We start from the raw sequence: 56,252 nt of genomic DNA, 5'->3' as shown, positions 1-56,252 counted from the left end.
TACCATCCCCAACGGTACCCTCGGTTGCACTTGCGGAGGCGATGTGGGGTGGGCGTCGTGATTCGCGTCTTGCGCCTTGAGGCCGTTGGCCTTTTGGGTTCCCGGAGCGAAACGCCGACACCGCTTGAAGCGGCTGTTCCAGCCTCGCTGATCGTCGGTGACGCTGGCCCGGGCACAAGGACTGGTAGGTTGGTAACGGGTGAGCGGGATCAGGCGCGTGCACTGATCCCGCCTTGGACCTCAATCGACGCGCTTCTGCAACTCACGGGCACCGTTCGGCGCATTCACCTTGCCCTCGGTGATGAAGTAGGCGAACACGTCGCGCGGCTCCTTCGCGGCCTTGCGCTCCGGATCGCTCTTGTCGAGCCCGCTCGGCTCGTCGCCGCTTGCGAAGGCCTTGGCGCGCTCGGCCCAGAGGTCGAGCTTGTCGGCCGCATAGCATGTCTCGATGTCGTCGCTGCCCTTCTGCAGGCGGAGATAGACGAAATCGGCGGTAACGTCGGCGATCATCGGATAATCCGCATGTTCGGCGAGCACCACGGCAACGCCGTATTTCTCCAGCAGCGTCACGAATTCCGGAACCTGGAAGGTGGGATTGCGGACCTCGACCACATGGCGGAGCGCAAGCCCGTCCTGCTTTTCCGGCAGAAGTTTCAGAAAGCCCTCGAAGTCGTCGGGTTCGAACTTCTTCGTCGGCGCGAACTGCCAGAGGATTGGCCCGAGATGGGGTCCGAGCTCGGTCAAGCCCTGCGTCAGGAATCGCTCCATGGATTCACCGGCTTCCGAGAGAACCTTGCGGTTGGTGACGAAACGACTCGCCTTCAACGAAAAGATGAAATCCTCAGGTACTTCGGAGGCCCATTTGGCGAAGGTCTCGGGCTTTTGCGAGGAGTAATAGGTGCCGTTCACCTCGATCGCGCGAAGCTGTTTGCTTGCGTACTCGAGCTGGCGCTTCTTCGCCAACCCGCTCGGATAGAAGGTGCCCTCCCAGGGCTCGAAGGTCCAGCCGCCGATACCAACGCGGATCTTTCCGGATTTTGCCATGCCATCCTCCTCGACAACGGTCATCGCTTGACCGCGTGCTTTTCAGTCTTTGAACGATTTCGTCATGTCCACGAGCGTCCACCCTGGACGATAGGGATTGGGTCTGCGACCCGTTTCTTGAAATCCATAGGCGCGATAGAGCGCGATGTTTCGCTCCATGCGTGAATTGGTATAGAGCCGCACCTCCGGCAAGCCCCACTCGGCCGCCTTGCTCTCCAGGAACTGCAGGAGCTCGATACCGAGCCCTTGGCCCTGAAAAGCTGGGGCGACGGCAATGCTGAAGATCAGCAGGTGATCGGCGTGCCGCTCGAAGACGGCCAGCGCGATGACAACTGCATCTTGCTCCCGAAGCCAAACCTCGCCGCTGACAATGCGTGGGCCGTAGTCCTCGGTGACCGGGAGCGGCGGCCCGCCAAGAAGCGCCCGGTAGGGCTCGTAGGCCGCCTCGGTCAGGCCTTGCACAGCAGCCAGATCCTCCAGACGAGCAGGCCGCATCATCCGCGATCACTCCTTGTGGTCGCCGATCGGCGTCGAGGCGATCACTCCGCCGCCTCGACCTTCTTCATCGGCCGGCGCTCGAGAAGCTCCTTCAGGAACTGGCCGGTATAGGAGCGCTTCTCCTTGACCACCTCCTCAGGCGTGCCCTTGGCGATGACCTCGCCGCCGCCATCGCCACCCTCGGGACCGAAGTCGATGATCCAGTCGGCGGTCTTGATGACCTCAAGATTATGCTCGATGACGACGACGGAATTGCCCTGGTTCACGAGTTCATGCAGAACTTCAAGAAGCTTGGCTACGTCGTGGAAATGCAAGCCGGTCGTCGGCTCGTCGAGAATATAGAGCGTCCGCCCGGTGGAGCGCTTCGACAGTTCCTTCGCCAGCTTGACGCGTTGGGCTTCACCGCCTGAAAGCGTGTTTGCCTGCTGCCCGACCTTGATGTAGCCGAGGCCCACCTGGTTCAGCGTCACCAGCCTGTCGCGCACGGCGGGGACGGCGGCAAAGAACTCCACGCCTTCCTCGACCGTCATGTCGAGCACGTCGGCAATGGACTTGCCCTTGAAGTGCACGTCGAGCGTTTCGCGGTTGTAACGCTTGCCGTGGCAGACATCGCAGGTGACGTAGACATCCGGCAGGAAGTGCATCTCGATCTTGATGACGCCGTCGCCCTGGCAGGCCTCGCAGCGGCCACCCTTGACGTTGAAGGAGAAGCGGCCCGGCTGGTAGCCGCGCGCCTTTGCCTCCGGCAGACCGGCGAACCAATCGCGGATCGGCGTGAAGGCGCCGGTATAGGTCGCCGGGTTGGAGCGCGGCGTGCGGCCGATCGGCGACTGGTCGATGTCGATCACCTTGTCGATATGCTCGAAGCCATCGATGCGGTCATGCTCCGCCGGGTTCTCGCGCGCGCCCATGATGCGGCGGGCAGCGGCCTTGTAGAGCGTTTCGATCAGGAAGGTCGACTTGCCGCCGCCGGACACACCGGTCACGGCGGTGAAGACGCCGAGCGGGATCGAGGCGGTGACGTTCTTCAGGTTGTTGGCGCGTGCGCCAACAACGGTGATTTCCTTTTTCTTCTTCGGCTTACGACGTTCCGAGGGAACCGCGACCGAAAGCTCGCCGGAAAGATACTTGCCGGTGAGCGATTTTGGATTGGCCATGATGTCCGATGGGGACCCTTGCGCGATGACCTCGCCGCCATGGATACCCGCGGCCGGGCCGATGTCGACGACATAGTCGGCCGTCAGGATCGCGTCCTCGTCGTGCTCGACGACGATCACGGTATTGCCGATGTCGCGGAGATGGCGGAGCGTTTCGAGCAGGCGGGCGTTGTCACGCTGGTGCAGGCCGATCGACGGTTCGTCGAGCACGTAGAGCACGCCCGTGAGGCCCGAGCCGATCTGCGAGGCAAGCCGGATACGCTGGCTTTCACCACCCGAGAGCGTTCCGGAGTTGCGCGACAGGCTGAGATATTCGAGGCCGACGTCGTTGAGGAAGCGCAGACGGTCGCGGATCTCCTTGAGGATGCGGACGGCGATTTCGTTCTGCTTGGTATTGAGATGCGCCGGCAGAGCCTCGAACCAGTCGCGCGCAACGCGGATCGACATCTCGGTGACCTGACCGATATGCAGCTTGTCGATCTTGACCGCCAGCGCCTCGGGCTTCAGGCGGAAACCGGCGCAGGCCGGGCAGGGTGCGGCCGACATGTAGCGCTCGATCTCTTCGCGCGCCCAGGCGCTGTCGGTTTCCTTCCACCGGCGCTCGAGATTTGGCACGATGCCTTCGAAATTCTTGGTGGTGTTGTAGGAGCGGGCGCCGTCCTCATAGTGGAAGATGATCTTCTCTTCCGTTCCGTGAAGGATCGCATTCTGTGCAGCCGACGACAGTTCGTTCCAGCGGTTACCGAGCTTGAAGCCGAAGGCCTTGCCGAGCGCTTCCAGCGTCTGGTTGTAATAGGGAGACGAGGACTTGGCCCAAGGCGCGATCGCGCCGTCACGCAAGGTCCTGTGCTCCTCCGGAACGATCAACGCCACGTCGATCTTCTGCTGGCTGCCGAGCCCGTCACAGGTCGGGCAGGCGCCGAAGGGATTGTTGAACGAGAACAGGCGCGGCTCGATCTCCGGGATGGTGAAACCGGAGACCGGGCAGGCGAATTTTTCAGAAAACAGCACGCGCTCGTGGGTCTCGTTCAGCGACTTGTTGGCCGAGCCGCCTGCAGCCGTTTCTGCCGGCGGCAGCGGCTTGTCGGCGAATTCGGCAATGGCAAGCCCGTCGGCGAGCGTCAGGCAGGTCTCGAGGCTGTCGGCGAGGCGCGAGGCGAGGTCCGGCCGCACGACGACGCGGTCGACCACAACGTCGATGTCGTGCTTGTACTTCTTGTCGAGCGCCGGAACCTCGGCGATCTCGTAAAAGGTGCCGTCGACCTTGACGCGCTGAAAACCCTTCTTCATCAGCTCGGCGAGTTCCTTCTTGTACTCGCCCTTGCGGCCGCGAACGAGCGGCGCGAGGATATAAAGGCGCGTGCCTTCGCCGAACTCCAGCACCCGATCGACCATCTGGCTGACCGTCTGGCTCTCGATCGGAAGCCCCGTCGCCGGCGAATAGGGCACGCCGACGCGCGCGAAGAGCAGGCGCATATAGTCGTAGATTTCGGTGACCGTGCCGACCGTCGAACGCGGGTTGCGCGAGGTCGTCTTCTGTTCGATCGAAATCGCCGGCGACAGGCCGTCGATCTGGTCGACATCCGGCTTCTGCATCATCTCGAGGAACTGGCGCGCATAGGCCGACAGGCTCTCCACATAGCGGCGCTGCCCTTCGGCATAGATCGTATCGAAGGCGAGCGAGGACTTGCCGGAGCCGGATAGGCCGGTCATCACGATCAGCTTGTTGCGCGGCAGATCGAGGTCGATGCCTTTCAGATTGTGCTCGCGCGCACCACGAATGGAGATGGTCTTGAGTTCACTCATCGGAAGCCAGCTTTTGCATGTCGGTTGAAAGCCCCCTATGTAATGACGCTAACGCCCATGTCGAGGCGCAATCGGCAAAAGAGGCGGCCAATTCGAGTCGGTTGACAGGATCATAGCCAAATACTAGAACAAATAAAGAACAAATCGCCCATAAAACGACCAAAACTGTTGTGGATTATGTGCGAGGCGGGGCGTATCGGCGGCATCTGGCCGCTAAGATGCGCGCTCTTGAAATTCCAAGCCGGGCCTAAGGCGCGGTGAAACCACGGGAAAAGCAACATGGCTGGAAGCGTCAACAAGGTGATCTTGATCGGAAATGTCGGGGCAGACCCGGAAATCCGGCGCACGCAGGACGGCCGGCCAATCGCCAACCTGCGCATCGCAACCTCGGAAACCTGGCGCGACCGCAACAGCGGCGAGCGCCGTGAGAAGACCGAGTGGCACACGGTCGTCGTTTTCAACGAGGGCCTCTGCAAGGTCGTCGAGCAATATGTGAAGAAGGGCGCCAAGCTCTATATCGAAGGCGCACTGCAGACCCGCAAGTGGCAGGACCAGAACGGCAACGACCGTTACTCGACGGAAGTCGTGCTGCAGGGCTTCAACTCGACGCTGACGATGCTTGACGGCCGCGGCGAGGGCGGTGGCTCCGGCGTCAGCCGCGGTGGCGGCAGCGACTTCGGCGGCAGCAGCTACGGCGGTGGCGCCGGCGGTTACGACGATTACGATCAGCCGCGCCAGTCGTCCGGCGGCGGACGCTCCGGCGGCCAGGGCGGCCAGGGCCAGGGCGGCGGCTTCTCGCGCGACATGGACGACGACATTCCGTTCTGATCGTTGCGGCCAACTCGTACTGTTGCAGGCGCCGTGTCCGTTTTGGGGCACGGCGTTTCTGTTTGTTCGGAGGAAGCCGCGGTCGTCTCGCGATGACTTCAGGTCGTCGTCCTAGAGGGCCATGGCGGATTTGACCCCATCGACGACGAACTGGACGGCAAGGGCCGCCAGAATGACGCCGAGCAGGCGGGTCAGGATGGCACGGCCGGTGACGCCGAGAAACCGATCGATGCGCTCGGCAATCACGAGCGCCAGGAAGAGGCTCAAGATCGACAGCGCGATTACGATGATGAGCTGCGTGCGCTCCACGGCTGTCGGAAACGAGCCGGCAAGCAGGATGGTCGCCGAGATCGCGCCTGGCCCGGCAATCAAGGGCAGAGCGAGCGGGAAGACCGCGATGTTGTGGATGTGGTCCTTGGCGGTCGCGTTCTCGCCGGTCTTTTCCTTGCGTTCCTGCCGCTTCTCGAAAATCATCTCGAAGGAGATCCAGAAAAGCAGCAGGCCGCCGGCGATGCGGAAGGCGCCGATCGAGATGCCGAGCAGACCGAGGATGCCGTTGCCGAAGAGCGCGAAGGCGGCGAGAATGAAGAAGGCGATCAGCGAGCCGCGCGTCGCCACCTGAAAGCGCTCCTGCCGGTTGAGGCCGACCGTCAGGCTCAGGAAGATCGGCGCGAGGCCGGGCGGATCGAGAGTGACGAGAAGCGTGGTGAGCGCATTGACCAGGAGGTCGATATTGAACATCCGTTTCCCCTTCCGGATTCGCCCCGGGTTTTCCCGGTGGCATGGGGGCATTGTTAGGCAAGCCGCGAGCGCTTGGAAAGAGGGCGGCAAACAAAGTCTCAGCAAGGACTTAATGAGCAATCCCTTGCGGCAACCGGACCGCAGATGCGCGGCGCCGCGGCGATTGGCGGCGGGGGTCTTCCGATTTGCCGCGCAATGCCCTAGAAAAGCCTCCTCCGGCGGCAAAAGACTGTTCACAACTGCCGCATGGCTCGCCGGCTCCGGATCTGGATAACCGAGAGAATCATGCAGCGAATCAAAGCGTTACAGTGACATCTTCACACTTGGGCGGACGAATGGTGCCGTGGGCCGCAAATTGGCGATTCCGGTGGCAATCCGCTATAAATATCCGACTGATTCTGAACAAAGATCGTGATCACCATTGACTGAGCAAAGCACTCCCGGCGGCGGAAAAACTCCGCCAGGCATCGAGCCGATTTCCATCATCGAGGAAATGCAGCGGTCCTATCTCGATTACGCGATGAGCGTCATCGTCAGCCGCGCGCTTCCCGACGTGCGTGACGGTCTGAAACCCGTGCACCGCCGCATCCTCTACGGCATGAGCGAGCTCGGCATCGACTGGAACAAGAAATACGTCAAATGCGCCCGCGTCACCGGGGACGTGATGGGTAAGTATCACCCGCACGGCAATGCCGCGATCTACGACGCGCTGGCGCGCATGGCGCAGGATTGGTCTCTCCGCCTGCCGCTGATCGACGGCCAGGGCAACTTCGGTTCCGTCGACGGCGACCCGCCGGCGGCAGAGCGCTACACCGAATGCCGCCTGCAGAAGGCGGCGCACTCGCTGCTCGACGATCTCGACAAGGAAACCGTCGACTTCCGCGACAACTATGACGGCACCCTGCAGGAGCCGGCCGTCGTTCCCGCGAAGTTCCCGAACCTGCTCGTCAACGGCGCCGGCGGCATCGCCGTCGGCATGGCGACGAACATCCCGCCGCACAATCTGGTCGAAGTCATCAACGGCTGCGCCGCGCTGATCGACAATCCGGCGATCGAATTGCCGGAACTGATGGAAATCATCCCGGGTCCGGACTTCCCGACCGGCGCGCTGATCCTCGGCCGCTCCGGCATCCGCTCGGCTTACGAGACCGGCCGCGGCTCGGTCATCATGCGCGGCCGCGCCCATATCGAGCCGATGCGCGGCGACCGCGAGCAGATCATCATCACCGAAATCCCGTTCCAGGTGAACAAGGCGACGATGATCGAGAAGATGGCCGAACTGGTGCGCGAAAAGCGCATCGAGGGCATCTCGGATCTGCGCGACGAGTCCGACCGTCAGGGCTATCGCGTCGTCATCGAACTGAAGCGCGACGCCAATGCCGACGTCATCCTGAACCAGCTCTATCGCTACACGCCGCTGCAGACCTCCTTCGGCTGCAACATGGTGGCGCTGAACGGTGGCAAGCCCGAGCACATGACGCTGCTCGACATGCTCAGGGCCTTCGTTTCGTTCCGCGAGGAAGTCGTTAGCCGGCGTACGAAATACTTGCTGCGCAAGGCGCGCGACCGGGCTCACGTGCTCGTCGGTCTCGCCATCGCGGTCGCCAATATCGACGAAATCATCAAGCTCATCCGCCATGCGCCGGACCCGCAGACGGCGCGCGAGCAGCTTATGGAGCGCCGCTGGCCGGCCCATGATGTCGAGAGCCTCATTCGCCTGATCGACGACCCGCGCCACCGCATCAACGAGGACGGCACCTACAACCTCTCGGAAGAGCAGGCCCGCGCCATCCTCGACCTGCGCCTGCAGCGCCTGACCGCGCTCGGCCGCGATGAAATCGGCGACGAACTCAACAAGATCGGCGAGGAAATCAAGGATTATCTCGACATCCTGTCGTCGCGCCTGCGCATCATGTCGATCGTCAAGGAAGAACTCATCGCCATCCGCGACGAGTTCGGTACGCCGCGCCGCACCGAGATCATGGAAGGCGGCCCGGATATGGACGATGAGGACCTCATCGCCCGTGAAGACATGGTCGTGACCGTTTCGCATCTCGGCTACATCAAGCGCGTGCCGCTGACGACCTACCGGGCGCAGCGCCGCGGCGGCAAGGGCCGTTCGGGCATGGCGACCAGGGACGAGGATTTCGTTACCCGGCTATTCGTCGCCAACACCCATACGCCGGTTCTGTTCTTCTCCTCGCGTGGCATCGTCTACAAGGAGAAGGTCTGGCGCCTGCCGATAGGCACGCCGCAGTCACGCGGCAAGGCGCTGATCAACATGCTGCCGCTGGAGCCCGGCGAGCGCATCACCACGATCATGCCGCTGCCCGAGGACGAGGCGACCTGGGAAAACCTCGACGTCATGTTCTCGACGACCCGCGGCACGGTTCGCCGCAACAAGCTGTCGGACTTTGTCCAGGTCAACCGCAACGGCAAGATCGCGATGAAGCTCGAGGAAGAGGGCGACGAGATCCTGTCCGTCGACACCTGCACGGAGCATGACGACGTCATGCTGACGACGGCGCTCGGCCAATGCATCCGCTTCCCGGTCGGCGACGTGCGCGTCTTTGCCGGCCGCAACTCGATCGGCGTTCGTGGCATTAACCTCGGCGACGGCGACCGCATCATCTCGATGGCGATCCTTGGCCATGTCGACGCCGAACCGTGGGAGCGTGCCGCCTATCTCAAGCGCGCTGCCGCGGAGCGTCGGGCAACGAATGGCGACGAGGAAGAAATCGCGCTGGTTGGCGAGGAAGTCACCGATGGCGGCGAGCTTTCGAACGAACGTTACGAAGAGCTCAAGGCGCGCGAACAGTTCGTGCTGACGGTCTCGGCCAAGGGCTTCGGCAAGCGCTCGTCGTCCTACGACTTCCGCACCTCCGGTCGTGGCGGCAAGGGCATCCGTGCCACCGATACGTCGCGGACCGCGGAAATCGGCCAGCTGGTCGCAGCCTTCCCGATCGACGACAACGACCAGATCATGCTCGTCTCCGATGGCGGCCAGTTGATCCGCGTTCCGATCAATGGCGTCCGGCTTGCAAGCCGCGCCACCAAGGGCGTCACCATCTTCTCGACCGCCAAGGACGAGAAGGTCGTTTCGGTCGAGCGCATCAGCGAGCCGGACGGCGAAGACGAAGGTGAGGAGGCAACCGTCGACAATGGCGTGCCGGAAACGCCTGCCGAATCCGAGGGCTAACCGCCACGCGATAGACGCACTCAAGGAAAATGAAAGCCCGTCATCTTGGCGGGCTTTTCTCTTCCCCGATGCTAAACTGCCCTTTGCGACGGTCGCAAACTTGCCGATGGGAGAGGGGCGTGTTAGGCGCGATCCATGGAAAAAGCCCGCGCCTGCAACATGTCGATTATTCCCACCATTCATCGAATGGTGGGTTGACGCACGCTCTTTTCCCAAAGCAGCAACCCGCCGCAAGGCGGGTTTTGTGTATCCGTCTTGTGCTTCCAGGAGACGGAAATGTCAGATCACGAGCTGAAGCAGCTTATCCAGGCTGCCGACCGTGCGATCACGGCGGAGGACTTCGAGAGCCTCATGGACTTTTATGCCGACGACGCGACGCTGGTCGTCAAGCCAGGTCTCAACGCGACCGGAAAGACCCAGATCAGAAAAGCGTTCATGGCGATCGCCGCCCATTTCAAGAACCAGTTGAAGGTTCGCCAGGGCGAGATGAAGGTGATCGAAGGCGGCGACACCGCGCTCGTCATCATGGAAACCGTGCTCGACACGGTGGACGCCGATGGGGTCGATGTCTCCACCGTCAGGCGGGCAACCTACGTATTCCGCAAGACGGAGGCCGGAAAATGGCTCTGCGTCATCGACAATTCCTACGGGACGACGCTGCTTGATGGATAGTCGCCGCGCCAGGTGGAAGCGTCGCTGTCCTCTGCCGCGGGTGCCGCTCCGCGAATGTAGTCGCGCAGCCCCTTGGCCAGTGCGTCGAACGTGACGCGGCAGCGTGGCGCCGACTTCAGGTTCTCGTGCATCGCCAGCCAGGTATCGAGCTTCATCTCGAAGAGGCCAGGCAGCACTGGGAGAAGGTCGGGGTCGCGCGCCGCCAGCCCGTTCTGGCAAATGCCGATGCCGAAGCCGGCGCGGATCGCGGCCAATTGGGCAAGGTTGCTGTCGGCCTTCAGCGCAAAGCGTGCCGCCGGCAATTCGGGCGAGCGCGCGATGATCGCCCGGATTGCCGCGGTTTCCCGGTCGTAGCCGATCAGGCTGTGATCGGCGAGGTCGGTCAGTGCCTGCGGCATGCCGCGCCGCGCGATGTAACGGCGGTGGGCGTGAAAACTGATGGGGACGACGCCGAGGTGGCGGGCGATCAAGGCATCCTGTGCCGGCGCGACCATGCGCACCGCGATATCCGCCTCCTGGCGCAACAGGTCTTCGACCGTGTCGGAGGCGGAGAGTTCGATCGTCAGCTCCGGATAGGCCTCGTGCAGTTGCGCCAGGATCGGCGGCAGGACCTCGATGCCGATGACTTCGCTGGCGCTGATGCGCACCGTACCGCAGACGGCATCACGCTGGCTGGACGCGGCCCGCAAGAGCGCCGCCGATGTCGCGGAGAGCGTCTCGGCATAGGGCCTGAGCGCCAGTGCGGCATCGGTCGGCAGCAGGCCGTGCGGAGACCGCACGAAGAGCGGATAGCCAAGGGATGCTTCCATCGCGTCTATGTGCCGGCCGATGGTCGGCTGCGTCAGGCCGAGCTCGCGGGCGGCCGCTGACAGCGATCCCTCCCGCAACACCGCGAGAAAGCTTCTGTAGAAATCCCAGCTCAAATCCGGCTTGCTCATGCATTTCAGTATATCCGCTCAAAGATTTTCGGCAATTCCGTTTAGCTCCATGATGCGTGATCTTCTGTTCAACGAACTGGATGGAGCGTGACATGATCGCAACTCAGGAAAGAACAAAGGTCGCACTGGTGCTCGGGGCGACGGGCGGTATTGGCAGCGCCGTCGCGCGCGGGCTCGACAAGCGCGGCTGGCAGGTGCGCGCCTTGAACCGAAACGCCGAAAAGGCGGCACGGGCGGAGCCGGCATTCTGCTGGCGGCAGGGCGATGCCATGAGCCCGCAGGACGTCCGCGCCGCGGCGGAAGGGGTCGATCTGATCGTGCACGCCGTCAATCCGCCCGGCTACCGCAACTGGGGCACCCTGGTGCTGCCGATGCTCGACAGCACCATCGCTGCAGCCAGGGCCACAGGGGCGCGCATCCTGCTGCCGGGAACGATCTACAATTTCGGCCGCGATGCCTTTCCCATTCTGACGGAGGACGCGCCGCAGAACCCGGAGACGGACAAGGGCACAATCCGCAAGGAAATGGAGCGTCGGCTGAAGGATGCGTCCGAGGCAGGCGTCGGCGTCATCATAGTCAGGGCAGGCGACTTCTTCGGCCCGGGAGCCGCGAACAACTGGTTCTCGCAAGGGCTGGTAAAGCCCGGAAAACCGCTGACGGCGATTTCCTATCCCGGCCGCGAAGGCACTTCGCACCAGTGGGCCTATCTGCCCGACGTAGCGGAAACCATGATCCGTCTCGTCGAGCGTGCCGAGAAACTGCCGCGCTTTGCCGTCTACCACATGCGCGGCTTCCTCGACCGCAACGGCACGGAGATGGTGGCGGCGATCCGCCGTGCCGTCGGGAAGCCGGACCTACCGGTGCGGGCCTTCCCCTGGTGGCTGATCGGCCTTGCCTCGCCCTTCGTCCCGCTCTTCAGCGAATTGCGCAAGATGCGCTACGTTTGGCGTGAACCGCTGAGGATGCCGAACGATCGGCTGCTTGCCGTTCTCGGTGAAGAGCCGCACACGCCGATCGACGAGGCGGTGGCAACGACGCTCAGGGGGCTTGGCTGCCTGCCGGCAGAGGCAGCCGCACGCACGAGCGCAGGCGACCGCGTTCCCGCGTGATCAGTTCTTGAAGACGAGGCATGCGCCGCCGCTCTTGCGGATGGTGGTGCAGAGCTTGTTCGCTTCCGCCTGGGTCTCGCGGCCGATGCGCGCGGCGTAGCGGATCCGGAGGCCAAAGCTGGCATTGCGCTCCCTGAGCAACAAAGGCTTCTCGCTGCGGATCGATTCCGGCAGGCGCTTGACAGCACTCACGAACAGGCGCTGCGCTACCGACTTTTGGAAATGCGCGGCGAGTTGCACGCCCCAGGGCGCCCATTCGGCTTCGTCGATCACCTCGATATCGCGAAGGTTGCGGGTGCTGGCGAGCGCCACGCAGCCATCGAGGAAGGTCTTGTTCTTGTCGAGCGTCAGGTCGAGGATCTTCGGTGGATTGTCGCGCCAGTCCTCGACGCTATAGGCGGTGATCGCGAGCACGTAGTTGCGCGTTTCGGCCGGCAGCCAATCGACCTCGAGGAACCGCTCCAGCCCGTTTTCTCCGGCATTGTAGGCAGCGGCGGCAAAACCGAGATTGCCATAGCGCGACTTGAGCTCGTTCAGATATTCCGCCGATTTTCCCAGCGCCTCGACCACATCGAAGCTGTTGTTGAGCCCCCGCAACTTCGCCGTTCCCGGCATGAACTGCGCGATCCCTTCGGCGCCCTTGGGGCTGACCGCATTTGGCCGGAACAGGCTTTCGCGCCAGATCAGGCGGGCGAAGAAGGCCGAAGGCAGGTCGTTCGCCGCCGCGTAATGGTCGATCACGCCGCACACGTCGCGGGCGAAATTCTCCTTGCTGATGCAGAGTGCCTGCGCGGGATCTTTGGCCGATCGCCCCGAATAGACGCATTTCGGGCGAGGGGCGAGGTCATCGATACGAGCAGCCGCCGATCCCGCGACGAATGCGGGTGCGCTGACAAGCAGCGCCAGCGCCGCTCTCGCGACCCATGACCAAGCGACCGATCTCACCTTCCGCCGAAGACTCACGTTGCTGCGTTCCAGAAACAGTCCTTGTGCGTTCATAGCATCTCCGATCGCCTCGACAAACGGCCATTGTCGAAGCGGATGCCGGGGCCTAGCGTGGCGAGCCCGTCCGAAGCACCAGTTGCATGAATGTGAGATCGAGCCAGCGGCCGAATTTCGTGCCGACCTCGCGCATGCGGCCGGTTTCGACAAAGCCCAGTTGGGCGTGAAGGCGGATCGAGGCCGTGTTTTCCGATTCGATGCCTGCAATCATCACGTGCTTGCCCAGCCGTTCCGCTTCGGCGATCAGCGCGGCCATGAGTTTGCGGCCGATGCCACGACCGCGACGATCCTTATGAACGTAGACCGAATGCTCCACCGTGTGGCGATAGCCATCGAAGAGGCGCCAATCGCCGAAGGAGGCATAGCCGACGATATCTCCCTCGTCGGAAACGGCGACCAGCACCGGATAACCTGCGTCCGCACGGGCTTTCAGCCAGGCGGCCCGATTGGCGACATCGACCAGGGTCTCGTTCCAGATCGCCGTCGTGTTCGCCACCGCGTCGTTGTAGATCTCGCAGATGGCTGGCAGATCGTCTTGGATGGCCGCCCTGATCAGCATGCTTGCTCCTCGCATTCGTCCACTATATGACTATAACATGAATACTAAAGTAGACAGCCTGGATCAACGGCTCAGTGAACGAATTCGTCTCGAAAGGGAGGCACGCGGCTGGTCGCTGAGCGAACTTTCAGAGCGCTCCGGTGTCTCGCGCGCAATGATCTACAAGGTCGAGCGGGGCGACAGCAGCCCGACGGCGACATTGCTCGCAAAGCTTGCGGGCGCGTTCGGCCTGACCATGTCCAGCCTGATCGCGCGCGCGGAGATGAGCCACAGCCGGCTATCGCGACGGCAGGATCAATCGGTATGGCGCGATCCGCAAACGGGATATCTTCGGCGCCACGTTTCACCGATGTCGGACATGCCGCTCGAACTTGTCGAAGTCGAGCTTCCGGCAGGCGCCGAGGTGCCGATCCCGGCATCCGCCTATGCGCTTCATCGTCGATGGATATGGGTGAAACAAGGCAGCCTCACCTTTGTGGAAGGCCATGAGACCCATGTTCTTGGCGAGGGGGATTGCCTGGAGCTCGGCCCGCCGCAGGATTGCGTCTTCCGCAACGCCGGCAGCGAGTCCTGTCTTTATGCGGTCATCCTGTTGAGGACCGGCTGAGCTTAACGATCGAGCTCGGCGATTGCGATCTCGGCCATCGTCAGATCGCTCTCCACGCCGAAGTCGTCACCGTCCTCCAGGAACCAGGCAGCGGAGAGCCCGGCATAGGCCAGCACCCAATTGAGGATGCGGCGCGGGTGAAGACCCGTCTCCTCGGCGACAATCGGCAGATGCTGCTGCAGCCGGCCAGGAGCGGTGACCAAAGGCAGCTCCGGATTGCAGAACAGGTTGGCATAGTCGTAGCCGCGATCGCCGAATACCCGCTTCGGATCGATCGCCAGCCAGCCGCGGTCGCCGAAATCGAGAATGTTGGCGTGGTGCACGTCGCCATGCAGCACGACGGGCGGTTCCGGCTCGGCAAACAGGCCCTTCGCCGCCTCGAGCGCACGTGCAAACAGGCCACCTTGCACTGGGGCGGCGGCCTCCAGCGAGGCGAACCATTTGTCGAGCGGGACGAGATCCTGCGGAACGGGCGTCGAACGCGGTGCATGCAGTTCCGCAATCGTGCGGCAGATGATGCGCGTCACATTTTGATCGCTTCCCGTCATTGCCATGTGGAACAGGTTGCGCTGGCTATCCGTGCGCTCCATCAGCACGGCATCGCCGTCGGATTCATAGACCTTTGCGGCGCCTTGCCCATTCCGGTAGAGCATCGGCAGGCGACCGAACTTTTCTTCGGGGTCCCGCGCGACCTTCAGCATCGCCGACCGGTTGCGATAGCGAACGGGATGAAGATGGCTGGAGGGCGTGACGATGATTTCGCCGTCCGGCTGCAATGACCATTTTTCAAAATATGAAGAAAACATAAGGGGTTCCCAAGGGACAAATGCCCCGCCGAGGTGACGGGGCATGGGCCATGTGGGAGCGTCAGGCGACCTGTTCAAGGGCCGGATAGTCGGTGTAGCCCTTGGCGCCGCCCCCATAGAAGGTCGCCTGGTCCGGCGTGTTGAGTGGCGCGTCGCGCTTCAGCCGCTCGACGAGATCCGGATTGGCGATGAACGACTTGCCGAAAGCGACGAGATCGGCTTCGCCGTCCCTGACCGTCTTCGCCGCCAGCGCCTTGTCGTAGCCGTTGTTCGTCATCCAGGCAGCCTTGCCGCCGGCCGTCACATAGGCGGAACGCAGCGCGTCATAGTCGAACGGCCGGTCGCCCTGCTGGTGGTCGCGCGGGCCGCCCGTCGCGCCCTCGATGATGTGGATGTAGGCGAGGGGATAACGGGCGAGGTTCTCGACGACATAGCCGAACACCGGCTGCGGTTCTGGATCGAAGGCATCGTTGGCGGGTGTTACCGGCGACAGACGGATGCCGACGCGGCCGGCGCCGATTTCCTTCGTCACGGCATCCATGACCTCAAACAGGAAGCGAGCCCGGTTCTCGATCGAACCGCCGTACGAATCCGCCCGATGGTTCGATCCGGAACGCAGGAACTGATCGATGAGATAGCCGTTGGCCGCATGGATCTCGATGCCATCGAAGCCGGCATCGATCGCGGCGCGCGCAGCCTTGCGGTAGTCCTCCACGATACCTTCGATCTCGGCAACTTCCAGCGCGTGCGGTTCGGAGGTTTCCGCAAAGGATCCGGTGCCATCCGGATTGATCAGATAGGTCTTGGATTTGGCGCGGATTGCGGACGGCGCAACCGGCTTGAGACCGTTCGGCTGCAGCGAATTGTGCGAAATGCGGCCGACATGCCACATCTGCACGACGATCCGGCCACCCTTCGCATGCACCGCATCCGTCACCTTGCGCCAGCCTTCCAGCGCCTCCGGCGTATAGAGGCCGGGCACGTCGGCATAGCCCTGGCCCTGCTGCGTGATGGCCGTTCCCTCGGTAATCAGCAAGCCGGCCGTTGCACGCTGCTCATAATAGGTGACGTTCAATGTGTTCGGTACGGCGCCGGGAGAACGATTGCGCGTCAGCGGGGCCATGACGATGCGGTTCTTCAGCGGGATGTCGCCGATGGTGATGGGGTCGAAAAGCGAGGCCATGGGAGGTCCTTTCGTGGAGGTTTGTATGGGAGGTCTGCTTGGGAGGTCTTGCGGTTCAGAGGTCGCCGATGCTCTTGAGGAAGGCGGCTATCGCCTCTTCGTCACGACGGTAGAAGATCCACTGGCCGACCCGGCGCGTTGTCACGAGGCCGGCGCGCTGAAGCACCGCAAGGTGCGAGGAAACGGTCGACTGCGACAGGCCGCAGCGTTCGAACTGACCGGCGCATACGCCGAGATCGAACGGATGCTCCTGCGTCGGGAAATGGAGCTGCGGCTCTTTCAGCCAGGCGAGGATGTTCACCCGCACTGGATGGGCAAGCGCTTTCAATATCTCGTCTCGGTCCATTGTATATCGCCATATCGAGTTTTATCGATAGATGTATCGTGAAAGTGCGATATTCAAATCACAAGGCCGTGAGCACCGCGAGGGCAAAAAAAAGGGCCTCAAGAAACTTGGGCCCTTGTAGTTGTGAAGGTAATGAGAACCTCCAGAGGGGAACAGCTAATGCGGTGGCGGGGAGGAGAAGCCACCAAGAATGCATCAGCTACATTTCAATATGGGAAGCGAAGTATCGGCTTTCAATAGCCGGCTGTGATTTTCATCACGGTTCGCCCGTATCTAACAGTAGACAAAAAAGAGGGCCACAAGATGACTTGGGCCCTTATAAGTTGTGAAGGTAATTTAAACCTCCAGAGGGGAACAGCTGCTGCGGTGGCACTGGGAGGAGAAGCCACCAAAGATGCATCAGCTGAGTTTGGTATGCTGCTTTTTTGGGCGGGCAACAATCATTTAATATGCATGACAGCCATGCCATGTGCGCATCCCTGCATATTTTTGCAGCGCACAATAAAAATGCGCCACAAAAAGCAGAGGGCGCATTCAAAATATCACATTAGAAACAGTCAGTTATGAACGAATCTAGGAAATGCTCACAAAAAGAGCACTTGCTAGGCCAGCGTCAGAAGTTCCAGTTCCGCGCCTTGGCGACGATGTAATCGCGGAAGACCTTGAGCTTCGCAGCGTTCTTCATCTCGTCGGGATAGCAGAAATAGGTATCGAACGACGGGATGTCGGCACTGATCGGAAGCTGGATGAGGCCAGGGTCGCGGCCGACGATATAGTCCGGCAGCATGGCGATGCCGATGCCCAGCAGGCAGGCGCGCTTGATCGAGGTCTGGCTGTTGATCTGCAGGTGCGACACGCGCGGATTGTCGGAATCGCGGCCAGCGATCTCGAGCCAGTTCACGTCGAGCAGATAGTTCGGCGCCGGTTCGCCGAAGGTGATGATACGGTGATTGTCGAGATCGTTGATCGACTGCGGTTCACCATACTTGTTGATGTAGGACGGCGCGGCGTAGACGTGCATATGCACCGTGAACAGCTTGCGCTGAATGAGGTCCGACTGCTGCGGCTGACGCAGGCGAATGGCGCAGTCCGCATGGCGCATGTTCACGTCGAGCTCTTCGTTGTCGAGAATGAGCTGGACCTGCACGTCCGGATGCAGCGACATGAATTCCTGGATCTTGTCCGTGAGCCAGCCCTGGCCGAGACCGACGGTCGTGGTGATGCGCAGCTTGCCGCTCGGCTTGTCGGTGGTCTCGCTGAGCTGGATCTTGACGCTTTCGAGCTTCATCAGCACTTCGTGCGCGGTGCGATAGAGGATCTCGCCCTGTTCGGTGAGGATCAGGCCGCGCGCATGGCGGTGGAACAGCTTGATGCCGACATCCTGTTCAAGCGAACTCACCTGCCGGCTGATCGCCGATTGCGAGAGATGGAGCTTGTCTGCCGCATGCGTGAACGACCCAGCTTCGGCCGCCGCGTGAAAAATGCGCAGTTTGTCCCAGTCCAGCGACATGAAGTCCCCCATATGAAACCACGCCGGGAGACGGGGTCCTGTCTCCCGGATGTGGCTGATGCGTCTGTTCCCACACGGGGAGGTGCCTCAGGACACCCGCCCCGATTCGCAGCTTCTATTCGGCTGCAATTGCGACGGGCATATGACCCGCCAGGTATTTCTCGGTCTCGAGCGCTGCCATGCAGCCCATGCCGGCCGCCGTCACCGCCTGACGGTAGATGTCGTCCGTCACGTCGCCCGCGGCAAAAACGCCGGGTACGTCGGTCGCCGTCGAATCGGGCGCGGTCCACAGATAGCCGTTGGACTTTTGCCGAAGCTTGCCTTTGAAAAGTTCGACCGCCGGCGCGTGGCCGATCGCGACGAAGACGCCGTCGGTGACCATGTCCGAGGTCTCGCCGGTCTTCGTGTTGCGCAGCTTCACGCCGTTGACCGAAGCAGGCATCGGCGGCTTCGCCGGAGTACCCAGGTACTCGACGACCTCGTGGTCCCAAATCACCTTGACATTCGGCTTGGCGAACAGGCGCTCCTGCAGGATCTTCTCGGCACGGAAGGAATCGCGGCGGTGCACGACGGTGACGGTCTTGGCGAGATTCGACAGATACAGCGCTTCTTCCACGGCCGAGTTGCCGCCGCCGACGACGATGACGTCCTTGTTGCGGTAGAAGAAGCCGTCGCAGGTGGCGCAGGCTGAGACGCCGAAGCCCATGAAGGTGTGTTCGGTCTCGATGCCGAGCCACTTGGCCTTGGCGCCGGTTGCGATGATCAGCGCGTCCGCCGTCCACTCGCTACCGCTGTCGGTCTTGATGCGGAACGGACGCACGGACAGATCGACATCTGTCACGAGATCGTTGACGATCTCGGCGCCGACATGGGTCGCCTGCTTCAGCATCTGCTCCATCATCCATGGCCCCTGAACCGGATCGGCATAGCCCGGATAGTTCTCCACGTCGGTGGTGATCATCAGCTGGCCGCCCTGTTCCAGGCCGGCGATCAGCACCGGCTCGAGCATGGCGCGCGCCGTGTAGATGGCGGCCGTATAACCAGCCGGGCCGGAGCCGACGATCAGCACTTTCACGTGACGGGCAGTCATAGTCTTGTCCTTCGTTCACGGGGAGAGGGAACGCTCTCGTCCGATTCCATTGCGTCAATGGGAAATAGTTCCATAGTTTAGGTATTCCCTGCCATGACTTTCAAGGGCGTCCGCCCTGATACACACAAGTGCTTGAGCGCCAAGCCTAGTTTTGCCACCAGATGACGCGTTTGTGCACCAGGTTCGGCCGTGCGATCCGTTTTGCCGGACCGCGCACCGCGAGCGGTGCGACGGGCGAATGATCGCCGCAGCGGGCCAAGCCCATGCCGCTTGCGGCGGTCGAGGCCCATTTTTGCGGTCCTACCGGCATCGGCCGTGCCATTTTCCCGCGAATAGTCGGCGGGACTGCTTGTTGTCCAGCGGGTTTGGCGATATTTCACGCGGATTCACTTTGCTGGAGAAGCATATGGGGTTGAATGCCGGCCGTGCTTGGTTCCATCGTGAAGGCGCTGCGCTCGGCCACGCACCGACTCGAGACGGCCTCGCCCTTGGAGAGCGCGCCTTGCCGGAAATCTCGACAGAGATGATCGCGGCTGCGCCGGGATAGGGGACCAGTCTACATCGCAGGCCATTGGATCAGCCCAACCATCAGCAAATACAAAGTTTTCGACTTTGCCCTCGCGCATAAAGTCGCCACGCAAAAAGGACGAACGTTCATGACGAAACAAGTCGAGCTCGACGCAATCGATCTCAAGATCCTTCGCGAGCTCCAGCGTGATGGCCGGATGACCAATGTCGATCTCGCCCAACGGGTCGGCATCTCTGCGCCGCCGTGCCTCAGGCGGGTGCGCAAGCTCGAGGAAACCGGCGTCATCAAGGGCTATCACGCGCTCCTGAACGCACCGGCTCTCGGCTTCGATCTCGTCGCCTTCTGCATGGTGGGCCTCAAGCGCCAATCGGAAGCCGATCTCAAGGCCTTCGCTGCCGCCACGGCCGAATGGCAGATTGTCCGCCAGGCCTGGACAGTTTCCGGCGAAAGCGACTTCCTGCTGCATTGTGTCGCCGAGAACCTGACAACTTTCCAGGATTTCGTCATCGAAGTGCTAACGGCCAACGAACGGGTCGACACGGTGCGCACGATGCTGACCATTCGCCAGGTCAAGGACATCGGCCTCGTTCAGATCTAAGGCCCGCCCATGAGCAAGCTTCCGCTTTCCGCCTTCATCATCTGCCAGAACGAAGAAGCCTATCTCGGTAATTGCATCGAGAGCCTCGATCAATGCGCGGAAATCGTCATCGTCGACTCCGGCTCGACCGACGGCACGCCGGCACTCGTGCAATCCTATATCGACAAGGGCTGGCCCATCCGCTTCCTGCATGAGCCGTGGCGGGGTTATGCGGGCCAGAAGCAGTTCGCCCTCGATCAATGCATGCAGCCGTGGTGCCTCAACATCGATTCCGACGAGCGCCTGGACGGGCCGCTGAAGGCGCTGCTGCCATCGTTGCTTGATGCACCCGCGGAGACAGTCGGCTGGCGCGTCGCCCGCAGGCCCTATCTGATCGGCTACGGCTACACGCCCGTGCGCGTGCACGAAAGGCGGAACCTCAGGCTGATCCGCCAGGGCAGGGGCCGCTACGACCTCAACCAGAAGGTCCATGAGGGTATCGTTCCGGATGGTGCCGTCGGTGCCGCCCGCAAGGGCAGCCTGCTGCACTACCGGCCGCTGATCATCGACGAGCAGATCCTCAAGGAAAACAAGTACTCGACGCTCAAGGCAGACCAGCAGTTTGCCGCCGGCAAGTCCGCGCGGCCCTACAAGATGCTGTTCAGCCCACCGCTCTATTTCTACCGGCTCTATTTCCGCAACGGCCTTTGGCGCTGCGGCTTTCCGGGCCTCATCGAAGCGATGACGGGGGCGGTCTACGCCTTCCTGACCGCAGCCAAGATCTATCAGAGGCACGCGCTGAAACGCCGTCCGAACCATGACGACATGGATCGGCGCCAGACCAGCCCGTGAGGTTCCCATGAAAATCATGCACTTTCATTTTGGCAAGGACGGCGGCGCAGAGCGCTTCTTTGTTCATCTGGTGAATGCGCTTGGCGAGCGCGGCGTCGAGCAGACCTCGGTCATCCGGCCCGGGCGCATCTGGCGGAAGGATATCGAGGGTGCGACGCACATCGTCGAAAGCAATTTCCGCAACCTGTCGCTCGACCGGATCCTCCTGCCGATGAAGGTCAGCAGCATGGCGCGCCGCGAGAAGCCGGACGCGCTCTTCGCCTGGATGCCGCGCGCGAGCCGTCTCATGCCGAACTACAAGGGCTGCATCAAGATTTCCCGCCTCGGCGACTATCCGCTGCGCCTCGACTATTTCCGCAATACCGATTGCCTCGTCTGCAACACGCCCGGCATTGCCGAACATGTGCGCAAGCTCGGCTGGACGCGCGACGTCGAGGTCATCTCCAACTTCACCGGTACCGAGCGGGTCGCCCCCGTCAGCCGGGCGACGCTTGATACGCCGGAGAACGCGCCCGTCGTCATGTCGATGGGACGCTTCGTCCCGCGCAAGGGATTCCACACGCTGATCCAGGCGATCGCCAAGGTGCCGGACGCCTACCTCTGGCTCGTCGGCGACGGCGAGGAACGTGGAAACCTGGAGAAGCTGGCGGCCGATCTCGGCGTCGCGAAGCGCGTGCGCTTTGCGGGCTGGCAGAAGGATACGCGTCCCTTCCTCGCCGCTTCGGACATTTTCGTCATGGCATCGAGCCATGAGCCGCTCGGCAATGTCATCCTCGAGGCCTGGGCCCAGGGCACACCTGTTGTTTCGAGCCGTTCGGAAGGGCCGCAATGGTTCATGCGCGACGGCGAGAACGGCTTGATGGTCGATATCGGCGATGCCGACGGTTTTGCCCAGGCGATCGACAGGATCGCAAGCGACACGTCGCTCGGCGAACGCCTTGCCGCACGCGGCCACGAGACGCTGATGAACCAGTTCTCGAAGCAGGCGATCACCGACGCCTATCTGAAGCTTTTCGCCTCGAAGCGCTGAGGTCGCTCTACAGCGCCGCGCGTCTAATCAGACGCGCAAAGGTCGCTGTAGCACTTTGATTTACTGCATGTCTCCTTAAATCGAGGTCGATTTAAGGAGACATGCAGTAGCACGCGGGCTGCCGGCCGCTCAGAAGCGCATCAACCGCTCGTAGACGGCGTTGATCGCACGGGCCTCGCCTTCGATCGCGAAGGACGCGCAGGTCAGCCCCAGGCCATTGGCGCCTGCCAAGGCGCGGCGGCGATCATCGTCCATGAAACCGGCAGTCGCCTCGACCATCGCCTGCAGATCGTTTGCGGCAATGATCGTGCCGGTTTCCTGCTCACCGATGACGACCAGTTCCGAAAACGCGCCGACATCGGTTGCGACAACCGGTATGCCGGTTGCCATCGCCTCGAGCGGCGTCAGGCCAAAACCTTCCCAGCGTTGCGGCGCGACGAAGAGGTCTAGCGCGCGATACCAATCGGGAATGTTGGTGTGCTCGCCGACGAAACGGATGCGGTCCGTCAGGCCGGCCTTTGCCACACGTTCCTTCAACTCGTTCTCGAACGCCACATGCGGGCCGGTCGCGCGCCCCGCGACGACGGCGCTCCAGCCCGGCCGGCAGGGCAGCAGCGCGATCATGCTGTCGACGAAGAGATCGGTTCCCTTCTGCTTGCGAACCCGTCCGAAGCAGCCGACATATTTCTGCGCGGGGTCGAGGCCGAGCGCAGACTTGGCAGCAGCCGCGTCCACAGGCGGCTGGAAGCGTTTCGTGTCGATCCCGTGCAGGATCACCGTGTTCGGCACTTCGAGATAGGCGGCGGTCTTGCCGCTCGTCGCGATCACTGCGTCCATCCTGGAAATCAGGAACCTGCTCCAGCCGGTGTGGCGGCGCTGCGAGGCGGACGTGAAGACGATCTTCAGCTTCATGCCGAGCAGATCGCGCAGCACAATCGCCGGCAGCATCTCGACGTTGCGGCGCGCGTGCCAGACCCGGCAGGGCCGGCCGTCCGGCGCGCTCCACAAGCGCAGGAGATCGCGGAATCGGATCGAGGGCAGGGTGTCCGGCAGCCCAGGGCCGAGCACCGCGATCTTTTCGCCGAGCGCGCGCTGGATCGGAATCAACTGGATAATGGTGGACGTCACGCCCGAGAGGCGGCGCTTGAAATTGGGAGCGATGACTTCGACGTTCCGGATATCGGCCACGAAAGCGCACTCCTTGCGCGAGCAACGATCGTCTTTTTGGAAAGAGAGAATGGGGCGAAGGGAAGCTTCGCCCCTGCCGGGGCTGATCAGCCCCAGTTGACCGCGAGAATTTCGTAGGCCTTGGAGCCGCCGGGGGCGTTCACTTCGATGGAATCGCCGACCTCCTTGCCGATCAGGGCACGCGCGATCGGCGAGGAGATCGAGATGCGACCAGCCTTCACGTCGGCCTCCTGGTCGCCGACGATCTGATAGGTCTTTTCTTCGTCCGTGTCTTCGTCAACGAGCTTGACCTTGGCGCCAAACTTGATCTTGGAGCCGGACATCTTCGAGAGATCAATGACTTCCGCGCGGGCGATCAAGTCTTCGAGCTCGGTGATGCGGCCCTCATTGTGGCTCTGCGCCTCCTTGGCGGCATGGTATTCGGCATTTTCCGACAGGTCGCCATGTGCACGGGCTTCGGCAATCGCCTCGATGATTCGTGGTCGTTCTTCCTGCTGGCGCCAGCGCAGCTCCTCCTGCAGGTTGACGAATCCACCCTGTGTCATCGGCACTTTTTCGACCATTTCATTGTCCTTCATCAAGCACGAGGCGCCGCCCTTGGGGCGGCGCCAACGCAAAAGAAAACGGTCTCCGGCGCGCGAACACCGGAACCGTCCGAAACTTCGAACCCTCGTTATAGCAGAAACGGAAGCGCGAAAGCCAGATATTTCGCCACCATCCACCAAAGGCGACAATCTGTTCGCAACTTGTAGACGAACGAAACCGGCGGCAAGTTTCGCAGAAACCGCTTTACCTCAACTGCGGTTGAGGTCGTATCAGAATTGCTCCTGCAGCATATCAATGAGGAAGCAAGGCGCATGGATTTGACCAAAGACCACGACATCAAGGCGGACCTGGACACGGGGCCGCAAGAGGACGGGCGCTGGAACGAACTGCTCCCGCCAGGCTATCTGGCGGCAACGGTGACGCTCTGCCTTGGGGTCGCACTTTTTGCGTTCAATGAGTTTTTCATAGCGACGGCGCTACCAACGGCTGTCGCGGACATCGGCGGCGCCACGCTGCTTTCCTGGGCGGTCACGCTCTATCTCGTCTTTGCGATTCTCGGCGGGGCGGTTGCGGCCAATCTCAAGGCAAGGTTCGGCGCCCGCGGCACGCTGATTACAGCCGCCATCGTATTTGTGGCCGGAACCATGATCGCGACGACCGCGAGCAGCATGCCGCAGGTGCTCGCGGGTCGGGTGTTCCAGGGATTTGGTGAGGGTATCATCGCCGCGGTCTGCTACGCGCTGATCCCGGAGCTCTTTCCGCCGCGGCTGGTGCCGAAGGTCTTCGGAGCCGAAGCCATCGTCTGGGCGATGGCCGCCTTCGGCGGTCCGCTCGTCTCCGGCTTCGTTACAGAACACTGGTCCTGGCGGGCCGCCTTCGGCGTCAACATCCCGGCCGCGGCAATCTTCGTCACCCTCGTCCTCGCCATCGTTCCGGCCCAAAAGATATCGGTCGGCAAGTCACGCCCGATCCCGCTCCTGCGGTTGACGGTCGTCGGTACCGGCATATTGCTGATATCGGTTTCAACCACCGCCAAAAGCGTTCCGTTGATGGTCGCCGCATTGGCAACGGCGCTGACGATCCTCTGGGCTGCAGTCCGCACCGACCGGCGGGCGGCGCACTCGATCTTGCCTGCCGGCGCCTTCGCGCTCACAAAACCGCTCGGTACCGGCCTTTGGGTCGTGCTGCTGATGCCGTTGGCGCAAGCGTCCGGGTCCGTCTACCTCATCTATGGCCTGCAGCATGTGTGGAACTTCAGCCCGACCGCCGCAGGCTTTTCCGGTGCGCTGATGGCGATCTCCTGGAGCGTGACGGCAATTCTCGTCGCGAGCCTGCGCTCGCATGATCTGCGCGTGAAGCTGATCCAGACGGGGCCGGCATTTCTCAGCCTCGGACTCGCCGGCCTGACGATTGCGGTCGCCATGGACGAATTCCGGCTGGTCTTTCCAAGTCAGATCGCGATTGGCGCCGGCTTCGGCGTCTCCTGGGGGACGCTCAGCCAATTGATGATGGATGTTTCGCCGCATAGGGAACGCGACAAGACCTCGGCATTTTTGCCGACGCTGCAGTCGGCCGGCTACGCCGTCGGTGCAGCAATATGCGGATTGACCGCCAACCTCCAGGGCTTCGACGAGAAGGCAAGCTCCGCCACGATGCACGGGGCACTGTTCGCCGTCTTCGTCGTCGCTACCATGATCTCGACGGCATCGCTCTATTTCGGCCTTAGAACCGTCCGGCTTGCCGCCAAGCGGTCCGGGCGGAATGCGGGAGGAGCAGCGGTCCAGGCGGTCGCTGGAAACCAAAGCGTCGTGCTATCAGATGAGTGACGCTTTGGCGCTTTGATCCGGGAGCATCTTTCGGTCCCCGCGGCCCGGCCCGGAGCTTCCCTAGGCGGCCGCGTGGAGCGGCGCGCCGACGTGGCGGCGCCCAAGCAGCGCGCGCTGCTCGCCGCCGCGGCCGCCCGACGGAACGATCGTCGCAAGTAGCCTGCGGTTGCTGGAGAAGACCTCGACCTTCAGGGATCCATAGTCCGCATCGCGGCCGATCCTGTCGGCGATGCGCTGGCCATAATAAAGGGCCGAGCCTTCGTCGAAATAGTTGATGCCGTCCTCGTCGACGAAGTGCTCGTCGCCCCAATGCAAATCGAAAAAATAGAGTTGCACGATCTTGCCCCGTAGCGCGCCCGCCGGAGGCTCCTCCGATCCCCAAGCGCTGACATATTGGAGCATGGTGTGGACGAACGCAGCCTGAACCACCCATTCATGCGGCATTCAGCTGGACGGAGTGGACGAAAGCGCTGATCGCAAGCAGTCGCCGAAAATGGGAGCGGCGCGCGAGACCATCGCGCGCCGCTTGTTTTATCAGGCCTTGAAGTAGCTCTGCAGCGGGCGCACTTCCAGGCTGCCGGCCTTCAGCGCCTTGATCGCATGCGCTGCCGCTTCCGCGCCGGCCATGGTGGTGTAATAGGGCACCTTCTGCATCAATGTCGCGCGACGCAGCGACTTCGAGTCCGAAATCGCCTTGTTGCCATCGGTCGTATTGATGACCAGTTGGACCTGACGGTTGCGGATCGCGTCCTCGACGTGCGGCCGGCCTTCCTGGACCTTGTTGACCTTGGTGGCGGCAATACCGTTTTCACCGAGGAAGCGAGCGGTGCCGGCCGTGGCCATGACCTTGAAGCCGATATCGACGAGAATGCGGATCGCCGGAAGAACCCGGGTCTTGTCCTCGTCGCGCACCGAAACGAACACCGTTCCATCGCGCGGCAGATCGACGCCGGCGCCGAGCTGCGACTTGGCGAAGGCGAGCGCGTAGTCGGTGTCGAGACCGATGACTTCGCCGGTCGAGCGCATTTCCGGGCCGAGCAGCGTGTCGACACCGGGGAAGCGCGCGAACGGGAAGACTGCTTCCTTCACTGCAATGTGCTTCAGGTTGCGCGGATCCGGCTTCTCGCCATAGGCGGCGATCGCCACATCCAGCGCTTCGCCAGCCATGACGCGGGCCGCAATCTTGGCGATCGGTGCGCCGATGGTCTTGGCGACGAAGGGCACGGTACGCGAGGCGCGCGGGTTGACCTCAAGCACGTAGATCGTGCCGTCCTTGATGGCGAACTGCACGTTCATCAGGCCGCCGACATTGAGCGCCTTCGCAAGCGCTGCCGTCTGGCGTTCGAGTTCGTCGACCATGGCCGTGTCGAGCGTGTGCACCGGCAGCGAGCAGGCACTGTCGCCCGAGTGGATGCCGGCTTCCTCGATATGTTCCATGATCCCCGAGACGAAGACGTCCTTGCCGTCGCAGAGGCAGTCGACGTCTACTTCCGTGGCGTTCGTCAGGTAGCTGTCGAAGAGCAGCGGGTTCTTGCCGAGCAGCGTGTTGATCTGGCCGGTCTTGTCGTTCGGGTAGCGCTGCTTGATGTCTTCCGGAACCAGGCCCGGAACCGTGTCGAGCAGATAGGTCTGCAGCATGCTTTCCGAATGGATGATCTGCATGGCGCGGCCGCCGAGAACGTAGGACGGGCGCACGACCAGCGGGAAGCCGATCTCGGCAGCGACGAGGCGGGCCTGCTCGACCGAGTAGGCGATGCCGTTGCGCGGCTGGTTGAGGTCGAGCTTCATCAGGAGCTTCTGGAAGCGGTCGCGGTCCTCGGCAAGGTCGATCGCATCCGGTGCGGTGCCGAGGATCGGGATGCCGTTCTTTTCCAGCGCTTCGGCGAGCTTCAGCGGCGTCTGGCCGCCGAACTGCACGATGACGCCGACGAGCTCGCCCTTTTCCTGCTCGGCGCGCATGATCTCGATCACGTCTTCGGCCGTCAGCGGCTCGAAATAAAGGCGATCGGACGTGTCGTAGTCGGTCGAAACCGTCTCCGGGTTGCAGTTGATCATGATCGCTTCGTAGCCGGCGTCCTTCAGTGCGAAGGCCGCGTGGCAGCAGCAGTAGTCGAACTCGATGCCCTGGCCGATACGGTTCGGACCGCCACCGAGGATGACGACCTTCTTGCGGTCGGAAACCCCGGCTTCGGAACGGGCGGCACCGACGAAGGGCGTTTCATAGGTCGAGTACATGTAGGCCGTCGGCGAGGCGAACTCGGCAGCACAGGTATCGATGCGCTTGTAGACCGGACGGACATTCAATGCGTTGCGCAGTTCCGCCACTTCCTTCGGGCGCTTGCCACCGAGCGTGGCGAGCCGGGCGTCGGAGAAGCCCATGGCCTTCAGCATGCGCAGGTTTTCGGCATCCTTGGGCAGGCCGTGCTCGCGGATGCGCGCCTCCATGTCGACGATCGCCTTGAACTGGGCGATGAACCATGGATCGATCTTGCTCGCCTCGTGAACGTCCGCCTCGCTCATGCCGAGGCGGAGTGCCTGAGCAACCATGCGCAGCCGGTCCGGCGTCGGCGTGCCGATCGCAGCACGGATGGCGTTGCGGCCATCGCCGTCGTCGTCCATGTCGGGGATTTCGATTTCGTCGAGGCCGGTGAGGCCGGTTTCGAGGCCACGCAGCGCCTTCTGCAGCGATTCGGCGAAGGTACGGCCGATCGCCATGACTTCACCGACCGACTTCATGGCGGTCGTCAGAACCGGCGAGGCGCCCGGGAACTTCTCGAAGGCGAAACGCGGGATCTTGGTGACGACGTAGTCGATCGACGGTTCGAACGATGCCGGGGTCGCGCCACCGGTGATGTCGTTGTCGAGCTCGTCGAGCGTATAGCCGATCGCGAGCTTTGCGGCGATCTTGGCGATCGGGAAGCCGGTCGCCTTTGAGGCGAGCGCCGAGGAGCGCGAAACGCGCGGGTTCATCTCAATGACGACCAGGCGGCCGTTCTCCGGGTTGACGGCGAACTGGACGTTCGAGCCACCGGTCTCGACCCCGATCTCGCGCAGCACCGCGATCGAGGCGTTGCGCATGATCTGGTATTCCTTGTCCGTCAGCGTCAGCGCCGGGGCAACGGTGATCGAATCGCCGGTATGCACGCCCATCGGGTCGATGTTCTCGATCGAGCAGATGATGATGCAGTTGTCCGCGGTGTCGCGGACAACTTCCATCTCGTATTCCTTCCAGCCGAGCACCGATTCTTCGATCAGAACTTCGGTGGTCGGCGAAGCATCGAGTCCGCTGCCGACGATGTCGAAGAATTCAGTGCGGTTGTAGGCAATGCCGCCGCCGGTGCCGCCGAGGGTGAAGGACGGGCGGATGATCGCCGGCAGGCCGACATCGTCGAGCGCCTGTGCGGCAATTGCCATCGCATGGTTCATGTAGCGCTGCTTGCGATCGCCTTCGCCGAGGTTCCACTGGTTCTCGAGCTCGTCGAGCGCCTTGTCGAGTTCCGGACCAGAAAGACGGTTCTTCAGTTCGGCGCGCTCGGCCTCATGCACCTTGCGATCGTGATCCTTGATGTCGGTCGCATTGGCGAGCCGCGACTTCGGCGTCTCGAGGCCGATCTTCGCCATGGCTTCGCGGAAGAGCGCGCGGTCCTCGGCCTTGTCGATCGCGTCCGGCTTCGCGCCGATCATCTCGACGTTGTAGCGGTCGAGAACGCCCATGCGGCGCAGCGACAGCGCGGTGTTGAGCGCGGTCTGGCCGCCCATGGTCGGCAGCAGCGCGTCCGGGCGCTCCTTGGCGATGATCTTGGCGACGACTTCCGGCGTGATCGGCTCGACGTAGGTTGCGTCCGCGAGGCCCGGATCGGTCATGATCGTTGCCGGGTTGGAGTTGACGAGGATGACGCGGTAGCCTTCCTCCTTCAGCGCCTTACAGGCCTGGGTGCCGGAATAGTCGAACTCGCATGCCTGGCCGATGACGATCGGCCCCGCGCCGATAATAAGAATGGACTTGATATCTTGGCGCTTCGGCATGGTCGGTCATCCGTTTCTAGCTGCGCGAAAAACCGGCCAAAGTGGGAGGTCACCGGCCGGGCACGCATTGATGGTCTTTTCAGGCTAGAAGCGGCTTATAGGCAAATGTATCTGCGAGCGAAACCCCGAAAATTCCGGAATCGACAAGAAGCCGGCATATTTGCGCGTGCTCTGCTTTATCGCTCGCTCGGCGGCACCAAACCGCTCCAAACATCAGGCGCGACCGGGAATCACCAGAACCTTGACTTCCCCGGCTGCCGGAGGGCGTGAGATGACACCGGCGGCCTCATCGAGCGTTACGCGCCGTGAAATCAGCTTGTCGATCTCGATGACCCCGGACGCCACGAGGTCGGCGGCGCGACGGTGCACGAAGGGGTTGATGAAGGAGCCGAGCACGCGCAGTTCACGAAAGAGAATATCGAACGGTTCGATCTCGACCGTTTCCCCCTGGGGCATGACGCCGAGAATGACGACCGTGCCGCCCGCCTTGGCGAGTCGCGTCGACTGCCTGACGGTTTCGGCGACGCCGGCACATTCGATGACGACGTCGACCCCACCGGGAACGAGTCCATCCTTGCCGGCGATCCGTTCGACGATATCGGCCGAGGGATCGACGGTCGCGGTCGCCCCGACCTCTTCGGCAAGTCGGCGCTTTTCCGCCTGCCGTGTCGAAAGAATCACCGTGGTTGCGCCGGCGAGCCTGGCGAGCTGCACCACCAGCAGGCCGATCACGCCGCCGCCCAGAACGACGACGGAGGAGCCGGCGCGAATGCCCGCCATGTCCACGCCATGCAGGCAGCAGGCGAGGGGCTCGCAGAAGGCACCGTGTACCGGATCGAGATCCGACGGTATTTCGTAGGCCTGCTTTCGAGGCATGAGGACGTATTCCGCGAAGCCGCCGTCGCGATGAATGCCGATCGCCTGGAGATTGCGGCAGAGATTGACGCGACCGGCATGGCACTGTGGACAGGTCCCGCAGGCGATGTTCGGGTCGCCGGTAATTCTCGCGCCGATCGCGATATCGGAGACATCCGTGCCGACCGCCTCGACGATGCCGCAAAACTCGTGGCCGAGGGTGACCGGCGGTTTCGAGGGGAATTCACCGTGCAGCAGGTGCCGGTCTGTGCCGCAGATGCCGCAGGCTTCGACACGGGCGAGCAGGTCGTGTGGGCCGGGCAAGGGCTTTTCGACGTCAGCCAGGGTGAGACGACCGATACTTTCGAGCCGCAAAGCCTTCATGAACGCTTCTCCTCGTTCTGTCCGCGCGTGCGCATAGGAGCGGTAAAGCAGCGGAGGGTCAAGAAAGCCGCGCGTACCCCGAGGCGACAGAGTGCGACCTGCGTCAGAAACGCCTTCGCAGGTCCGGCTTGAAGCAACAAAAAGTCTGGCCAGATCGCGAACTTACGGGTGGCAATTGCGTTTTACAACGACGTTGCGCCCGTCCTATAAAGACGTTGGGCCCGTCCTATACAAAGAGCAAACCGACAACGCCTGTTTACCGAGGCTGGGAGGACAGATCATGGAATGGAAAGGCCGCCGCCAATCCGAAAACATCGAAGATCAGCGCGGCGCGAGCCCGGGTGGCGGCAATCCTTTCGGACGCGGCGGCGGTTTCCGCATGCCGGGCGGCGGAGGCGGCATGCGTCGCGCCGGCGGCGGCATGAGCTTTGGCACGATCATCTTCCTCGTCATCCTCTACTTCATCCTCAAGGCTATGGGCATCGACATGCTGCAGGTGCTGGAAGGCGGCGGCGGTCAGGTGCAGCTACCCGGCTTCGAGCAGAGCGACGGTTCACCCGCGCCGCGCGGCTCGGCTGAGGAAGAGGAAATGAAGGCCTTCATGGCGACCGTGCTCGCCGAGACCGAGGATACCTGGAACGGCATCTTCCAGGCGAGCGGCAAACAATACGAAGAGCCGAAGATGGTGCTCTTCCGCGGCCAGGTGCGCTCGGCCTGCGGTTTCGCGTCGGCCGCCTCCGGACCGTTCTATTGCCCGGGGGACCACAAGGTCTATCTCGACATGAGCTTCTTCGATGAACTCGCCCAGAAATTCGATGCGTCCGGCGACTTCGCCCAGGCTTATGTCGTCGCGCACGAGGTTGGCCATCACGTCCAGAACCTGATTGGCGTCCTGCCGAAGTTCAACCAGATGCGCCAGTCGATGAGCGAGACCGAAGCGAACCAGATGTCCGTTCGCGTCGAGCTGCAGGCCGATTGCTTTGCCGGCGTCTGGGGCAAATACACGGAGCAGAAGGGTCTGCTCGAAACGGGCGACCTGGAAGAAGCGCTGAACGCGGCCACCCAGATCGGCGACGATACGCTGCAGAAGCGCATGCAGGGCTACGTCGTTCCGGAGAGCTTCAACCACGGCACCTCCGAACAACGCTTGCGCTGGTTCAAGCGTGGCTTCGACAGCGGCAAGATGTCGGCCTGCGATACTTTCTCGGGTGCCGTCTGACCGCAGCGACGCAGAAAACCGTCAGGGCCGGCGCGATTGCCGGCCCTTGTCGTTTGTCGTGGTCAGCGTTCGCTGTCCATATGGGCGAGTTGGGCTTCGGGATAGCGGGCGCCCGCGGCGGCGTCTTTCGGAACCGCCTTTTCGATTGCCGCCAGATCGCCGGCGCTGAGATTGACAGCACGCGAGGCGAGGGCCTCGGCCAAGCGATCCCGCCGGCGTGCGCCGATCAACGGCACGATGTCCTGGCCCTGTGCGGCCACCCAGGCAATTGCGATCTGCGCCACCGAAACGCCCTTGCCATCGGCGATCTGCCTCAGTGCCTCGACGAGGGCGAGGTTCTGGTCGATGTTGCCCTCCTGGAACCGCGGGCTCATGGCACGGAAATCACCCTTGCCGGCCGCGCCCTTCTGCCAATGACCACTGATCAAACCGCGCGAGAGAACACCATAGGCGGTGACGCCGATGCCGAGAGCGCGGCAGGTCGGCAGGATCTCCGTCTCTATGCCGCGTGAAATCAGCGAGTATTCAATCTGCAGATCCGAGATCGGGTGGACGGCAGCGGCGCGGCGGATGGTTTCGGGCCCGACCTCGGAAAGACCGATATGGCGGACATATCCAGCCTTCACCATGTCGGCGATCGCACCAATGGTGTCTTCGATCGGAACGTCGGGATCGAGCCTGGAGGGGCGATAGACGTCGATATGATCGACACCAAGCCGCTGCAGCGAATAGGCGAGAAAGTTGCGGATGGCCTTGGGGCGGCAATCATAGCCGGACCAGTTGCCGGCGGCGTCACGCAAGGCGCCGAACTTCACGCTCAACAACGCCTTCTCGCGTTTCCCGCCTTTCAGCGCCTCGCCGATCAGCATCTCGTTATGGCCCATGCCATAGAAGTCGCCTGTGTCGAGCAGCGTGATGCCGGCCTCCAGCGCCGCGTGGATGGTCGCGATGCTTTCGGCACGATCGGCCGGGCCGTACATGCCGGACATGCCCATGCAGCCGAGGCCGAGGACCGACACCGATGGTCCGGTCTTTCCGAGTGAAACGTAATCCATTCGAGTTCTCCTTCGACAAGGCCGAAATCTGCCGGCCGCTTGCTCGGTCTCTTGTTTACTTCGTTCGACGTCGTGCGATAATCCGACCTCAACCGAACGACTTGTACGAAATTCCGCACAATGAACGATTTGCCGCTTGCCGATCTCGATGCCTTCACCGCCGTTGCCGCCGCGCGTAGCTTCCGCGCGGCAGCGAAGAAACGCGGCGTTTCCGCGTCGTCGCTCAGCGAGGCGCTGCGCCGGCTGGAAGCGAAGCTGCACGTGCGCCTCCTCAACCGCACGACCCGCAGCGTCACACTCACGGAGGCCGGCACGCGGCTGCTCGATCGGCTGACGCCTGCACTCGGCGAAATTGCCGACGCGCTCGAGCAGGTCAACGAAATGCGCGACAGTCCCGCGGGAACGCTGAAGCTCAATGTCCCGACCATCGTCGCCCGCGAAATCCTACCGCCGATCGTCGGTCGCTTCCTCGGCGAGCACCCGGCAATCTCGTTGGAAGTGACGGCGGAAGATGGATTCGTCGACGTTCTGGCGGCCGGGTTCGATGCCGGCGTGCGTTACGAGGAACGGGTCGAGCGCGACATGATCGCGGTCCCCATCGGGCCAAGCCGGCAACGCTATGTCACGGCCGCGGCACCGGATTATCTCGCGAGGCGAGGGGTGCCGCGCCATCCCCGCGACCTGCTCGAACATGGCTGCATTCGTCACCGTTTCGCCAGCGGCATCTCGCTTCCCTGGGAATTCGGCGAAGGCGACGCAGCGCTGACGATCGCGCCGCCCGCAGTGGTGACCGCCAACACGATCGACCTCGAAATCGGTGCCGCCCTCGACGGGCTTGGCATCATCCGGACCTTCGAGGAGTTCGTGGCGCCTGCAATCGCGACCGGGCAGCTCGTGCCCATCCTCGATGATTGGACGACCAGCTTTTCCGGGCCGTTTCTGTATTATGCAAGCCGTAGGCATATGCCGGCGCCGCTGCGCGCCTTCGTGGATTTCTTGAAGCTCGAGCAACGGCGCGACCATGCGTGACAGGCGGTCGCCCGGTTACCCGACGCATCAACCATTGCGATAGTCTCATCAGATAATTTGAGATGTTCACGGATTGTTTCGCGCAAAATGATCCGTTACACCTAAATTGGTAGCGGCGTTCACGTTCTGTCTCTCACCCCGAGGCAGGCCGCCCGGGGGAGGTATCGCATGCTCGACGAGAAATTTGTGCGACGCGGCCTATTCCTCGTCTTCCTCATCCTGTTCCTCGATATCCTCGGCATCGCGATCATCGTTCCGGTGTTGCCGACCTATCTCGAAGAGCTGACCGGTTCCAATGTCAGCGAGGCGGCGATCGACGGCGGCTGGCTGCTGCTCGTCTATGCGGCGATGCAGTTTCTCTTCGCCCCACTGATCGGCAATCTCAGCGACCGATTCGGCCGGCGCCCGGTCCTGCTCGCCTCCGTCTTCACATTCGCGCTCGACAACCTGATCTGCCCGCTCGCCACCAGCTATTGGATGCTGTTCATCGGCCGCATCCTCGCCGGCATCAGCGGGGCGAGCTTCGGGACGGCATCGGCCTATATCGCCGATATCAGCCATGACGGAAACCGTGCCAAGAATTTTGGGCTGATCGGAATCGCCTTCGGGACCGGCTTCGCCCTCGGTCCGGTGCTTGGCGGTTTGCTCGGCGAATTGGGACCGCGCGTGCCGTTCTATGGTGCCGCAGCGCTCTCCTTCCTGAATTTCATCCTCGGCGTGTTTCTGCTGCCGGAGACACTGGATCGCGCCAATCGCCGCCGTTTCGAGTGGAAACGCGCCAATCCGCTCGGCGCTCTGAAGCAGATGCGCAACTATCCCGGCATCGGCTGGGTCGGCTTGGTGTTCTTTCTCTTCTGGCTCGCCCATTCCGTCTATCCGGCAGTCTGGTCCTTCGTATCCAACTATCGCTATGGCTGGAGCGAGGGACAGATCGGACTTTCACTCGGGATCTTCGGCATTGGCGGCGCATTCGTCATGGCCGTCATTTTGCCACGTGTCGTGCCGCGGCTTGGCGAGTGGCGGACGGCAGTACTCGGACTGACCTTCACGACGCTCGGCGCCATCGGCTATGCCGGCGCCTGGCAGGGGTGGATGATCTATGCGGTGATTGTTGCGACCGCGCTCGAAAGCCTCGCCGATCCGCCGCTGCGCAGCATCGCAGCCGCGCATGTCCCACCGTCGGCACAGGGAGAACTTCAGGGTGCGCTGACCAGCATCGGCAGCATCACCACGATCATCGGCCCGCTGATCTTCACCCAGGCCTTCGGCTACTTCACCAGCCCCAGCGCTCCTGTCGCTTTCGCCGGTGCGCCCTATGCGCTTGCGAGTTGCTTCCTCGTCGGCGCGCTCGTCGTCTTCCTGTTGAAGATACCCAGGAGCAGCGCGGTCGGGCCGCAAGCGGTGGAGACCGACGCGCCGGTTGTTGCCGCAGCAGCGGAAGCGGTTGAAATGGTCGAACGGCCGCGAATGCACGGAAATTGATCAATTTTCGTGATCTATCGATGAAAGTTTGAGCAACATCGCCCTGGCGGCTGGCTCTTTTCCCGACGGTATTCTATTTCCGGTTTTGCTCCCTCCGATCTCAAGTTGCGGCCCGGAGCCGCGCCGACTGCCAGGAATCTGCCATGCTGACCGCGAATGCGAGCTCGATGCCGTTGACGACCGACAACTCCTGGCGGACGCATTATCGCGCGAGCTTCTATCTCGGCGTGCCGTTCGTCGGTGCCCAGCTTGCTCAACTCGCGATCAACACGACGGACGTTCTGATGGTCGGCAAGCTCGGCGCAACCGAGCTTGCAGCGATCATCCTGGCGACGCAGATGTATTTCACGGTCTACATCTTCGGCAGCGGCTTTGCGAACGCGGTGGTGCCGATGGCCGCGCAGGCCGTGGGGCGGGGCGACAAGGTCTCGGTGCGCCGCTCCGTGCGCATGGGCATGTGGGTCGTCCTGCTCTATGGCGTACTGACGGCGCCGATCCTCTGGATGGCCGAGCCGATCCTGCTCTTTGCCGGGCAGCAGCCGAAGGTGGCAGAGCTTGCGGCCGAATATATCCACATTGCGCAATGGGCGATCTTCCCGGGCCTCATCTTCATGGTGCTGCGAGCGTTCCTGAGCGGTTTGGAGCGGGCAGGGGTCATTCTCTACGTGACGCTGGCGACGCTCGTGCTCAATGCCATCCTTTGCTACGTGCTGATCTATGGCCATTTCGGCTTCCCTCAGCTCGGCATCTTCGGTGCGGCGGTGGCCGCCCTTGGCGTAGCGCTCCTCGGCGCGGCGCTGACGATCGGCTATATCAAGAGCAAGCCAGAGCTCAACCGCTACGAACTCTTCGTCCGTTTCTGGCGGCCCGACTGGGTAGCTTTCCGCGAAGTCGTCTATCTCGGGATTCCGATCTCGCTGACGATCCTCGCCGAGGTCAGCCTCTTCACCGTCGCATCGCTGCTGATGGGCACGATCGGCACGATCGAGCTCGCCGCACACGGGATTGCGCTGCAATTCGCCTCGATCGCCTTCATGATCCCGCTTGGTATCGCGCAGGCGGCCACGGTTCGCGTCGGGCTTGCCTTTGGCCGCGGCGACATGCTGGGCGTGCGGCGCGCGGCGATTGCATCTCTGGTCCTCGGTGCCGGCTTTGCCGTCGTCGGTAGCGCGATCTATGCGTTTTTCCCGAGCCAGCTCGCCGCGCTCTATCTCGATACCGACCGGGCGGATGCCGCCGCCGTGCTTGCCTTTGCCGCGCCGCTCATCGTCATTGCCGGCGCCTTCCAGCTCGTCGACGGCATGCAGGCGATCGCTGCAGGCATGCTGCGCGGGCTGAAGGATACCAAGGTGCCGATGCTGCTGGCGATGATATCCTACTGGCCGATCGGCTTCGTCTGCGCCTGGGCCTTCGCCTTCCCGTTCAACTTCGGCGGAATCGGCGTCTGGTTCGGGTTCGTCCTCGGCCTTGCCGCGGCGGCACTATTGTTGAATTGGCGCTTCTTCCGGATGATCAACGGGATTTCGGCAAGGACTGCCCGACCAGCCAAGGCGCGGTAAGCGCCTGGCAAAGAAAAAGCCGGACGGGCAGGGGATGCCGTCCGGCTTGCAAAGGCGGTCGCCTCAGGGGAAGGGAAGGAACGACGGCCGCTTATTACCAAGCTTCATTCGCGAAGCCGTTGGGCTGCTAGACGTTGAAACCGTCGAGCCGCTCCGAACCCTGGCGATCGCGCTGGAGGTCGCGTATCGTCCGGGCAAAATCGATCAAAAAGACGAAACTGATGACCGCTGCCGCGATCATGAACAGGGTGGCCATGACGCCCTCCATCAACGGAAGATCTTCTGGGTCACGTATTGCTCGCGCCGGTCACGGGACTCGTTGCGAAGTCCTTGAATCGTTGCGAAAAGCATCGTGAAAAACATCGCCATCGAAAACAGAGCAAGTCCCATAGCCGTAATCCTTTCGCTTCCTAAACGGCAGTACGTTCGAAAAGTTCCGTTGTTTTATGGTGCTACACTAACGTTCTGCGTGTGAAGCACCGTTGAACATGGCATTCATCTAGCATTCATTCTTTCTGTCCCGCTGTTTCCCAGGGAACAGCCCTTAGCTATCTGCACAACTCTTGCGGTCCGTCGCCGTACGTGACAAAAGGCTTCACCAAACGGAAACAGGTGCGATGACCACGGCATTCTATCCCGGCTCCTTCGATCCGATGACGAACGGGCATCTCGACGTGCTCGTGCAGGCGCTGAACGTGGCGGCGAAGGTCATCGTCGCAATCGGCATCCACCCGGGGAAGGCGCCGCTGTTCTCCTTCGAGGAACGCGCCGAGCTCATCCGTCAGTCGCTGCAGGAGTTTCTGCCCGAAAGGGCCGGTGACATCGATGTCGTCGCCTTCGACAATCTGGTCGTCGATGCAGCACGCGCGCGCGGCGCGAAACTGCTGGTGCGGGGCCTTCGCGACGGCACTGACCTCGACTACGAAATGCAGATGGCGGGCATGAACCGGCAGATGGCCCCCGACATCCAGACGTTATTCTTGCCCGCGGGCACGGCATCGCGGCCCATTACGGCCACATTGGTCCGCCAGATCGCGGCCATGGGCGGTGACGTCAGCGCCTTCGTGCCTGCGGCAGTTTACCAAGCGCTGCAGGCCAAACGCCGCGCCTGACGCGCGGCACAATTTCACCACGCAGGGAGAAACCATGAAAATCCTCCACCTCGCTTTCGCCGGCGCCCTTGCGCTTGCCTCCTGGACGGGAACGGCGATCGCACAATCGGCCGACAACTTCATCACGATCACGCTCAAGGATGGGCCCGTCGTCGTCGAACTGCGTCCGGACATTGCTCCGAAGCATGTCGAACAGATCAAGGCGCTTGCCGCCGCCGGCGAATATGACAACGTTGCCTTTCACCGCGTGATCAAGGGCTTCATGGCCCAGACCGGCGACGTGCAGTATGGCGACATGGAAAACGGCTACCAGCCGCAGGCTGCCGGTACCGGTGGTTCCTCGCGGCCTGACCTGCCGGCGGAATTCTCCGACGTTCCGTTCGAACGCGGCACGGTCGGCATGGCCCGCTCGCAGGATCCGAACAGCGCCAATTCGCAGTTTTTCATCATGTTCGCGCCGGGCGACTTCCTGAACGGCCAGTATACGGTCGTCGGCAAGGTCGTTTCCGGCATGGAGAACGTCGACAAGATCAAGCTCGGTGACGATGCCAACAACGGCTCCGTTACCGATCCCGACCGCATGATCAGCGTCAAGGTCGGCAAGTAAAGTCAACAGAAGGAGAAAACCCATGGCCGAGATCAAGGATCCGGAAAACACGATCATCATGGAGACCACCAAGGGCAAGATCGTCATCGAGCTTCTGCCTGACGTCGCTCCGGGTCATGTCGCCCGCATCAAGGAACTGGCTCGCGAAGGTGCCTATGACGGCGTGGTGTTCCACCGCGTGATCGAGGACTTCATGGCGCAGACCGGCGACGTTCAGTACGGCAAGACCGGCGGCGAGCACTTCAACCCGGCGCGTGCCGGCATGGGCGGCTCCTCCAAGCCGGATCTGAAGGCGGAATTCTCGAACGTCAGCCACGTTCGCGGCACCTGCTCGATGGCCCGCAGCCAGATGCCGAACTCGGCAAACTCGCAATTCTTCATCTGCTTCACCGATGCCCCCTGGCTCAACAAGCAATACTCCGTTTGGGGCCAGGTCATCGAGGGCATGGACAATGTCGACAAGATCAAGCGCGGCGAACCGGTGCGTGACCCCGACTCGATCGTGACGATGCGGGTTGCCGCCGACGCCTGATTTGCGCTAATGCACGGACCCGCCCCGGTCGCCAACTGCGCCGGGGCGGGTTTGCTTTTGTCTGAAGATAACGATGCGCGTAGACCTGTTCGACTTCGACCTTCCGGAAACCTCGATTGCGCTTAGGCCTGCAAGCCCGCGCGACAGCGCCCGCATGCTCATCGTTCGCCCTGATGGCCCGGAAGTTCTGTCCGACATGGGCGTGCTCGATCTGCCGTCGTTCCTCAGGGAAGGCGACGCACTGGTCTTCAACGACACCAAGGTTATCCCCGCACAACTGGAAGGCATTCGCCGCCGCGGCGAGGAGATCACCACGCCCGTTTCGCTGACGCTGCACATGCGCACGGCACCCGATCGCTGGAAGGCCTTTGCCCGCCCGGCGCGGCGGCTCAAGGTTGGCGACCGCATCGCCTTTGGCCATGACGGCGCGAGCTGCTTGCTCGGTACGCTCGACGCGACCGTGGAAGAGAAGGGCGATGCCGGTGAAGTGACGCTGCGCTTCGACCTTTCGGGCCCGTCGCTCGACGAGGCGATCATGGCGGTCGGCCACATTCCCTTGCCACCCTACATCGCCTCGAAACGAGCCGAAGACGCCCGGGACCGCGCTGACTACCAGACGATGTATGCCCGGGAGGACGGCGCCGTTGCCGCGCCCACGGCAGGGTTGCACTTCACAGACCGTCTCTTCGCCAAGCTCGACGAGGCCGGCATCGAACGGCACTTCGTGACGCTGCATGTCGGCGCGGGCACGTTCCTGCCGGTCAAGGCCGACGATACCGACGACCACGTGATGCACCAGGAGATCGGCCACGTCGACGCCCGCACGGCCGAGCGGCTCAACGCCGTCAAGGCACGGGGCGGGCGCATCGTCTGCGTCGGCACGACTTCGCTGCGGCTGATCGAAAGCGCCACGTCCGAAGACGGGACCGTCAAGTCCTGGTCCGGTCCGACGGGTATCTTCATCACGCCCGGCTACCGCTTCCGCGCCGTCGACATGCTGATGACCAATTTCCACCTGCCGAAATCGACGCTGTTCATGCTGGTCTCGGCCTTCTCGGGCCTGGAAACGATGCGCGCGGCCTACACACATGCGATCGAGACCGGCTACCGCTTCTATTCCTATGGCGATGCCAGCCTGCTTTTCCGGAAAGACTAGATGACCGAGACCTTTCAGTTCAAGCTCCACAAAACCGACGGCAAGGCCCGTCGCGGCGAGGTTTCCATGCCGCGCGGCACGATCCGCACGCCGGCCTTCATGCCTGTTGGCACGGTCGGCACGGTCAAGGCGATGTATCTCGACCAAGTGAAGGATCTCGGCGCCGACATCATTCTCGGCAACACCTACCACCTGATGCTGCGCCCCGGCGCCGAGCGCGTCGCCCGGCTTGGCGGCCTGCACGGGCTGATCCGCTGGCAGGGACCGATCCTCACCGATTCGGGCGGCTTCCAGGTCATGTCGCTTGCGGGCCTGCGCAAGCTCGATGAGCAGGGCGTCACCTTCAAGAGCCATGTCGATGGCGCGATCTTCCATATGTCGCCGGAACGCTCGATCGAGATCCAGGGTCTGCTCGACAGCGACATCCAGATGCAGCTCGACGAATGCGTGGCGCTGCCGGCCGAGCCCAAGGAAATCGAACGCGCGATGGAAATGTCGCTGCGCTGGGCCGAGCGCTGCAAGGTCGCCTTCGGCGACCAGCCGGGCAAAGCGATGTTCGGCATCGTGCAGGGCGGCGATATCCCGAAGCTGCGCGAGCGCTCGGCCGAAGCGCTGAAAGGCCTCGATCTCAAAGGATACGCCGTCGGCGGCCTTGCGGTTGGCGAGCCGCAGGAGGTGATGCTGCGCATGCTCGACATCACGTGCCCGATCATGCCGGTGGACAAGCCGCGCTACCTCATGGGGGTCGGCACGCCCGACGATATCCTGAGGTCGGTGGCTGAGGGCATCGACATGTTCGACTGCGTGATGCCGACCCGTTCGGGACGCCACGGTCTTGCTTTCACGCGCCACGGCCGCATCAACCTGCGCAATGCGCGGCACGCCGAAGACATGCGCCCGCTCGACGAACAATCCTCGTGCCCGGCGACGCGCGACTATTCGCGCGCCTATCTGCATCACCTGATCCGTTCGAACGAGTCGCTCGGCGGCATGCTTCTGAGCTGGAACAACCTGGCCTACTATCAGGAACTCATGGCCGGCATTCGCCTCGCGATCGACGAGGGGCGCTTTGCCGACTTCATGGCCGAAACCCAGGAAAACTGGCGGCGAGGGGACCTGCCGCCGGTATGAGGCGCGATAGCGCTCAGATCGCCGGCCCCGGCGCCGACTGCAGCATCATCACGGCATTGATCTTGTAGCTGCCATCCGGCTGCTTTACGAGTTGGTAGATCGCCGTCCAGTCCTTGCCATCGGGGGCCGAGATCAGCACCTCCTGGATAATCTGGTCGCCCACGACCTTCGACCGGCCAAAGGCGAAATTACCCGGTCGATAGACAGGCCGATAGCCGCGCTTGACCATGTCGAAGAAGGCGGATTTGTCGGGAAACTTGCCGCGGATCTCGGGCGAGGCGAAGGAATAGGCGGCCTCCGCATCGTCACGCAGAAAGGCGGCGATCTGCTCCTGTATGATCAATCGCGCCGTATCGACAGGCTCTTCCGCGCGTGTGGCACCCGCCGCGATAAATTGGGCCGCCAGGCTGAGGGCAATGGAAAAGGTCCTGAACATCGTGTTCTCCATCCAAGCCAGTTTCAAACAAGCATAGGACAGCGGATCGCTTTGGAAATGGTCGTGTGGCAGCGGCGGGCACTCCTCGGCATCGAGGCGGTGCAATATTACCAAATATAATCATATAATTACATCATATTTTGAGTAGTCTTCCTTATATATCATAAGTTGGTGATGTTTTCCGAAATGAACCGATCAGGCAGGGCCGCCCGGCGCCCGCGCGAACGTTTTTTTTCGAACCGTAGAAACGGGCTCTCGCAGGCTGGCAAGGATCGGAGCGGCGTTCTGCTTTTCAGAATCAGAAATCTCGAATTTTATCCGTGAAACGTCAGAAATTAATGGAGCCCGTGCTTGCTTCTCGTCCTCATCATCGGTCTGCTCGCCGGGGTCGTTAGCGGCATTATCGGTACGGGCGCCTCGATGATGCTCCTGCCGGTGCTCGCGTACGTTAATGGCCCAAAGGAAGCCATCCCGATCATGGCCGTCGCCGCCGTGATGGCAAATGTCTCCCGCATTCTCGTATGGTGGCGCTCCGTCGACTGGCATGCAGTTGCAGCCTATGCTGCAACAGGGATACCGGCAGCAGCGCTGGGCGCGCGGACAATGTTGGTTCTGCCTCCGCGCACAGTGGATGCGGCAATCGGAATCTTCTTCTTGACCATGATCCCAATGCGCCGCTGGCTTGCCGCACATTTGCGGCAACTGAAGCTGCCACATCTCGCGTTGGCGGGAGCTGCCATAGGTTTCCTGACGGGCATTGTCGCTTCGACCGGACCCGTATCCGTACCGGTGTTCATCGGATACGGCCTGACAAAAGGGAGCTTCATCGGCACAGAAGCCGCAGCGTCGCTTGCGATCTACGTCACCAAGACGCTCACGTTTCAAAGTTTCGGCGCTCTGCCATTCGCGGCTTTGGCAAAAGGGTTCTTGGTGGGCGGATCGTTGATGGTCGGCTCGCTGATTGCCAAACCTTTTCTGCTCCGCCTGACGCCTGAAGCCTTCAGGCACATCATGGACGCATTGTTGCTCGGTGCGGGCGTCAGTCTCCTATGGGGTGCCGCAAGCTGAAATCTCCTGGGCCATCAAAACCCGGGGAGAGTGACATTCCAACTTTGCAGGATCAGGACACTTTAACTTTGCGGTGTGGGTTCATGCCGAACTGCGACTTGGGCGTGCAATGCTAACCGACACGTCGCATTTGCGCGAGTAGTTTCTTGCGGAAGACTTCCGCGGGCGTTCGGTAGCCGAGGCATTTCCGCGGTGTCGAGTTAAGCTGATCGCAGATGTCCTTCAGGTCACCATCGGTGATCGACAGGGGATCAACCTCTCTCGAAAGCCATTTGCGCGCGCGGCCATTGGTGTTCTCGACCGTGCCTTTCTGCCAGGGCGACTGCGGGTCACAAAACCATGGCTGCGCTCCGATGCCAGCCTGCAGATAGGGCCACTCGCTGAACTCAGTGCCACGGTCGAAGGTGATGGAGCGTCGAGCAGCGTGGGGCAGGGACTGCAGCACCTGGATCAGCCCTTCCATGATCGGCCGCGACTGGCGGTCGTTGTTGCGGAGGAGGACGGCAAAGCGGCTGACCCGCTCAACCAGCGACGTCACATTGGCCTTGCCGAACTTCTTGCGAAACTGAATGAGATCGCACTCCCAATGTCCGAATTGCTTGCGTTCGGCCACCGAGTCCGGGCGGTGGAGTATGTTGAGTTCTGGTCTGAAACGACGGCCATGGCGCCGCCTGGCGTGCCGTGGCCGACGTCTCGCACGCCGTTCCGGCAGATGTCGCCATAGCTTGATGGCCTGACCGTCTGGAGAATAGGCGAATTTGTAGATCGTCTCGTAGCTGACGGAAATCGGATGACGCTCCAGCCGCATGCGGCCGGCGATCTGCTGCGGCGACCAGCCATGCATGATCCGCTCGATCACCGATCGGCGCACATGCGCAAACCGAGCAAGCTTGCGCAGCTTGGCTCTGCGCTCACGCGCCATCTCATTGGCGGTGACGCAGTAGTAGCCGCTGAGCTCCGGCATTTGCGCATCCTCAAAAGCATTGCGGCTGAGCTCACGGAATATCGTCGAGCGGTGCCGCCCAAGCTTCTCGGCGATAACAGTGGCACTCAGGCCAGCCGCTCGCCAGCGGGCGATCCTACGACGTTCGTCTATATCAATTTGGGAGTAGGTGCGTCTCATGAGCCATTCCTTGCGAGTGACAACCCATTGGTATCTATCGCAAGTCGCACTTCATCCTTGAACCCACCCGGCTACACACAAAGATCACATAAGATAGATTATGGAACTTTCGTATATGCCGGAAAACATGGATTGCGCACTGTTCCTTGCCTTGCCGAACTTGACCCGGCCTTTCCGGCCTGCTTAGCGTTCCAGCGATCGACACTTCTTTCAAGGCCAGATGTGATGAGCGAATTGCGCGTTCTTTCAGATGCTTTCATTCCGGAACTGCCAAACCGCTACAAAGGCAAAGTTCGCGAAAATTACGATCTGCCCGACGGCAACCGGATCATCATCGCGACGGATCGGCTGAGCGCCTTCGACGTCATCCTGACCTCCATTCCGCACAAGGGTCACGTCTTGACCCAGACCGCGCGCTACTGGTTCGAGGAAACGGCCGACATCTGCCCGAACCATGTAGTCAGCTATCCGGACCCCAATGTCGTCATCGGCAAGCGCCTGGACATCCTGCCTGTCGAGGTCGTCGTGCGCGGTTATCTCGCTGGAACCACGAGCACCTCGATCCTGACTAAGTACCGCAACGGCGAACGCCAGATGTACGGCATCACCTTGCCGGACGGCATGCGTGACAACGAAAAGCTGCCACAGCCGATCATTACGCCCACCAGCAAGGCTTTCGACGGCGGTCACGATGAGCCGCTTTCGGCCGAAACCATCCTCGAGCAAGAACTGCTGACGAAAGAACAACTGGATACGGTCTGGCAATATGCGCTGGCACTGTTTGCCCGTGGGCAGCAGCGCGCCGCCGAGCGCGGCCTGATCCTCGTCGACACCAAGTACGAATTCGGCACCGACGAGAACGGCACGATCATTCTCGCCGATGAGATCCACACACCCGATAGCAGCCGCTACTGGATCGCCGACAGCTATCAGCAGAGCTTCGAACGCGGCGAACGCCCGAAAAGTTTCGACAAGGATTTCGTGCGCGCCTGGGTCACCGCGCGTTGCGATCCCTACAAGGATCCGATCCCGGAAATTCCTGTCGATCTCATCGAGCAGACCTCGGCGGTCTATATCGAGGCTTTCGAGAAGATCACCGGGCAGCGCTTCGTTCCGGATCTTTCCGGCGCCACGGTACTGGAGCGCATCCGCTCCAATCTCGCACCCTATTTTTCCAAATAAATCCGTATATTAGATAGTAATTCTAATCTAATTTACGCGTTATCGGCAGGCGCGGGATCGTCGACGTCGAATTCGAGCCGCATCATGTCGTAGGCCGGCTCGATGTGATCAGGCGTTTCGCCCTGAACCGTGTCGTAATCCAGCGGCACGTGCATATGCGTCAGCACCGCCCGCTTCGGCTGCAGCCTGGTGATCCAGCCGAGCGACTGCACCAGCGACAGATGGCTCGGGTGAAACTTGTACTGCAGTGTATCGATGACCAGGAGATCGAGACCGTCGAGCTTGGCGACGGTTTCGGCAGGAAAATCACTGACATCGCTGCAGTAGGCGAAATCGCCGATACGGAACCCCAGCGAATGGATGTTGCCGTGAAACTGCATTAGCGGCCGAAACGGAATCGGCCCGCCGGCGCCGGTGATCACGACGGGCGATAGATCGTCGGGAATGATTCGTGGCTCGACGATCGGCGGATAACCGCTTCCGGGAGGTGATTGCAGGCAATACCCGAAGCCTTCGCGGATTCGCCCCATGGTATAGGCATCGGCCCAGATCGGCACCCTTCTCCGGTTTTCAATGACGTAGCCGCGCAGATCGTCGATGCCGTGCAAATGGTCCGCATGGGCGTGGGTATAGAGCACCGCATCGACGTGGCGCACCTCTGCTGCAACCATTTGCGCCCGAAAATCCGGCCCGGTGTCGATGACGACCGTCGTCTTGCCGCCATCGGGCGCGGTCTGTTCGACCAGCAGAGCCGCGCGCATGCGCCGGTTCTTTGGGTTCTCAGGATTGCAGGCGCCCCAGTCACCGGTAATGCGCGGGACGCCCGGCGACGAGCCGCAGCCGAGAATGGTGAAGGCGCGCCGGAACGCCATGTCAGATCCTCGGCATCTTGGAGAAGATGCGGAAGGCGTTTTCCGTCGTGATCGTTGCGATCTCCTCGGTGCTCACACCGATCGTTTCAGCGAGCACCGCAGCCGTATGGGCGACATAGGCCGGCTCGTTGCGCTTGCCGCGGAACGGCTTCGGCGCGAGATAAGGCGCGTCGGTCTCGACGATCATCCGGTCGTGCGGCACGGTTTTGGCGATCTCGCGCAGTTCTTCGGATTTCGGGAAGGTCAGGATGCCCGAAAAGGACACGTAGCCGCCGAGTTCGACGCCGAGGCGGGCGAGGTCAGGACCGGAAGAGAAGCAGTGCAGAAGGAAAGGGAAAGCCCCCTTCCCGGTTTCCTCGGTCAGGATCGCCGCCATGTCCTCATCGGCCGAACGGCTGTGAATGACGAGCGGCAGACCGGTCTCGCGCGCTGCGGCGATATGACGGCGCAAGCCCTCGGCCTGTGCATCGCGCGGCGCGTTGTCGTAGAAATAGTCGAGACCCGCCTCGCCGATCGCAACCACCTTCGGATGTGCCGATAGCCGGACAAGATCTTCGGTCGTGATGTCCAGTTCCTCATCCGCATTGTGGGGATGCGTGCCGACGGAACAGAAAACGTTCGGATAGGCTTCGGCGATCGAAAGGATCGTCTCGAACCGCTTCACGCGGGTCGAGATCGTGATCATCTGCTCGACACCGGCCTCGCGCGCACGCGCGACAATGGCATCGCGTTCCGCCTCGAAGTCGGGGAAATCCAGATGGCAATGCGTATCGATCAGCATGCTCAAAGTGCCTTATTGCGCTTCCGGTGCAACATAGCGCGGGAAGACCGGCTTCGGCGCCTCTAGCGGTGTACCCGAGACAAGGCGTCCCGCCTCGCCGAGTGCTGCGAAGTTGCGCTTGTCTGCCGGAGCGGCGACCAGATCGAGCAGCTTTGCCGACGATTCCGGCATGAAGGGCTGCAGCAGGATGGCGATCTGTCGCACGACCTCGGCGGTGACGTAAAGCACGGTACCCATGCGCGCCGGATCGGTCTTCTTCAGAGCCCAGGGCTCCTGGCCGGCGAAATAGCGGTCCGTCTCCGAGACGACGGCGATGATCGCCGCCAGTGCCCGGTGGATCATCTGCTTGCCCATCTCGTCGCGCGTCGTTTCCAACAGTGCGTCGGCGGCCGCCAGCATCGCCTTGTCCTCGTCGGTCAAGGTGCCGCAGACCGGGATCTGACCGTCGCAGTTCTTGACGATCATCGACAGCGAACGGCTCGCCAGGTTGCCGATACCATTGGCAAGGTCGGAGTTGATGCGGGTCGCGATCCCCTCCTCGCTGTAGCTGCCGTCCTGACCGAAGGAGACTTCACGCAGGAAGAAATAACGGATCTGGTCGAGACCAAAATGCTCGACGAGGTTGAACGGATCGACGACGTTGCCGAGCGACTTCGACATCTTCTCGCCCTTGTTGAGCAGGAAGCCGTGGGCGAAGACGCGCTTCGGCAGCGGCAGGCCGGCCGACATCAGGAACGCCGGCCAGTAGACCGCATGGAAGCGGATGATGTCCTTGCCGATCACATGGACGTTCGCCGGCCAGAACTTGGCGCGCGGCCCCTTGGGATCGTCGAGATAGCCAGTGGCAGTGAGATAGTTTGTCAGCGCGTCGACCCAGACATACATCACATGCGCCGGGTCGTTCGGAACCTTGATGCCCCAGTCGAAGGTCGTGCGCGAAACCGAGAGGTCCTTGAGACCCGATTTCACGAAGGAAATCACTTCATTGCGACGCTCGGCCGGTCCGATGAAATCAGGGTTTTCCTCGTAATGCTTCAGGAGCTTCTCCTGATAGGCGGAGAGGCGGAAGAAGTAGCTCTGCTCCTCGACCCATTCGACCGGCGTTCCCTGCGGCCCATAGCGGACGCCATCGTCGCGCAGTTCGGTCTCGTTCTCCTGGTAGTAGGCTTCGTCGCGTACCGAATACCAGCCGGCGTAGGAATCCTTGTAGAGATCGCCAGCCTCGCCCATGCGGATCCAGATCGCCTGCGACGCCTCGTGGTGGCGCTTTTCGGTCGTGCGGATGAAGTCGTCGTTGGACGCGTTCAGAAGTACCGCCATCTTCTGAAATTCCGCGGAGTTGCGATCGGCCAGTTCCTGCGGCGTCACGCCTTCCTTGCGCGCCGTCTGCTGCATCTTCTGGCCGTGCTCGTCCGTGCCGGTCAGGAAGAACACGTCACGTCCGTCGAGGCGCTGATAGCGCGCCATGGCATCGGTCGCGATCAACTCATAGGCGTGGCCGATATGCGGCCGGCCGTTCGGGTAGGAAATCGCGGTGGTGATGTAGAAAGGGGACGTGTCTCTCATAGGCGGATTCGATCTATCTCGGATTAAGCTACGCACGCTCTTAGCGCATACGCTTAAAGGAAGAAACATGCGATCCGTGAAAAGGCCTGCCGGAGAGATCCCGCCGACGCCGAAAACCTTGCGCAATCCGCACGCGCCGACTAGAACAAAACGGAAACAGAAAGAAGAGGGTGAGTCATGCTGGAGCGACTTGGCAGCCAATTTGAAACCGCCTCTGCCGGCTATGCCGGCGCGCACGGGATCGAGCGCGATTCCGATTGGTTCATCCTGAAGATGCAGGAGGAACTTGGGGAGTTGACCCAGGTCTGGAACAAGCTTAGCGGTCGTGGCCGGCGTCACGGAAAATCAACGGAGGAACTCAAGGTCCTGATGGCCGATGAGACCGCTGACCTGCTCGGGCATGTCCTGCTCTTCGCCCACCACCACAAGCTTGACCTGCAGGCGGCAATCGAGCGCAAATGGCGCTTCCAGGCGACGCTATAGCGCCGCCTTCATGTCGTCGAGCAGCGACAGGATGGTTTGCTTGCGGTCGAGATTGTAGGCGTCGCTGACCGTCAGGCGCTCGGTCACGGAGGCCGATAGCCGCGCGAAGCGCTCGGCGCGCATGATGTCTCCGGCAATCGCGGCCTCGCGCGCGTCGCGCATGATGCGGTCGCTGGCGAGCGCCTGGAAAAACTCGAAGATCGTTTCGCTGTCCTTGCCCGAGAGCACGTCCGCCAGCTTGTGCATGTCCTTGCGGACCGCCGGGCCCTGCCCTGCGAGGATCCCATCGAAGGTCGCGGCAATCTCCAGCCCTCCATAATTGATCAGCTTCAGCGCTTCGGCGACGCTGCCATTGGCGGCCGCGACGATGCGCTCGGCATTCTCGCCCTCGAGATCGAATCCGAGATGAGCCAGTGCCTGGCGGAGCGGAACGGCGTCGAGCGGCTTCAGCCGTAGCGGCAGGCAGCGCGAGCGGATCGTCGGCAGCAATTTTCCAGGCGCATGCGTCAGCACCAGGAAAAGCGAGCGGCGCGGCGGCTCCTCGAGTATCTTCAGGATGGCATTGGCAGCATTGCGGTTGAGGTCGTCGGCCGGGTCGATGATGACGATCCGCCAGTTGCCCGTACCGGACGTCTGGCTGAAGAACTTGCCGGCGCGCCGAACCTCGTCGACCGTGATCGCGCCCTTCGCCCTGCCCGTCTTTTCATCGATCGGCCGCGTCAGGTGCAGCAGATTGTGCGAGGCACCCGAGGCAAGCTGCCGCCCGATGGCGGAAGACGGATCGGGATCGGAAAGCGCGGCAGGCGCTTCAGCGGGTTCGGGATGTTTCAGAATGTGGTGCGCAAAGCGGAAGGCGAGCGTCGCCTTGCCGATCCCCTCCGGCCCCTCGATCAGGATCGCGTGGTGTCCCTTGCCGGAGCGGTAGCTCTGCGCCAGGAAGCTTTCCGCCTGTTCATGGCCGAATAGCCGATTGTTCTCGGCGGGCGCGATGGCGCCATCCAGGACGCCGGCTCTTTCCGCGCTCATGACACGACTTCCTCGGTCGCAGCGTCGGCGCCGTTACCGTGCGGCAGCAGCGACTCCACGAGCGAAAGCACCTCGGCGGCGATGGCCTCGACGGGTTGCGTCGCGTCGACCACCCGGCATCGCTCGGCATCGCGCCTGGCGATATCGAGAAAGGCCTCCCGCCGTTTTTCGTGCGTCTCCAGTTGCTCCTTCTCGAAACGGTCGGGATTGTCGTCGCCGGCGCGCCGCTGCGCCCGTTCGAGGCCGATGCTGGCCGGCAGATCGAAAATCACGGTCAGATCCGGCACGACGCCGTTGATCGCCACGCGCTCGAGGCTTTCGACGAAGCTTTGTTCGAGATTGCCGGTGATCCCTTGATAGACGCGCGAGGAATCCATGAAGCGGTCGCAAAGCACGATCGTGCCCTGTTCGAGCGCCGGGCGGATGACCTCTTCGACGTGGTCGCTGCGGGCCGCGGCAAAGAGAATCGCTTCCATCTTAACCCCGAAGGCCTCCGCCGCCCCCGAAAGCAGCACGTGGCGGACCGCTTCGGCGCCGGGCGATCCCCCAGGCTCGCGCGTCGTCAGCACCTCGTAGCCGTGAGCGCGCAGGGATTCGGCCAGAAGGCGGAGCTGCGTCGACTTGCCGGCACCCTCCCCGCCCTCGAATGTTACGAACAGACCTTTTTTCAGCGACACCATGCTTTCCCATATCGGCATGCGACCCCGGTCATGATGATTGGGTCGAATCGACCCAATCATCATGACCGGTTCTCATAAGTTAGACCGGGATGCGGGCGGAAAACCGCACACGCTTTTCCTCATCCCGCTCCGGCCCTGTTTAGCCGATTGGTCCGCGGTGCGAAACCGTCAGGCGGCGATGAATTGGCAGGAACAGGCTCACCGCAGATAGGGCGACTAAATCCAGAAGAACAGCAGCTCCTGCAGCGCATCGAGAGCGCGGCTGGTCAACGTGCCCTGCCCCACGGCGCTGGCGGTCTTGACCGGCACTTCGCGCAGCAGTTTCTCGCCATTCCACAATTTGACGACGCCGACCTCCGTTCCAGCCGCCACCGGTGCACGCAAGGGCCACCTATAGACGATCCGTGCCGTCAGCCGTTCCGGGTTGTCGACTGGTAACAGCACGTCGACGGGACCGCCCGCCACCAGGGGGACGTGAGACGCATCGCCGCCATAGACGGCCGCTTCGCCAATCGCTTCCCCATCGGCAAAAATCCGCTTCTTCTCGAAGGCGGTCATCGCCCAATCGAGCACCCTGCGGCTCTCCTCGATGCGCTCCTTGTCGGTTTCGAGACCGCCCATGGCGAGATAGACCCGGCGGCCGCCGCGCTGCAGCGAGGCGGCCAGGGAGAAACCGAAGCCTTCGGCAAAACCGGTCGCCAGTCCGTCCACACCGATATTGGCCGAGATCAGCGGGTTCTTGTTGCGTTGCAGGATCTTGTTCCACTCAAACTCCGGCTGCGAATAGAGCCGGTAGAGATCCGGATGGGCCTCATGGAGATGCCGCATGAGCGTTACCAGTTCGCTCATCGTGATCTGGTTGCCGGGATCAGGCAGCCCCGTGGCGTTGCGGAACGTCGCAACCGGCATGCCGAGCTCGCGAGCGCGCGCCGTCATGCGCTCGGCAAAAGCGGCCTCGTTGCCGGTCATGCCCTCGGCAAGGATGATGCAGGCATCATTGGCAAGCTGCACCGCCACGCCTTGCAACAGGTCGGCGACGCGGATGCGGGATTTCAATGCGGCAAACATCGTCGAGGTGCCGGCCGGGGCACCACCGGTACGCCAGGCATGCTCGGACACCTCGAAGGTGGTTTCGGCGGAAAGTTCGCCCTTGCCGAGAGCCTCAGCCACGACTTCCATCGTCATCAATTTGGCGAGTGATGCCGGCGGAATCGGCTGGTTTTCGGCACGCGAGAAGAGCACGGTGCCGGTTTCGGCATCGACCAGCAGGATCTGCTTTGCCTTGGTATCGAAGGCAGGCGTCGGCGTCTGCGCAAGTACGGCGCCAGCAAACAACACACCACCGAAAAACACCGCCGAAAACATCTTCATGCGCATGGGAAACTCCCGTTTCCCCTTGGCCATAGCAGCGTGGTCATTTTGGCACAACGCCGCTTACGGTTGTCGGACAGAACCGCTTGCTTTCTGGTGCTTCGCGTAATCGACAATCACCTGGGGGGTAAGCTGCTTCTTGTCTGCCATGATCGCTTCAAACGGCGACTCGGCGTCGCTGACGCGAACTTCGTAATAGGCTGCCGCGTAGGCCGCGTTGCCGTCGGGCATCGGGATGAATTCCGGCCGCTCGCGCGGGATCGGGCCGATCTCCGGGAGCATCACGAACTCATTCAGCGACTGCGGCTGGGCGAACTGCGGCACAGGCGCGGCAAGTGCCGTCACCGGTTCGCCGACGTCGAGCGAAGCCTTTGCGGGAACGGTGAGCGTGCCAAGGCTCTGATTGCGGAACGGCTCGTTCGATGCGACCATCACACCGGTCGCGATCTGGCCCTCCGGCATCACGCTCGGGCCACGTTCGCCCTTCTGGACATAAGAAGCCATCAGATAGGGCATGTCGTTGCCTTCGAGCGGCGCGCGGCCGACATATTGTACGCGCACCTGCGCGCTGCCCTTGCGCTTGATGTCGAGCATATCGGCGGTCTTCGAGGAGACATCGATGATGCGGCCATATTCATAGGGGCCACGGTCGTTGACGCGCACGATCACCGACGCGCCGTTTTCCATGTTGGTGACGCGCGCATAGCTCGGCAGAGGGAACGTCGGATGGGCGGCCGACAGATGCGCCTTGTCGTAGACCTCGCCGTTGGCAGTCAGCCGGCCGTGAAATGCCGAGCCGTACCAGGAAGCGACACCGGTCTTGTTGTAGCCGAAGTCTTCCTTCGGCTGATACCATTTGCCCTTGACCTGATAGGCCTTGCCGACCTGGTAACGTCCGCCGCCCTTCGGAATATTGTTTCCGTTGGCAACGCGCGGGCTCGCCTTCACACCATAAACGGATTCGGCGAAGTATTCCTTGCTGCGCGACTTGGACTTCTTGATGCTCGACGTGGATCCGCAGGCCGCAAGCGTTACGCACAGCATGGGGACCGCCGCAAGGCGCAATCCCTTGACCAGATATGCCGCATTTTTACTGGATGTCATCTGTCCCACAACATCGATCGAATAAGCCGTACTCGAAACCTTCCGCTCATGCCCCCAGCGGAAATCTCGGCGTCCCGAAACGGAACAGTCGATGAACCATGACAGCAACAAGGCAAAAATGCGAACTCATCCACAGATCAGCGCGGGATTTCATGCGTTATGGTTTACAGATGGTTGCCGGCGCAGCAGGCCTGCGCCCTCAGGCACGGCCACCGAGAAAATCTTTCGGCGATGCATGTTAAATCTTGCAAAGCGACAGGGCTTCGCGCAATAACGCCGTGCCCGGTAGGCCATTAGCGCCAACTTCAGGCAAGGACAGGTGGCCGAGTGGTTTAAGGCTCTGGTCTTGAAAACCAGCGTACGGGAGACCGTACCGTGGGTTCGAATCCCACCCTGTCCGCCATTCCCACTGAAAATGCGCTGGCGCCGGCATCGTTGTCGCAGCACTCACTATAGTGAGCGCCGCTGCTGCAAAGACGTGCCGATCCTCGATATCAGCCACGCCCGCACCGATCCCGACACGGCAACTTCCGTTCTCCGCCTTTCTGCATCGGCTGCATGACGTAAAACAGTCACAGCTTACACTCAAAGAGCTGTTGAACACGTCAGCGTGATTGCCAGGCTTGCTGGACTCCGGAACGAAAGCGCGGTTCACATCGTTAACCGACCCGTAGTCCCACCCTTGCATCAAAGTGGACGATCACCGTGCTTGCCGCCCTGCTCCTCGCTTCGATAGTCGCATCGCCCAATATGCCTGACGTCAAGCTCAGCGCCGCCACGGTTGACGAACTGCAGACCGATTTCGAATCCGCCGTTCCCTGCCATCAGATCGACGGACGCAAAGTGTGGAAGGGCGCGATCGCGTTCTACATCCAGTCGTTCGTCTATGACGGCGACACCCCTGTCGCGACCGATGCGGCGGACGCCGTGCTTCCCGAAGACAACACCCCCGAGACGGTGAGGGAATTCGAAGACGCCTGCTCGACCACGCAGCCGGCCTAAAGCGCCGTGCGTTCCGATGAACGCACCAAGGTCGCTCTAGCACCCTTGTTTCCGGGGCACCTTTCCGCTGCAACGATTCCACTTGAACGCATCCCCTGGCCTGCTCCACGACAACGCTCACGAATCGTTCGAATCAAACCCACGGCCTCGCGATGTGCCACGCCGCGGGCCCCATTTCGCACGTATTCATCGCCCAAACCCGCTTTGCTCCCGTAAAAGTGACCGATCGACAGGCGCAGACGCGCCAATTGCCTGAATTCACGGAATTTTAGGCACTTGCAGAACACATATGGAACAGATAGTGTCTGTTCTTGATTTGTTTCACGCCTCTGGAGCGACGTGCCATGCTGACCCGCAAGCAACAGGAATTGCTTCTGTTCATTCACGAACGCATGAAGGAGTCGGGTGTACCGCCGTCATTCGATGAAATGAAGGATGCGCTCGACCTGGCGTCGAAATCCGGCATTCACCGCTTGATCACGGCGCTCGAAGAACGCGGGTTCATTCGCCGTCTGCCAAACCGGGCCCGTGCGCTCGAGGTCATCAAGCTTCCGGAAGCCTACGCATCCAGCCAGCAGCAGCCGCGCCGCGGTTTCTCGCCGAGCGTGATCGAGGGCAGCCTCGGCAAACCGGCTGCACCTCCTCCAGCCGCGCTGCCGAAGCCGGCGCCAATGGCCGAAAATAGTTCGGTTTCAGTGCCTGTGATGGGCCGCATCGCTGCCGGTGTGCCGATCTCGGCTATCCAGAACAACACGCATGACATCACCGTTCCGCTCGACATGATCGGCAACGGCGAACACTACGCCCTCGAAGTCAAGGGCGACTCGATGATCGAAGCCGGCATCTTCGACGGCGACACGGTGATCATCCGCAATAGCAACACGGCCAATCCCGGCGATATTATCGTGGCGCTCGTGGACGACGAGGAAGCGACGCTGAAGCGCTTCCGACGCAAGGGCGCATCGATTGCGCTCGAAGCCGCAAATCCCGCCTACGAGACACGGATTTTCGGGCCCGATCGGGTGAAAATCCAGGGCAAGCTCGTCGGACTGATCCGCCGCTACCACTGACCTCCGGACAAAATCTGATGTTTGACAGGGCCTCGCCGCTGTAAGCAGCGGCGAGGCCCTTTGTCTGTTTGCGACGATCTGACGTCGCGCCGCTTATTCGTGGATCGTGTATTCGCCGAGTTCGCAGAGGTCCTGGGTATCTTCGGTCGTATCGAGGCCAGAGCCTTCTTCGAACTCGAAGCGCATGTCGTACTTGCAGACATCCCGGCCGTCGGCGATGGTGATCTCCATGTCTTCTCCGGGGTTCAGCACCTGCCGGCCGAAAACATCGTCCTCCCACTCGTTGACGCCTACGGGCGACGTGTAAAAGTTCGTCAGTACCGCGCTCGTGTTGTTCTTCAGTTTGAAAACCAGGTCCTCTGCCCGCGCCTCGATAGCGGTCGCAGCAAAGAGGGCCAGTCCCGTCAGGACAAGTTTCGCTTTCATAAATGCCATTGCCTCCGTTTGATGATGACGGACGCTACCGATGCGGCTGATGCCAGCGGAGTCATCGTTCCCCCTCTACCGATTTCACCGAAGCGATAAGATCCGAACGAGACCTAGAAAACGTGGCTTGCGCGGGCGTGTGGAGGCAAAGCAACAATCATGCAATCGCTCTGCCCTGAGGCAGAACGTCTGTTCACACGAGAATGAGGTGAGAGTTTTTGGAGGCCTCGCCCGGAATTGAACCGGGGTACAAGGATTTGCAGTCCTCTGCG

The 56,252-nt window shown here is 62.0% G+C and carries 52 protein-coding genes and 2 tRNA genes (1 of these 54 only partly in view); 24 read left to right on the top strand and 30 right to left on the bottom strand.

The features are described from left to right. Positions 1-240: 240 nt before the first annotated feature. From AC1Z3V_RS26435 to uvrA, 3 genes are read right to left on the bottom strand one after another with little or no spacing between them, the layout of a single operon-like run. The gene (locus AC1Z3V_RS26435; protein ID WP_483502612.1) at positions 241-1,044 is read right to left on the bottom strand and encodes a DUF72 domain-containing protein; all 804 of its coding nucleotides are present in this window, start codon (positions 1,042-1,044) and stop codon (positions 241-243) included. 42 nt (positions 1,045-1,086) lie between these two features. Next, positions 1,087-1,539, bottom strand: coding sequence for a GNAT family N-acetyltransferase (locus AC1Z3V_RS26430; RefSeq protein WP_483504157.1), 453 nt, complete (start codon positions 1,537-1,539; stop codon positions 1,087-1,089). A gap of 44 nt (positions 1,540-1,583) precedes the next feature. Then, on the bottom strand, positions 1,584-4,505 hold the full coding sequence (uvrA, locus tag AC1Z3V_RS26425) for an excinuclease ABC subunit UvrA (RefSeq protein ID WP_483502610.1): 2,922 nt from the start codon (positions 4,503-4,505) through the stop codon (positions 1,584-1,586). A 279-nt stretch (positions 4,506-4,784) separates the two neighbouring features. On the opposite strand from uvrA, the gene AC1Z3V_RS26420 reads away from it, so the two are divergent. Then, entirely contained in the window at positions 4,785-5,333 is a 549-nt protein-coding gene (locus tag AC1Z3V_RS26420) for a single-stranded DNA-binding protein (RefSeq protein WP_483502608.1), read from the top strand. A 111-nt stretch (positions 5,334-5,444) separates the two neighbouring features. Here the strand turns inward: AC1Z3V_RS26420 and AC1Z3V_RS26415 are convergent, their stop codons facing one another. Beyond that, a complete protein-coding gene (locus AC1Z3V_RS26415) occupies positions 5,445-6,074 on the bottom strand; it encodes a MarC family protein (protein WP_483502606.1) in 630 nt (209 codons plus the stop codon). Between the two features lie 421 nt (positions 6,075-6,495). On the opposite strand from AC1Z3V_RS26415, the gene gyrA reads away from it, so the two are divergent. Continuing rightward, positions 6,496-9,273: a DNA gyrase subunit A gene (gene gyrA / locus AC1Z3V_RS26410; RefSeq protein ID WP_483502605.1), complete on the top strand. Its 2,778-nt coding sequence runs from the start codon at positions 6,496-6,498 to the stop codon at positions 9,271-9,273. A 276-nt stretch (positions 9,274-9,549) separates the two neighbouring features. Continuing rightward, entirely contained in the window at positions 9,550-9,945 is a 396-nt protein-coding gene (locus AC1Z3V_RS26405; RefSeq protein WP_429815325.1) for a YybH family protein, read from the top strand. Here AC1Z3V_RS26405 and AC1Z3V_RS26400 read toward each other — a convergent pair. Further along, positions 9,918-10,883: a LysR family transcriptional regulator gene (locus AC1Z3V_RS26400; protein ID WP_483502603.1), complete on the bottom strand. Its 966-nt coding sequence runs from the start codon at positions 10,881-10,883 to the stop codon at positions 9,918-9,920. The genes AC1Z3V_RS26405 and AC1Z3V_RS26400 overlap by 28 nt on opposite strands. A 92-nt stretch (positions 10,884-10,975) precedes the next feature. Between AC1Z3V_RS26400 and AC1Z3V_RS26395 the strand changes: the two genes are divergently transcribed. Then, positions 10,976-11,992 (top strand): SDR family NAD(P)-dependent oxidoreductase, encoded by a 1,017-nt coding sequence (locus AC1Z3V_RS26395; RefSeq protein ID WP_483502602.1) that lies wholly within the window; start codon positions 10,976-10,978, stop codon positions 11,990-11,992. Here the strand turns inward: AC1Z3V_RS26395 and AC1Z3V_RS26390 are convergent, their stop codons facing one another. Together AC1Z3V_RS26390 and AC1Z3V_RS26385 are read right to left on the bottom strand one after the other, a co-directional pair. Beyond that, positions 11,993-12,991 carry a lytic transglycosylase domain-containing protein gene (locus AC1Z3V_RS26390; RefSeq protein ID WP_483502600.1) on the bottom strand — a complete coding sequence of 333 codons (999 nt, stop codon included), beginning with the start codon at positions 12,989-12,991 and terminating at the stop codon, positions 11,993-11,995. Between the two features lie 52 nt (positions 12,992-13,043). Then, positions 13,044-13,553: an N-acetyltransferase family protein gene (locus AC1Z3V_RS26385; RefSeq protein ID WP_483502598.1), complete on the bottom strand. Its 510-nt coding sequence runs from the start codon at positions 13,551-13,553 to the stop codon at positions 13,044-13,046. Between the two features lie 37 nt (positions 13,554-13,590). On the opposite strand from AC1Z3V_RS26385, the gene AC1Z3V_RS26380 reads away from it, so the two are divergent. Next, entirely contained in the window at positions 13,591-14,160 is a 570-nt protein-coding gene (locus tag AC1Z3V_RS26380) for a helix-turn-helix domain-containing protein (protein ID WP_483504156.1), read from the top strand. Positions 14,161-14,162: 2 nt separating this feature from the next. Here the strand turns inward: AC1Z3V_RS26380 and AC1Z3V_RS26375 are convergent, their stop codons facing one another. The 5 genes from AC1Z3V_RS26375 to trxB form a co-directional block, all read right to left on the bottom strand. After that, positions 14,163-14,966, bottom strand: a complete 804-nt coding sequence (locus tag AC1Z3V_RS26375) for an aminoglycoside phosphotransferase family protein (RefSeq protein WP_483502597.1) — start codon at positions 14,964-14,966, stop codon at positions 14,163-14,165. 61 nt (positions 14,967-15,027) lie between these two features. After that, a complete protein-coding gene (locus AC1Z3V_RS26370; protein ID WP_483502596.1) occupies positions 15,028-16,149 on the bottom strand; it encodes an alkene reductase in 1,122 nt (373 codons plus the stop codon). A 55-nt stretch (positions 16,150-16,204) separates the two neighbouring features. Further along, a complete protein-coding gene (locus AC1Z3V_RS26365) occupies positions 16,205-16,495 on the bottom strand; it encodes an ArsR/SmtB family transcription factor (protein WP_429815308.1) in 291 nt (96 codons plus the stop codon). A gap of 613 nt (positions 16,496-17,108) precedes the next feature. Continuing rightward, positions 17,109-18,005: a LysR family transcriptional regulator VtlR gene (locus tag AC1Z3V_RS26360; protein ID WP_173518131.1), complete on the bottom strand. Its 897-nt coding sequence runs from the start codon at positions 18,003-18,005 to the stop codon at positions 17,109-17,111. 115 nt (positions 18,006-18,120) lie between these two features. Continuing rightward, positions 18,121-19,095 carry a thioredoxin-disulfide reductase gene (gene trxB / locus AC1Z3V_RS26355; RefSeq protein ID WP_483502593.1) on the bottom strand — a complete coding sequence of 325 codons (975 nt, stop codon included), beginning with the start codon at positions 19,093-19,095 and terminating at the stop codon, positions 18,121-18,123. Between the two features lie 656 nt (positions 19,096-19,751). On the opposite strand from trxB, the gene AC1Z3V_RS26350 reads away from it, so the two are divergent. The 3 genes from AC1Z3V_RS26350 to AC1Z3V_RS26340 are packed head-to-tail and all read left to right on the top strand — an operon-like array spanning position 19,752 to position 22,083. Next, positions 19,752-20,222, top strand: coding sequence for an Lrp/AsnC family transcriptional regulator (locus AC1Z3V_RS26350; protein WP_043614306.1), 471 nt, complete (start codon positions 19,752-19,754; stop codon positions 20,220-20,222). A 9-nt stretch (positions 20,223-20,231) separates the two neighbouring features. After that, a complete protein-coding gene (locus tag AC1Z3V_RS26345; protein WP_483502591.1) occupies positions 20,232-21,053 on the top strand; it encodes a glycosyltransferase family 2 protein in 822 nt (273 codons plus the stop codon). 7 nt (positions 21,054-21,060) lie between these two features. After that, positions 21,061-22,083 carry a glycosyltransferase gene (locus AC1Z3V_RS26340; protein WP_483502589.1) on the top strand — a complete coding sequence of 341 codons (1,023 nt, stop codon included), beginning with the start codon at positions 21,061-21,063 and terminating at the stop codon, positions 22,081-22,083. A 129-nt stretch (positions 22,084-22,212) separates the two neighbouring features. Here the strand turns inward: AC1Z3V_RS26340 and AC1Z3V_RS26335 are convergent, their stop codons facing one another. After that, positions 22,213-23,271 (bottom strand): glycosyltransferase family 4 protein, encoded by a 1,059-nt coding sequence (locus tag AC1Z3V_RS26335; RefSeq protein ID WP_483502587.1) that lies wholly within the window; start codon positions 23,269-23,271, stop codon positions 22,213-22,215. An 86-nt stretch (positions 23,272-23,357) separates the two neighbouring features. Then, a complete protein-coding gene (greA, locus tag AC1Z3V_RS26330; RefSeq protein ID WP_077961205.1) occupies positions 23,358-23,834 on the bottom strand; it encodes a transcription elongation factor GreA in 477 nt (158 codons plus the stop codon). A 294-nt stretch (positions 23,835-24,128) separates the two neighbouring features. Between greA and AC1Z3V_RS26325 the strand changes: the two genes are divergently transcribed. Then, positions 24,129-25,643, top strand: a complete 1,515-nt coding sequence (locus AC1Z3V_RS26325; protein WP_483502585.1) for an MFS transporter — start codon at positions 24,129-24,131, stop codon at positions 25,641-25,643. 60 nt (positions 25,644-25,703) lie between these two features. On the opposite strand, the gene AC1Z3V_RS26320 is transcribed toward AC1Z3V_RS26325, so the two are convergent. The 3 genes from AC1Z3V_RS26320 to AC1Z3V_RS26310 all read right to left on the bottom strand — a co-directional run bounded on the left by AC1Z3V_RS26320 (position 25,704) and on the right by AC1Z3V_RS26310 (position 30,908). Then, the gene (locus AC1Z3V_RS26320) at positions 25,704-25,979 is read right to left on the bottom strand and encodes a hypothetical protein (RefSeq protein ID WP_483502583.1); all 276 of its coding nucleotides are present in this window, start codon (positions 25,977-25,979) and stop codon (positions 25,704-25,706) included. Between the two features lie 198 nt (positions 25,980-26,177). Further along, positions 26,178-29,669, bottom strand: a complete 3,492-nt coding sequence (gene carB / locus AC1Z3V_RS26315; protein WP_483502581.1) for a carbamoyl-phosphate synthase large subunit — start codon at positions 29,667-29,669, stop codon at positions 26,178-26,180. Positions 29,670-29,882: 213 nt separating this feature from the next. Further along, positions 29,883-30,908: a zinc-dependent alcohol dehydrogenase family protein gene (locus tag AC1Z3V_RS26310; RefSeq protein WP_483502580.1), complete on the bottom strand. Its 1,026-nt coding sequence runs from the start codon at positions 30,906-30,908 to the stop codon at positions 29,883-29,885. Between the two features lie 280 nt (positions 30,909-31,188). Between AC1Z3V_RS26310 and ypfJ the strand changes: the two genes are divergently transcribed. Next, positions 31,189-32,127: a KPN_02809 family neutral zinc metallopeptidase gene (gene ypfJ / locus AC1Z3V_RS26305; RefSeq protein WP_483502578.1), complete on the top strand. Its 939-nt coding sequence runs from the start codon at positions 31,189-31,191 to the stop codon at positions 32,125-32,127. Between the two features lie 62 nt (positions 32,128-32,189). Here ypfJ and AC1Z3V_RS26300 read toward each other — a convergent pair whose 3' ends face one another. Beyond that, positions 32,190-33,182 (bottom strand): aldo/keto reductase, encoded by a 993-nt coding sequence (locus tag AC1Z3V_RS26300; protein ID WP_429815271.1) that lies wholly within the window; start codon positions 33,180-33,182, stop codon positions 32,190-32,192. A 120-nt stretch (positions 33,183-33,302) separates the two neighbouring features. On the opposite strand from AC1Z3V_RS26300, the gene AC1Z3V_RS26295 reads away from it, so the two are divergent. The 3 genes from AC1Z3V_RS26295 (at position 33,303) to AC1Z3V_RS26285 (ending at position 37,252) form a co-directional block, all read left to right on the top strand. Continuing rightward, on the top strand, positions 33,303-34,211 hold the full coding sequence (locus tag AC1Z3V_RS26295; RefSeq protein WP_483502576.1) for a LysR substrate-binding domain-containing protein: 909 nt from the start codon (positions 33,303-33,305) through the stop codon (positions 34,209-34,211). 168 nt (positions 34,212-34,379) lie between these two features. Then, complete coding sequence (locus tag AC1Z3V_RS26290; protein WP_483502574.1) at positions 34,380-35,693, top strand: TCR/Tet family MFS transporter; 1,314 nt, start codon at positions 34,380-34,382, stop codon at positions 35,691-35,693. A gap of 143 nt (positions 35,694-35,836) precedes the next feature. After that, positions 35,837-37,252 carry an MATE family efflux transporter gene (locus AC1Z3V_RS26285; RefSeq protein WP_483502573.1) on the top strand — a complete coding sequence of 472 codons (1,416 nt, stop codon included), beginning with the start codon at positions 35,837-35,839 and terminating at the stop codon, positions 37,250-37,252. 127 nt (positions 37,253-37,379) lie between these two features. On the opposite strand, the gene AC1Z3V_RS26280 is transcribed toward AC1Z3V_RS26285, so the two are convergent. Continuing rightward, a complete protein-coding gene (locus tag AC1Z3V_RS26280; protein ID WP_255571450.1) occupies positions 37,380-37,508 on the bottom strand; it encodes a hypothetical protein in 129 nt (42 codons plus the stop codon). A 361-nt stretch (positions 37,509-37,869) separates the two neighbouring features. Here AC1Z3V_RS26280 and coaD point away from each other — a divergent pair, with 361 nt between their 5' ends. From coaD to tgt, 5 genes are all read left to right on the top strand, one after another. After that, positions 37,870-38,364 carry a pantetheine-phosphate adenylyltransferase gene (gene coaD, locus AC1Z3V_RS26275; protein WP_429815259.1) on the top strand — a complete coding sequence of 165 codons (495 nt, stop codon included), beginning with the start codon at positions 37,870-37,872 and terminating at the stop codon, positions 38,362-38,364. A 34-nt stretch (positions 38,365-38,398) separates the two neighbouring features. Beyond that, on the top strand, positions 38,399-38,971 hold the full coding sequence (locus AC1Z3V_RS26270) for a peptidylprolyl isomerase (RefSeq protein ID WP_429815256.1): 573 nt from the start codon (positions 38,399-38,401) through the stop codon (positions 38,969-38,971). Between the two features lie 22 nt (positions 38,972-38,993). Beyond that, positions 38,994-39,503 (top strand): peptidylprolyl isomerase, encoded by a 510-nt coding sequence (locus AC1Z3V_RS26265; protein ID WP_057250311.1) that lies wholly within the window; start codon positions 38,994-38,996, stop codon positions 39,501-39,503. Between the two features lie 73 nt (positions 39,504-39,576). Next, positions 39,577-40,659, top strand: coding sequence for a tRNA preQ1(34) S-adenosylmethionine ribosyltransferase-isomerase QueA (gene queA, locus AC1Z3V_RS26260; RefSeq protein WP_483502570.1), 1,083 nt, complete (start codon positions 39,577-39,579; stop codon positions 40,657-40,659). Next, on the top strand, positions 40,660-41,790 hold the full coding sequence (gene tgt / locus AC1Z3V_RS26255) for a tRNA guanosine(34) transglycosylase Tgt (RefSeq protein ID WP_429815250.1): 1,131 nt from the start codon (positions 40,660-40,662) through the stop codon (positions 41,788-41,790). Positions 41,791-41,803: 13 nt separating this feature from the next. Here tgt and AC1Z3V_RS26250 read toward each other — a convergent pair whose 3' ends face one another. Then, positions 41,804-42,226, bottom strand: coding sequence for a DUF4864 domain-containing protein (locus AC1Z3V_RS26250; RefSeq protein ID WP_483502568.1), 423 nt, complete (start codon positions 42,224-42,226; stop codon positions 41,804-41,806). A 351-nt stretch (positions 42,227-42,577) separates the two neighbouring features. Between AC1Z3V_RS26250 and AC1Z3V_RS26245 the strand changes: the two genes are divergently transcribed. Then, complete coding sequence (locus tag AC1Z3V_RS26245; protein ID WP_483502566.1) at positions 42,578-43,294, top strand: sulfite exporter TauE/SafE family protein; 717 nt, start codon at positions 42,578-42,580, stop codon at positions 43,292-43,294. Between the two features lie 112 nt (positions 43,295-43,406). Here AC1Z3V_RS26245 and AC1Z3V_RS26240 read toward each other — a convergent pair whose 3' ends face one another. Further along, on the bottom strand, positions 43,407-44,417 hold the full coding sequence (locus tag AC1Z3V_RS26240) for an IS30 family transposase (RefSeq protein WP_483502564.1): 1,011 nt from the start codon (positions 44,415-44,417) through the stop codon (positions 43,407-43,409). 234 nt (positions 44,418-44,651) lie between these two features. Here AC1Z3V_RS26240 and AC1Z3V_RS26235 point away from each other — a divergent pair, with 234 nt between their 5' ends. After that, on the top strand, positions 44,652-45,599 hold the full coding sequence (locus AC1Z3V_RS26235) for a phosphoribosylaminoimidazolesuccinocarboxamide synthase (RefSeq protein WP_483504155.1): 948 nt from the start codon (positions 44,652-44,654) through the stop codon (positions 45,597-45,599). A 32-nt stretch (positions 45,600-45,631) separates the two neighbouring features. Here AC1Z3V_RS26235 and AC1Z3V_RS26230 read toward each other — a convergent pair whose 3' ends face one another. From AC1Z3V_RS26230 to metG, 3 genes are read right to left on the bottom strand one after another with little or no spacing between them, the layout of a single operon-like run. Then, the gene (locus tag AC1Z3V_RS26230) at positions 45,632-46,471 is read right to left on the bottom strand and encodes an MBL fold metallo-hydrolase (RefSeq protein ID WP_483502563.1); all 840 of its coding nucleotides are present in this window, start codon (positions 46,469-46,471) and stop codon (positions 45,632-45,634) included. Position 46,472: 1 nt separating this feature from the next. Beyond that, positions 46,473-47,252: a TatD family hydrolase gene (locus AC1Z3V_RS26225; RefSeq protein WP_483502561.1), complete on the bottom strand. Its 780-nt coding sequence runs from the start codon at positions 47,250-47,252 to the stop codon at positions 46,473-46,475. Between the two features lie 12 nt (positions 47,253-47,264). After that, positions 47,265-48,818 (bottom strand): methionine--tRNA ligase, encoded by a 1,554-nt coding sequence (gene metG / locus AC1Z3V_RS26220; RefSeq protein ID WP_483502560.1) that lies wholly within the window; start codon positions 48,816-48,818, stop codon positions 47,265-47,267. A 177-nt stretch (positions 48,819-48,995) separates the two neighbouring features. Between metG and AC1Z3V_RS26215 the strand changes: the two genes are divergently transcribed. Further along, positions 48,996-49,301 carry a pyrophosphatase gene (locus AC1Z3V_RS26215; protein WP_483502558.1) on the top strand — a complete coding sequence of 102 codons (306 nt, stop codon included), beginning with the start codon at positions 48,996-48,998 and terminating at the stop codon, positions 49,299-49,301. Here the strand turns inward: AC1Z3V_RS26215 and AC1Z3V_RS26210 are convergent. The 4 genes from AC1Z3V_RS26210 to AC1Z3V_RS26195 all read right to left on the bottom strand — a co-directional run bounded on the left by AC1Z3V_RS26210 (position 49,296) and on the right by AC1Z3V_RS26195 (position 53,482). Further along, positions 49,296-50,327, bottom strand: coding sequence for a DNA polymerase III subunit delta' (locus tag AC1Z3V_RS26210; RefSeq protein WP_483502556.1), 1,032 nt, complete (start codon positions 50,325-50,327; stop codon positions 49,296-49,298). The genes AC1Z3V_RS26215 and AC1Z3V_RS26210 overlap by 6 nt on opposite strands. Continuing rightward, the gene (gene tmk / locus AC1Z3V_RS26205) at positions 50,324-51,007 is read right to left on the bottom strand and encodes a dTMP kinase (protein ID WP_483502555.1); all 684 of its coding nucleotides are present in this window, start codon (positions 51,005-51,007) and stop codon (positions 50,324-50,326) included. The genes AC1Z3V_RS26210 and tmk overlap by 4 nt, the downstream gene beginning before the upstream one ends. Before the next feature lie 216 nt (positions 51,008-51,223). Beyond that, positions 51,224-52,384, bottom strand: coding sequence for a D-alanyl-D-alanine carboxypeptidase family protein (locus AC1Z3V_RS26200; protein ID WP_483502553.1), 1,161 nt, complete (start codon positions 52,382-52,384; stop codon positions 51,224-51,226). A gap of 57 nt (positions 52,385-52,441) precedes the next feature. Then, entirely contained in the window at positions 52,442-53,482 is a 1,041-nt protein-coding gene (locus AC1Z3V_RS26195; RefSeq protein ID WP_483502552.1) for a septal ring lytic transglycosylase RlpA family protein, read from the bottom strand. 313 nt (positions 53,483-53,795) lie between these two features. Between AC1Z3V_RS26195 and AC1Z3V_RS26190 the strand changes: the two genes are divergently transcribed. The 3 genes from AC1Z3V_RS26190 (at position 53,796) to lexA (ending at position 55,554) form a co-directional block, all read left to right on the top strand. After that, positions 53,796-53,885 (top strand) — tRNA-Ser (locus AC1Z3V_RS26190). Between the two features lie 302 nt (positions 53,886-54,187). Beyond that, positions 54,188-54,484, top strand: coding sequence for a hypothetical protein (locus AC1Z3V_RS26185; protein ID WP_483502551.1), 297 nt, complete (start codon positions 54,188-54,190; stop codon positions 54,482-54,484). Positions 54,485-54,828: 344 nt separating this feature from the next. Further along, the gene (lexA, locus tag AC1Z3V_RS26180; protein ID WP_429820305.1) at positions 54,829-55,554 is read left to right on the top strand and encodes a transcriptional repressor LexA; all 726 of its coding nucleotides are present in this window, start codon (positions 54,829-54,831) and stop codon (positions 55,552-55,554) included. 93 nt (positions 55,555-55,647) lie between these two features. On the opposite strand, the gene AC1Z3V_RS26175 is transcribed toward lexA, so the two are convergent. Together AC1Z3V_RS26175 and AC1Z3V_RS26170 are read right to left on the bottom strand one after the other, a co-directional pair. After that, the gene (locus AC1Z3V_RS26175; RefSeq protein ID WP_483502550.1) at positions 55,648-55,980 is read right to left on the bottom strand and encodes a hypothetical protein; all 333 of its coding nucleotides are present in this window, start codon (positions 55,978-55,980) and stop codon (positions 55,648-55,650) included. A 219-nt stretch (positions 55,981-56,199) separates the two neighbouring features. Then, a tRNA-Cys gene (locus tag AC1Z3V_RS26170) sits at positions 56,200-56,252 on the bottom strand (it continues 21 nt past the right edge of the window).

The organism is Ensifer sp. 38_S197, assembly GCF_056924495.1.
Note: the sequence above shows the minus strand (reverse complement) of the source record. Positions and strands in the feature narration are given on the sequence as shown.

Bases quoted from the DNA above. Each gene is read 5' to 3' on its own strand.
- AC1Z3V_RS26250 (WP_483502568.1), bottom strand. From the start codon at position 42,226: ATGTTCAGGACCTTTTCCATTGCCCTCAGCCTGGCGGCCCAATTTATC.
- AC1Z3V_RS26210 (WP_483502556.1), bottom strand. From the start codon at position 50,327: ATGAGCGCGGAAAGAGCCGGCGTCCTGGATGGCGCCATCGCGCCCGCC.
- AC1Z3V_RS26415 (WP_483502606.1), bottom strand. From the start codon at position 6,074: ATGTTCAATATCGACCTCCTGGTCAATGCGCTCACCACGCTTCTCGTC.
- tmk (WP_483502555.1), bottom strand. From the start codon at position 51,007: ATGGTGTCGCTGAAAAAAGGTCTGTTCGTAACATTCGAGGGCGGGGAG.
- carB (WP_483502581.1), bottom strand. From the start codon at position 29,669: ATGCCGAAGCGCCAAGATATCAAGTCCATTCTTATTATCGGCGCGGGG.
- greA (WP_077961205.1), bottom strand. From the start codon at position 23,834: ATGGTCGAAAAAGTGCCGATGACACAGGGTGGATTCGTCAACCTGCAG.
- AC1Z3V_RS26390 (WP_483502600.1), bottom strand. From the start codon at position 12,991: ATGAACGCACAAGGACTGTTTCTGGAACGCAGCAACGTGAGTCTTCGG.
- AC1Z3V_RS26370 (WP_483502596.1), bottom strand. From the start codon at position 16,149: ATGGCCTCGCTTTTCGACCCCATCACCATCGGCGACATCCCGCTGAAG.
- AC1Z3V_RS26240 (WP_483502564.1), bottom strand. From the start codon at position 44,417: ATGAGACGCACCTACTCCCAAATTGATATAGACGAACGTCGTAGGATC.
- queA (WP_483502570.1), top strand. From the start codon at position 39,577: ATGCGCGTAGACCTGTTCGACTTCGACCTTCCGGAAACCTCGATTGCG.
- AC1Z3V_RS26375 (WP_483502597.1), bottom strand. From the start codon at position 14,966: ATGTTTTCTTCATATTTTGAAAAATGGTCATTGCAGCCGGACGGCGAA.
- AC1Z3V_RS26310 (WP_483502580.1), bottom strand. From the start codon at position 30,908: ATGAAGGCTTTGCGGCTCGAAAGTATCGGTCGTCTCACCCTGGCTGAC.
- AC1Z3V_RS26265 (WP_057250311.1), top strand. From the start codon at position 38,994: ATGGCCGAGATCAAGGATCCGGAAAACACGATCATCATGGAGACCACC.
- AC1Z3V_RS26430 (WP_483504157.1), bottom strand. From the start codon at position 1,539: ATGCGGCCTGCTCGTCTGGAGGATCTGGCTGCTGTGCAAGGCCTGACC.
- coaD (WP_429815259.1), top strand. From the start codon at position 37,870: ATGACCACGGCATTCTATCCCGGCTCCTTCGATCCGATGACGAACGGG.
- AC1Z3V_RS26400 (WP_483502603.1), bottom strand. From the start codon at position 10,883: ATGAGCAAGCCGGATTTGAGCTGGGATTTCTACAGAAGCTTTCTCGCG.
- AC1Z3V_RS26360 (WP_173518131.1), bottom strand. From the start codon at position 18,005: ATGTCGCTGGACTGGGACAAACTGCGCATTTTTCACGCGGCGGCCGAA.
- AC1Z3V_RS26420 (WP_483502608.1), top strand. From the start codon at position 4,785: ATGGCTGGAAGCGTCAACAAGGTGATCTTGATCGGAAATGTCGGGGCA.
- AC1Z3V_RS26195 (WP_483502552.1), bottom strand. From the start codon at position 53,482: ATGACATCCAGTAAAAATGCGGCATATCTGGTCAAGGGATTGCGCCTT.
- AC1Z3V_RS26225 (WP_483502561.1), bottom strand. From the start codon at position 47,252: ATGCTGATCGATACGCATTGCCATCTGGATTTCCCCGACTTCGAGGCG.
- AC1Z3V_RS26270 (WP_429815256.1), top strand. From the start codon at position 38,399: ATGAAAATCCTCCACCTCGCTTTCGCCGGCGCCCTTGCGCTTGCCTCC.
- AC1Z3V_RS26175 (WP_483502550.1), bottom strand. From the start codon at position 55,980: ATGAAAGCGAAACTTGTCCTGACGGGACTGGCCCTCTTTGCTGCGACC.
- AC1Z3V_RS26325 (WP_483502585.1), top strand. From the start codon at position 24,129: ATGGATTTGACCAAAGACCACGACATCAAGGCGGACCTGGACACGGGG.
- AC1Z3V_RS26300 (WP_429815271.1), bottom strand. From the start codon at position 33,182: ATGGATTACGTTTCACTCGGAAAGACCGGACCATCGGTGTCGGTCCTC.
- AC1Z3V_RS26215 (WP_483502558.1), top strand. From the start codon at position 48,996: ATGCTGGAGCGACTTGGCAGCCAATTTGAAACCGCCTCTGCCGGCTAT.
- AC1Z3V_RS26230 (WP_483502563.1), bottom strand. From the start codon at position 46,471: ATGGCGTTCCGGCGCGCCTTCACCATTCTCGGCTGCGGCTCGTCGCCG.
- ypfJ (WP_483502578.1), top strand. From the start codon at position 31,189: ATGGAATGGAAAGGCCGCCGCCAATCCGAAAACATCGAAGATCAGCGC.
- AC1Z3V_RS26285 (WP_483502573.1), top strand. From the start codon at position 35,837: ATGCTGACCGCGAATGCGAGCTCGATGCCGTTGACGACCGACAACTCC.
- lexA (WP_429820305.1), top strand. From the start codon at position 54,829: ATGCTGACCCGCAAGCAACAGGAATTGCTTCTGTTCATTCACGAACGC.
- AC1Z3V_RS26295 (WP_483502576.1), top strand. From the start codon at position 33,303: ATGAACGATTTGCCGCTTGCCGATCTCGATGCCTTCACCGCCGTTGCC.
- metG (WP_483502560.1), bottom strand. From the start codon at position 48,818: ATGAGAGACACGTCCCCTTTCTACATCACCACCGCGATTTCCTACCCG.
- tgt (WP_429815250.1), top strand. From the start codon at position 40,660: ATGACCGAGACCTTTCAGTTCAAGCTCCACAAAACCGACGGCAAGGCC.
- AC1Z3V_RS26290 (WP_483502574.1), top strand. From the start codon at position 34,380: ATGCTCGACGAGAAATTTGTGCGACGCGGCCTATTCCTCGTCTTCCTC.
- AC1Z3V_RS26405 (WP_429815325.1), top strand. From the start codon at position 9,550: ATGTCAGATCACGAGCTGAAGCAGCTTATCCAGGCTGCCGACCGTGCG.
- AC1Z3V_RS26280 (WP_255571450.1), bottom strand. From the start codon at position 37,508: ATGGCCACCCTGTTCATGATCGCGGCAGCGGTCATCAGTTTCGTCTTT.
- AC1Z3V_RS26365 (WP_429815308.1), bottom strand. From the start codon at position 16,495: ATGGACCGAGACGAGATATTGAAAGCGCTTGCCCATCCAGTGCGGGTG.
- uvrA (WP_483502610.1), bottom strand. From the start codon at position 4,505: ATGAGTGAACTCAAGACCATCTCCATTCGTGGTGCGCGCGAGCACAAT.
- AC1Z3V_RS26340 (WP_483502589.1), top strand. From the start codon at position 21,061: ATGAAAATCATGCACTTTCATTTTGGCAAGGACGGCGGCGCAGAGCGC.
- AC1Z3V_RS26345 (WP_483502591.1), top strand. From the start codon at position 20,232: ATGAGCAAGCTTCCGCTTTCCGCCTTCATCATCTGCCAGAACGAAGAA.
- AC1Z3V_RS26435 (WP_483502612.1), bottom strand. From the start codon at position 1,044: ATGGCAAAATCCGGAAAGATCCGCGTTGGTATCGGCGGCTGGACCTTC.
- AC1Z3V_RS26380 (WP_483504156.1), top strand. From the start codon at position 13,591: ATGAATACTAAAGTAGACAGCCTGGATCAACGGCTCAGTGAACGAATT.
- AC1Z3V_RS26395 (WP_483502602.1), top strand. From the start codon at position 10,976: ATGATCGCAACTCAGGAAAGAACAAAGGTCGCACTGGTGCTCGGGGCG.
- AC1Z3V_RS26350 (WP_043614306.1), top strand. From the start codon at position 19,752: ATGACGAAACAAGTCGAGCTCGACGCAATCGATCTCAAGATCCTTCGC.
- trxB (WP_483502593.1), bottom strand. From the start codon at position 19,095: ATGACTGCCCGTCACGTGAAAGTGCTGATCGTCGGCTCCGGCCCGGCT.
- AC1Z3V_RS26385 (WP_483502598.1), bottom strand. From the start codon at position 13,553: ATGCTGATCAGGGCGGCCATCCAAGACGATCTGCCAGCCATCTGCGAG.
- AC1Z3V_RS26200 (WP_483502553.1), bottom strand. From the start codon at position 52,384: ATGCGCATGAAGATGTTTTCGGCGGTGTTTTTCGGTGGTGTGTTGTTT.